Source organism: Acidovorax sp. SUPP1855 (genome assembly GCF_030158955.1).
In the GTDB taxonomy this organism is placed as follows: Bacteria; Pseudomonadota; Gammaproteobacteria; order Burkholderiales; family Burkholderiaceae_C; genus Paracidovorax.
In genome coordinates this window covers 1-53,025 of record NZ_BQXI01000013.1, presented here as the reverse complement: position 1 = coordinate 53,025, position 53,025 = coordinate 1, and the positions used below count along the sequence as shown (strand labels likewise).

General features: G+C 69.2%; 57 protein-coding genes and 1 pseudogene (1 of these 58 only partly in view). 33 read left to right on the top strand and 25 right to left on the bottom strand.

Annotation, left to right across the window (positions count from 1 at the left end; genetic code table 11):
- Window positions 1–363, top strand: the 3' portion of a protein-coding gene (locus AVMA1855_RS13265; protein WP_272564504.1) for a nuclear transport factor 2 family protein. 126 nt of this gene lie to the left of the window's left edge; only the last 363 of its 489 coding nucleotides appear in the window; its start codon lies off the left edge, out of view; its stop codon occupies window positions 361–363.
- A 44-nt stretch (window positions 364–407) separates the two neighbouring features.
- Here AVMA1855_RS13265 and AVMA1855_RS13260 read toward each other — a convergent pair whose 3' ends face one another.
- The gene (locus AVMA1855_RS13260) at window positions 408–902 is read right to left on the bottom strand and encodes a T6SS effector amidase Tae4 family protein (protein ID WP_284426051.1); all 495 of its coding nucleotides are present in this window, start codon (window positions 900–902) and stop codon (window positions 408–410) included.
- Window positions 899–1,270 carry a Rap1a/Tai family immunity protein gene (locus tag AVMA1855_RS13255; RefSeq protein WP_284394974.1) on the bottom strand — a complete coding sequence of 124 codons (372 nt, stop codon included), beginning with the start codon at window positions 1,268–1,270 and terminating at the stop codon, window positions 899–901. Before AVMA1855_RS13255 ends, AVMA1855_RS13260 begins: the two co-directional genes overlap by 4 nt.
- A gap of 627 nt (window positions 1,271–1,897) precedes the next feature.
- On the opposite strand from AVMA1855_RS13255, the gene pbpC reads away from it, so the two are divergent.
- From pbpC to AVMA1855_RS13210, 9 genes are all read left to right on the top strand, one after another.
- A complete protein-coding gene (gene pbpC, locus AVMA1855_RS13250) occupies window positions 1,898–4,213 on the top strand; it encodes a penicillin-binding protein 1C (RefSeq protein ID WP_284426118.1) in 2,316 nt (771 codons plus the stop codon).
- A gap of 94 nt (window positions 4,214–4,307) precedes the next feature.
- Window positions 4,308–5,168 carry a DMT family transporter gene (locus AVMA1855_RS13245; RefSeq protein WP_284426117.1) on the top strand — a complete coding sequence of 287 codons (861 nt, stop codon included), beginning with the start codon at window positions 4,308–4,310 and terminating at the stop codon, window positions 5,166–5,168.
- A gap of 190 nt (window positions 5,169–5,358) precedes the next feature.
- Window positions 5,359–6,519, top strand: coding sequence for an alpha-hydroxy acid oxidase (locus AVMA1855_RS13240; protein WP_284426050.1), 1,161 nt, complete (start codon window positions 5,359–5,361; stop codon window positions 6,517–6,519).
- A gap of 254 nt (window positions 6,520–6,773) precedes the next feature.
- Complete coding sequence (locus AVMA1855_RS13235) at window positions 6,774–7,607, top strand: MipA/OmpV family protein (RefSeq protein WP_284426049.1); 834 nt, start codon at window positions 6,774–6,776, stop codon at window positions 7,605–7,607.
- A 1-nt stretch (window position 7,608) separates the two neighbouring features.
- Complete coding sequence (locus AVMA1855_RS13230; RefSeq protein ID WP_284426048.1) at window positions 7,609–8,118, top strand: hypothetical protein; 510 nt, start codon at window positions 7,609–7,611, stop codon at window positions 8,116–8,118.
- Between the two features lie 55 nt (window positions 8,119–8,173).
- A complete protein-coding gene (locus tag AVMA1855_RS13225; RefSeq protein ID WP_284426047.1) occupies window positions 8,174–8,860 on the top strand; it encodes a response regulator transcription factor in 687 nt (228 codons plus the stop codon).
- The gene (locus AVMA1855_RS13220; RefSeq protein ID WP_284426046.1) at window positions 8,829–10,235 is read left to right on the top strand and encodes a sensor histidine kinase; all 1,407 of its coding nucleotides are present in this window, start codon (window positions 8,829–8,831) and stop codon (window positions 10,233–10,235) included. Before AVMA1855_RS13225 ends, AVMA1855_RS13220 begins: the two co-directional genes overlap by 32 nt.
- Window positions 10,236–10,434: 199 nt before the next feature.
- Window positions 10,435–10,989 carry an MlaA family lipoprotein gene (locus AVMA1855_RS13215; protein WP_284426045.1) on the top strand — a complete coding sequence of 185 codons (555 nt, stop codon included), beginning with the start codon at window positions 10,435–10,437 and terminating at the stop codon, window positions 10,987–10,989.
- Window positions 10,965–11,108, top strand: coding sequence for a hypothetical protein (locus tag AVMA1855_RS13210; RefSeq protein WP_284426044.1), 144 nt, complete (start codon window positions 10,965–10,967; stop codon window positions 11,106–11,108). The genes AVMA1855_RS13215 and AVMA1855_RS13210 overlap by 25 nt, the downstream gene beginning before the upstream one ends.
- 28 nt (window positions 11,109–11,136) lie before the next feature.
- On the opposite strand, the gene AVMA1855_RS13205 is transcribed toward AVMA1855_RS13210, so the two are convergent.
- Complete coding sequence (locus AVMA1855_RS13205; RefSeq protein WP_284426043.1) at window positions 11,137–11,313, bottom strand: hypothetical protein; 177 nt, start codon at window positions 11,311–11,313, stop codon at window positions 11,137–11,139.
- A 176-nt stretch (window positions 11,314–11,489) separates the two neighbouring features.
- Here AVMA1855_RS13205 and AVMA1855_RS13200 point away from each other — a divergent pair, with 176 nt between their 5' ends.
- The 6 genes from AVMA1855_RS13200 to AVMA1855_RS13175 all read left to right on the top strand — a co-directional run bounded on the left by AVMA1855_RS13200 (window position 11,490) and on the right by AVMA1855_RS13175 (window position 18,053).
- Window positions 11,490–12,065 carry an RNA polymerase sigma factor gene (locus AVMA1855_RS13200; RefSeq protein WP_272564487.1) on the top strand — a complete coding sequence of 192 codons (576 nt, stop codon included), beginning with the start codon at window positions 11,490–11,492 and terminating at the stop codon, window positions 12,063–12,065.
- Between the two features lie 9 nt (window positions 12,066–12,074).
- Window positions 12,075–12,893, top strand: a complete 819-nt coding sequence (locus AVMA1855_RS13195; RefSeq protein WP_284426042.1) for an anti-sigma factor — start codon at window positions 12,075–12,077, stop codon at window positions 12,891–12,893.
- Between the two features lie 106 nt (window positions 12,894–12,999).
- Entirely contained in the window at window positions 13,000–13,950 is a 951-nt protein-coding gene (locus AVMA1855_RS13190; protein ID WP_284426041.1) for a DUF3034 family protein, read from the top strand.
- 30 nt (window positions 13,951–13,980) lie between these two features.
- The gene (locus tag AVMA1855_RS13185; protein WP_284426040.1) at window positions 13,981–14,535 is read left to right on the top strand and encodes a group I truncated hemoglobin; all 555 of its coding nucleotides are present in this window, start codon (window positions 13,981–13,983) and stop codon (window positions 14,533–14,535) included.
- 262 nt (window positions 14,536–14,797) lie between these two features.
- Complete coding sequence (locus AVMA1855_RS13180; RefSeq protein ID WP_284426039.1) at window positions 14,798–16,750, top strand: methyl-accepting chemotaxis protein; 1,953 nt, start codon at window positions 14,798–14,800, stop codon at window positions 16,748–16,750.
- A gap of 70 nt (window positions 16,751–16,820) precedes the next feature.
- Window positions 16,821–18,053 carry a Y-family DNA polymerase gene (locus AVMA1855_RS13175; RefSeq protein WP_284426038.1) on the top strand — a complete coding sequence of 411 codons (1,233 nt, stop codon included), beginning with the start codon at window positions 16,821–16,823 and terminating at the stop codon, window positions 18,051–18,053.
- A 61-nt stretch (window positions 18,054–18,114) separates the two neighbouring features.
- Here the strand turns inward: AVMA1855_RS13175 and AVMA1855_RS13170 are convergent, their stop codons facing one another.
- Both AVMA1855_RS13170 and AVMA1855_RS13165 read right to left on the bottom strand, forming a co-directional pair.
- Window positions 18,115–18,726, bottom strand: coding sequence for a ribosomal maturation YjgA family protein (locus AVMA1855_RS13170; RefSeq protein ID WP_284426037.1), 612 nt, complete (start codon window positions 18,724–18,726; stop codon window positions 18,115–18,117).
- Entirely contained in the window at window positions 18,723–19,613 is an 891-nt protein-coding gene (locus AVMA1855_RS13165; protein ID WP_284426036.1) for a LysR family transcriptional regulator, read from the bottom strand. Before AVMA1855_RS13165 ends, AVMA1855_RS13170 begins: the two co-directional genes overlap by 4 nt.
- An 82-nt stretch (window positions 19,614–19,695) precedes the next feature.
- Between AVMA1855_RS13165 and argC the strand changes: the two genes are divergently transcribed.
- Window positions 19,696–20,616, top strand: a complete 921-nt coding sequence (argC, locus tag AVMA1855_RS13160) for an N-acetyl-gamma-glutamyl-phosphate reductase (protein ID WP_284426035.1) — start codon at window positions 19,696–19,698, stop codon at window positions 20,614–20,616.
- A gap of 231 nt (window positions 20,617–20,847) precedes the next feature.
- On the opposite strand, the gene AVMA1855_RS13155 is transcribed toward argC, so the two are convergent.
- From AVMA1855_RS13155 to AVMA1855_RS13135, 5 genes are all read right to left on the bottom strand, one after another.
- Window positions 20,848–21,234, bottom strand: coding sequence for a hypothetical protein (locus AVMA1855_RS13155; protein WP_284426121.1), 387 nt, complete (start codon window positions 21,232–21,234; stop codon window positions 20,848–20,850).
- Window positions 21,231–22,184: an ADP-ribosylglycohydrolase family protein gene (locus AVMA1855_RS13150; RefSeq protein WP_284426034.1), complete on the bottom strand. Its 954-nt coding sequence runs from the start codon at window positions 22,182–22,184 to the stop codon at window positions 21,231–21,233. Before AVMA1855_RS13150 ends, AVMA1855_RS13155 begins: the two co-directional genes overlap by 4 nt.
- Window positions 22,185–22,376: 192 nt before the next feature.
- Window positions 22,377–23,393, bottom strand: coding sequence for a GlxA family transcriptional regulator (locus tag AVMA1855_RS13145; RefSeq protein ID WP_284426033.1), 1,017 nt, complete (start codon window positions 23,391–23,393; stop codon window positions 22,377–22,379).
- Window positions 23,390–23,698, bottom strand: coding sequence for a DUF1272 domain-containing protein (locus AVMA1855_RS13140; protein ID WP_284426032.1), 309 nt, complete (start codon window positions 23,696–23,698; stop codon window positions 23,390–23,392). Before AVMA1855_RS13140 ends, AVMA1855_RS13145 begins: the two co-directional genes overlap by 4 nt.
- A gap of 76 nt (window positions 23,699–23,774) precedes the next feature.
- Window positions 23,775–24,341, bottom strand: coding sequence for a cysteine hydrolase family protein (locus AVMA1855_RS13135; protein WP_284408469.1), 567 nt, complete (start codon window positions 24,339–24,341; stop codon window positions 23,775–23,777).
- A 232-nt stretch (window positions 24,342–24,573) separates the two neighbouring features.
- Here AVMA1855_RS13135 and AVMA1855_RS13130 point away from each other — a divergent pair, with 232 nt between their 5' ends.
- A complete protein-coding gene (locus AVMA1855_RS13130; protein ID WP_284426031.1) occupies window positions 24,574–25,653 on the top strand; it encodes an extracellular catalytic domain type 1 short-chain-length polyhydroxyalkanoate depolymerase in 1,080 nt (359 codons plus the stop codon).
- Window positions 25,654–25,780: 127 nt separating this feature from the next.
- Here AVMA1855_RS13130 and AVMA1855_RS13125 read toward each other — a convergent pair whose 3' ends face one another.
- The 4 genes and pseudogenes from AVMA1855_RS13125 to purM form a co-directional block, all read right to left on the bottom strand.
- Entirely contained in the window at window positions 25,781–27,406 is a 1,626-nt protein-coding gene (locus AVMA1855_RS13125; RefSeq protein ID WP_284426030.1) for a methyl-accepting chemotaxis protein, read from the bottom strand.
- A gap of 270 nt (window positions 27,407–27,676) precedes the next feature.
- A pseudogene (locus AVMA1855_RS26725) lies at window positions 27,677–28,029 on the bottom strand (transposase); the annotation flags it as partial.
- 53 nt (window positions 28,030–28,082) lie between these two features.
- Complete coding sequence (locus tag AVMA1855_RS13115) at window positions 28,083–29,261, bottom strand: AI-2E family transporter (protein ID WP_284426029.1); 1,179 nt, start codon at window positions 29,259–29,261, stop codon at window positions 28,083–28,085.
- Between the two features lie 25 nt (window positions 29,262–29,286).
- Window positions 29,287–30,360: a phosphoribosylformylglycinamidine cyclo-ligase gene (gene purM / locus AVMA1855_RS13110; protein ID WP_284426028.1), complete on the bottom strand. Its 1,074-nt coding sequence runs from the start codon at window positions 30,358–30,360 to the stop codon at window positions 29,287–29,289.
- A gap of 321 nt (window positions 30,361–30,681) precedes the next feature.
- On the opposite strand from purM, the gene hda reads away from it, so the two are divergent.
- Genes hda through folK form a run of 4 tightly spaced genes read left to right on the top strand, consistent with a single transcriptional unit; the run spans window position 30,682 to window position 34,330 of the window.
- On the top strand, window positions 30,682–31,380 hold the full coding sequence (hda, locus tag AVMA1855_RS13105) for a DnaA regulatory inactivator Hda (RefSeq protein ID WP_272548576.1): 699 nt from the start codon (window positions 30,682–30,684) through the stop codon (window positions 31,378–31,380).
- 60 nt (window positions 31,381–31,440) lie between these two features.
- On the top strand, window positions 31,441–32,142 hold the full coding sequence (locus tag AVMA1855_RS13100) for a histidinol-phosphatase (protein WP_272564467.1): 702 nt from the start codon (window positions 31,441–31,443) through the stop codon (window positions 32,140–32,142).
- On the top strand, window positions 32,139–33,803 hold the full coding sequence (gene pcnB, locus AVMA1855_RS13095; protein WP_284426027.1) for a polynucleotide adenylyltransferase PcnB: 1,665 nt from the start codon (window positions 32,139–32,141) through the stop codon (window positions 33,801–33,803). The genes AVMA1855_RS13100 and pcnB overlap by 4 nt, the downstream gene beginning before the upstream one ends.
- A gap of 17 nt (window positions 33,804–33,820) precedes the next feature.
- Complete coding sequence (folK, locus tag AVMA1855_RS13090; RefSeq protein WP_284426026.1) at window positions 33,821–34,330, top strand: 2-amino-4-hydroxy-6-hydroxymethyldihydropteridine diphosphokinase; 510 nt, start codon at window positions 33,821–33,823, stop codon at window positions 34,328–34,330.
- A gap of 63 nt (window positions 34,331–34,393) precedes the next feature.
- On the opposite strand, the gene AVMA1855_RS13085 is transcribed toward folK, so the two are convergent.
- The gene (locus AVMA1855_RS13085) at window positions 34,394–35,032 is read right to left on the bottom strand and encodes a cysteine hydrolase family protein (RefSeq protein ID WP_284426025.1); all 639 of its coding nucleotides are present in this window, start codon (window positions 35,030–35,032) and stop codon (window positions 34,394–34,396) included.
- Window positions 35,033–35,153: 121 nt separating this feature from the next.
- Between AVMA1855_RS13085 and AVMA1855_RS13080 the strand changes: the two genes are divergently transcribed.
- On the top strand, window positions 35,154–36,131 hold the full coding sequence (locus AVMA1855_RS13080; protein WP_284426024.1) for a GlxA family transcriptional regulator: 978 nt from the start codon (window positions 35,154–35,156) through the stop codon (window positions 36,129–36,131).
- A gap of 93 nt (window positions 36,132–36,224) precedes the next feature.
- Here the strand turns inward: AVMA1855_RS13080 and AVMA1855_RS13075 are convergent, their stop codons facing one another.
- Window positions 36,225–37,196, bottom strand: a complete 972-nt coding sequence (locus AVMA1855_RS13075; RefSeq protein WP_272564462.1) for a tripartite tricarboxylate transporter substrate binding protein — start codon at window positions 37,194–37,196, stop codon at window positions 36,225–36,227.
- Window positions 37,197–37,351: 155 nt separating this feature from the next.
- On the opposite strand from AVMA1855_RS13075, the gene AVMA1855_RS13070 reads away from it, so the two are divergent.
- Entirely contained in the window at window positions 37,352–37,708 is a 357-nt protein-coding gene (locus AVMA1855_RS13070) for a four-helix bundle copper-binding protein (RefSeq protein WP_284426023.1), read from the top strand.
- A 124-nt stretch (window positions 37,709–37,832) separates the two neighbouring features.
- Window positions 37,833–38,087 (top strand): hypothetical protein, encoded by a 255-nt coding sequence (locus AVMA1855_RS13065; RefSeq protein WP_284394909.1) that lies wholly within the window; start codon window positions 37,833–37,835, stop codon window positions 38,085–38,087.
- A gap of 52 nt (window positions 38,088–38,139) precedes the next feature.
- Here the strand turns inward: AVMA1855_RS13065 and AVMA1855_RS13060 are convergent, their stop codons facing one another.
- Entirely contained in the window at window positions 38,140–39,240 is a 1,101-nt protein-coding gene (locus AVMA1855_RS13060) for a CDP-6-deoxy-delta-3,4-glucoseen reductase (RefSeq protein WP_284426022.1), read from the bottom strand.
- A gap of 45 nt (window positions 39,241–39,285) precedes the next feature.
- On the opposite strand from AVMA1855_RS13060, the gene AVMA1855_RS13055 reads away from it, so the two are divergent.
- The gene (locus AVMA1855_RS13055; RefSeq protein WP_284426021.1) at window positions 39,286–40,233 is read left to right on the top strand and encodes an NAD-dependent epimerase/dehydratase family protein; all 948 of its coding nucleotides are present in this window, start codon (window positions 39,286–39,288) and stop codon (window positions 40,231–40,233) included.
- A gap of 18 nt (window positions 40,234–40,251) precedes the next feature.
- On the opposite strand, the gene AVMA1855_RS13050 is transcribed toward AVMA1855_RS13055, so the two are convergent.
- The 3 genes from AVMA1855_RS13050 to AVMA1855_RS13040 all read right to left on the bottom strand — a co-directional run bounded on the left by AVMA1855_RS13050 (window position 40,252) and on the right by AVMA1855_RS13040 (window position 42,042).
- On the bottom strand, window positions 40,252–40,932 hold the full coding sequence (locus tag AVMA1855_RS13050) for a DUF4124 domain-containing protein (protein ID WP_502870333.1): 681 nt from the start codon (window positions 40,930–40,932) through the stop codon (window positions 40,252–40,254).
- 53 nt (window positions 40,933–40,985) lie between these two features.
- A complete protein-coding gene (locus tag AVMA1855_RS13045) occupies window positions 40,986–41,552 on the bottom strand; it encodes a hypothetical protein (protein WP_284426020.1) in 567 nt (188 codons plus the stop codon).
- A gap of 157 nt (window positions 41,553–41,709) precedes the next feature.
- Window positions 41,710–42,042: an antibiotic biosynthesis monooxygenase family protein gene (locus tag AVMA1855_RS13040; RefSeq protein ID WP_284394897.1), complete on the bottom strand. Its 333-nt coding sequence runs from the start codon at window positions 42,040–42,042 to the stop codon at window positions 41,710–41,712.
- A gap of 140 nt (window positions 42,043–42,182) precedes the next feature.
- Here AVMA1855_RS13040 and AVMA1855_RS13035 point away from each other — a divergent pair, with 140 nt between their 5' ends.
- Window positions 42,183–42,665, top strand: coding sequence for a hypothetical protein (locus AVMA1855_RS13035; protein WP_284426019.1), 483 nt, complete (start codon window positions 42,183–42,185; stop codon window positions 42,663–42,665).
- A 55-nt stretch (window positions 42,666–42,720) separates the two neighbouring features.
- Here AVMA1855_RS13035 and AVMA1855_RS13030 read toward each other — a convergent pair whose 3' ends face one another.
- From AVMA1855_RS13030 to AVMA1855_RS13015, 4 genes are all read right to left on the bottom strand, one after another.
- The gene (locus tag AVMA1855_RS13030) at window positions 42,721–43,680 is read right to left on the bottom strand and encodes a chemotaxis protein (protein WP_284426018.1); all 960 of its coding nucleotides are present in this window, start codon (window positions 43,678–43,680) and stop codon (window positions 42,721–42,723) included.
- A 194-nt stretch (window positions 43,681–43,874) separates the two neighbouring features.
- Window positions 43,875–45,449 (bottom strand): methyl-accepting chemotaxis protein, encoded by a 1,575-nt coding sequence (locus AVMA1855_RS13025; RefSeq protein WP_284426017.1) that lies wholly within the window; start codon window positions 45,447–45,449, stop codon window positions 43,875–43,877.
- A gap of 201 nt (window positions 45,450–45,650) precedes the next feature.
- On the bottom strand, window positions 45,651–46,913 hold the full coding sequence (locus AVMA1855_RS13020; RefSeq protein ID WP_284426016.1) for a CaiB/BaiF CoA transferase family protein: 1,263 nt from the start codon (window positions 46,911–46,913) through the stop codon (window positions 45,651–45,653).
- A 136-nt stretch (window positions 46,914–47,049) separates the two neighbouring features.
- A complete protein-coding gene (locus tag AVMA1855_RS13015; RefSeq protein WP_272564451.1) occupies window positions 47,050–48,246 on the bottom strand; it encodes an acyl-CoA dehydrogenase in 1,197 nt (398 codons plus the stop codon).
- Between the two features lie 182 nt (window positions 48,247–48,428).
- Between AVMA1855_RS13015 and AVMA1855_RS13010 the strand changes: the two genes are divergently transcribed.
- From AVMA1855_RS13010 to AVMA1855_RS12985, 6 genes are all read left to right on the top strand, one after another.
- Window positions 48,429–49,325 (top strand): LysR substrate-binding domain-containing protein, encoded by an 897-nt coding sequence (locus tag AVMA1855_RS13010; protein WP_284426015.1) that lies wholly within the window; start codon window positions 48,429–48,431, stop codon window positions 49,323–49,325.
- A 138-nt stretch (window positions 49,326–49,463) separates the two neighbouring features.
- Window positions 49,464–49,682, top strand: a complete 219-nt coding sequence (locus AVMA1855_RS13005; protein WP_284408486.1) for a hypothetical protein — start codon at window positions 49,464–49,466, stop codon at window positions 49,680–49,682.
- Between the two features lie 235 nt (window positions 49,683–49,917).
- Window positions 49,918–50,103, top strand: coding sequence for a hypothetical protein (locus tag AVMA1855_RS13000; protein ID WP_284408487.1), 186 nt, complete (start codon window positions 49,918–49,920; stop codon window positions 50,101–50,103).
- A 418-nt stretch (window positions 50,104–50,521) separates the two neighbouring features.
- Window positions 50,522–50,734 carry a hypothetical protein gene (locus AVMA1855_RS12995; protein ID WP_272564447.1) on the top strand — a complete coding sequence of 71 codons (213 nt, stop codon included), beginning with the start codon at window positions 50,522–50,524 and terminating at the stop codon, window positions 50,732–50,734.
- A gap of 244 nt (window positions 50,735–50,978) precedes the next feature.
- On the top strand, window positions 50,979–51,158 hold the full coding sequence (locus AVMA1855_RS12990; protein ID WP_284405902.1) for a CsbD family protein: 180 nt from the start codon (window positions 50,979–50,981) through the stop codon (window positions 51,156–51,158).
- A 333-nt stretch (window positions 51,159–51,491) separates the two neighbouring features.
- Window positions 51,492–52,673: a tyrosine-type recombinase/integrase gene (locus tag AVMA1855_RS12985; protein WP_284426014.1), complete on the top strand. Its 1,182-nt coding sequence runs from the start codon at window positions 51,492–51,494 to the stop codon at window positions 52,671–52,673.
- 256 nt (window positions 52,674–52,929) lie between these two features.
- On the opposite strand, the gene AVMA1855_RS26630 is transcribed toward AVMA1855_RS12985, so the two are convergent.
- Window positions 52,930–53,025: IS3 family transposase (locus AVMA1855_RS26630; RefSeq protein WP_349817088.1), on the bottom strand; the 96-nt coding region annotated here is incomplete at its 5' end.

Genomic DNA, 53,025 nt, shown 5'->3' with positions numbered 1-53,025 from the left:
CTGGCGTGGAACAAGCGGCTGGTCTACAACTTCTGGCGCGAGGTGTTCGAGGCGGGCCACATGGACCTGGCGCCCAAATACATGGCCGAAGACTACATCCAGCACAACCCCACGGTGGCCACGGGCCGCGCGGCCTTCATCGCCTTCTTCTCGCAGTTCGTGCCGCCCACGCCCATCGAGCCGCGCGTGAAGGCGCCTTTGGTGGCGATCACGGCCGAGGGCGACAAGGTCATCCTGAGCTTCGTGCGCGAAATGACGGACCCGCAGGACCCGACCAAGAAATACACGACGACCTGGTTCGACATGTTCCGCATCGAGAACGGCAAGATCGCCGAGCACTGGGACGCGGCCACCAAGAACTGACGCGGCGGCGCGCGGCCACGCAAAGTGGCCTGCGCTGCCGCCCGTCAGTCCAGCGGCCAGAACCAGATTTCCTTGGAGTCGAAATAGCAGGCCGAGCTGCAGACGGCCGCCGCGTTGGTGGACTCCACCAGATCGATGTGGCCGCCGTTGTAGCTGGCCATCTTCCAGAAGAAGATCACGCCGCGCTTTCCCTGGATCTTTGCCTGCACGTTGTCGGGCGTGAGGATCTGCGGGTAGCCCAGTACGCCGCGCTGCATGAGCTGGTCGGCCAGCAATTTCGCGCCCGGCTCCACGAACCGGCCTTTGAGCGGGCCTTCCTTGATTTTCAGGCGCCCGGTGATGCCGGTGCCCGACTTCAGCAGCGCCAGGCTCATGCGGACCGCGCAAGTGTTTTCGTAGCCGGCGTTCTGCCGCTTCAGCTGACCCATGTCGTATCCGATCTCGCGGTACACGCTGTCGCCGTCCAGGAATCGGGTCGGCTGCATGCGGTCGGAGGAATAGTGGTGGGACTTGAGGTTCTCGAAGATGGGCTTGGTCAACGCGGGCTCCGGCAAGGGAATTGCTTGGACAGGATGGCGACCAGGGTTTTGGAGGCGCGCTGCTGCAGGGCTGGGCCTTCGACCTTCTTCAACTCGGTGAACAGGCGCTCGTCGATGGTGATGGTCTTGAGCGTGGGGTAGCCGCACCACGCACGCCCCTCGGTGGCGTCGAGCACGCCCGTCAGGTAGAGCTCGGCCTGTTGCCGCACCTGCGGAGTCTGGCTGACGTAGGCCTGCCGGAAATCGTCCGTCGTGATCTGCGTGTTGTTGATCATCGCGTTCTGCGTGGTGGGCAGCGGGGCCGACAGGCGCGGCGGCATGGCTTGGGCGAACGCGGCGCTGCCGGCCAGCCCGGCGGCGGTTGCCATGGCAGCGGCCAGGAAGCGGGGTGCGGAAAAGCAAGGCAAAGCAGTGGCCTTTCAAAGGGGGTGGTGCGAAGTTGCGCGGTGTGCGCCGCAACGGTTCTGCAAGAGCGCATGAATGGCCCGCCAGCGCAGCGCGGGCTGCGGCCCGGGGCACGGCGAACATGAAAGCGGGAGGTCCCCTGGGGCATGGCACCAAGGCCCGCCGGAGAGGACCCGCCAGCTGGCTCCGTGACCAATGCCGGAGCGAAGTGGCGTTGCGCCAAAGATTACACGAGGGTGCGGCGCGATGCGCGAAAGTCCCCAGGGTCCGTTCGGGTCCTGCGCGGCGCGCGGCGGCTTCTGCGCGAGAATCGGAAGGGCCCGCCCTGCGTCTGCGATCCGGGGTGCGGCCATCGCCCGGTGCAACGCCGGGTGGAACGGCGTCACGGGAGGAGGCGACAATCCCCGGTCGCCGCCGGCCTGCGGGCCGGCCTCCGCTCTCCTTTTCTCCGACCCATCCTCCTTCTTCCCATGTCCATGGACTTTCTCGCGGTCATGCGCAGCATCGCTACCTGGCGTCGCAATGGGTGGGGCCGCCGCGAGGTCTGCGCCGGTATCGGCACCGCCACCGCCCGCCATGGCGCGGTGGCCGTGGGGCGGGCGCTGCTCGCGCTGGGTCTGGCCGGCATCGCCGCCCCGGCCGCCTGGGCCTTGCCCACCTTCAACGAGGTGCGTGCGGACTATCGCCCCTCCGACACGCTGGTGCTCTCGCGCGAGGGCGAGGTGCTGCAGCGCCTGCGCACCGATGCCACCGTGCGGCGCGGCCAGTGGGTGCCGCTGGCCGAGGTCTCGCCCGCGCTGCGCACGGCGCTGGTGCTCAGCGAGGACAAGCGCTTTTACGAGCACAGCGGCGTGGACTGGCGCGCGGTGTCGGCCGCCGCCTGGGGCAACCTGTGGAACCAGCGCACGCGCGGCGCCAGCACGCTCACCATGCAATTGGCCGGCCTGCTCGACGGCGACTGGCGCCAGGGCGCGGGCGGGCGCAGCGTGGTGCAAAAGCTGGGGCAGACCGTGGCCGCCCAGGTGCTGGAGCGGCGCTGGCGCAAGGACCAGGTGCTGGAGGCTTACCTCAACCTGGTGCCGTTTCGCGGCGAGATCGTGGGCATCGACGCGCTCTCGCGCACGCTGTTCGGCAAGGCCGCGCACGGGTTGGACGAGCGCGAGGCCGCGGTGGCCGCCGCGCTGGTGCGCGCCCCCAATGCCCGGCCCGCCCTGGTCGCGCAGCGCGCCTGCGGGGTGCTGCGCGAGATGCAAAAGCCCGTGGTGCCGTCCTGCGATGCGCTGGATCTGTTCACCACCGCCGCGCTGCAGCGCCGGGCCTTCGACGGCGCCGATGGCGTGGCCCCGCACTTCGCGCGCTACCTGCTGCGCCAGCCCGTGGCGGCGCAATCGGTGCCTTCGGACGCCCCGGCCGCGGATGCCGCCCCGCCGCGCCGCGAGCGCGTCACCTCCACCCTGAGCGCACCGCTGCAGCGCTTTGCGGTGCAGACGCTGCACCAGCACCTGCGCGAGCTGCGGGGCCGCAACGTGGAGGACGGCGCCGTGGTGGTGCTGGACAACGCCACGGGCGAGGTGCTGGCGTGGGTGGGGTCGTCCGGCGCTTTGAGCCAGGCGGGCGAGGTGGACGGCGTGCTGGCCCCGCGCCAGCCGGGCTCCACGCTCAAACCGTTCCTGTACGCGCAGGCGTTCGCCGAGCAGCGCCTGACGGCGGCGTCCCTCATCGAGGATTCGAGCGCGCACATCCCGACGGCCAGCGGGCTCTACATTCCGCAGAACTACGACCGCCAGTTCAAGGGCTGGGTGTCCGCGCGCACGGCGCTGGCGGCGTCGCTCAACGTGCCGGCGGTGCGCACGCTGGTCATGGTGTCGCCCGATGCGTTCTTTCGCCAGTTGCGCGCGCTGGGGCTGCCGCTGCGCGAGAGCGGCGACTATTTCGGCTACAGCCTGGCCCTGGGCAGCGCCGAGGTGCCGCTGCTGCACCTGGCCAACGCCTACCGGGCGCTGGCCAACGGCGGGCGCTACGGGCCGGTGGCCGTGACGCCCGTGCAAGGCGGTGGCGCACCGCGAGCGGCCACTGCCACACCCGTGGCGGCGCCGGCGGTGGACCCGCGCGCCGCCTTTCTGGTGGGCGACATCCTGTCGGACGGCAATGCCCGCGCACGCACCTTCGGCACCGACAGCGTGCTGGCCACCCGCTTCTGGACCGCCGTGAAGACCGGCACCAGCAAGGACATGCGCGACAACTGGGCGCTGGGCTGGTCGCGCCGCTACACGGTGGGCGTGTGGGTGGGCAACGCGAGCGGCGCGCCCATGCACGACGTGAGCGGCACCAGCGGCGCCGCGCCCGTGTGGGCGGAGATCCTGGGCTGGCTGCACCGCGCCGGCGCGGGCGTGCGCAGCCGCCCGCCCGCACCGCCCGAGGGGCTGGTGCAGGCGGCCGTGCGCTTCGGCCCCGAGCCCGGCGGCGCGCGCCTGATCGAAAGCGCGCGGCAGGAGTGGTTCATCGCCGGCACGCAGCAGTCCCTTTTTGCTATCGATAACGTAGCAGAACAGCCAATGAAAGCCCTGGCGTCCGGCCCAAATCGCCCCAACCCGGCCGCCAGCGCATCCGAGGACGGCCTGCAGGCCCCGTCGCCGCGCATCCTCTCGCCCGCGCCCGGCACCATCGTGGCGCTGGACCCGGACATTCCGCCCAACCGCCAGCGGCTGCAGTTCGCGGCGACCCCGGTGCAGTCCCAGGCGCACGCCGGCCTGCGCTGGCGCATCGACGGCCGGGTGCAGGGCCGGGGCGCGCAGTGGGCGTGGCTCCCGTGGCCCGGGCGGCACCGCGTGGAGCTGCTGGACGGCGGCGGGCAGGTGCTGGACACGATCAGCCTCGAAGTGCGGGGCGCAGGACTCAAGAAATGAAACCATGCTTTGCGTTCGGCGCCTGTGCGGCGCTCCCCGCCGGCCGGTGCGCGCGGCGCCGCCGGGCGCCGGCCGCGGCGTGCGGGAGGGCGGCATGACCGCCATCGCGCCGCTGCTCTTCGTCGTCATCTGGTCCACGGGCTTCCTGGTGGGGCGGGGCGTGTCGGCGCATGCCGATCCGTTCTGGTTCCTGGCCGTGCGCTTCATCGGCGTGGCCGTGCTCTTCGGCGCGGCGGCCCTGTGGGCGCGCGTGCCGTGGCCGCGCGGGCCGCGCCGCATCGCGCTGCACCTGGTGGCCGGGGCGCTCATGAGCGGCCTGTACGTGGGGCCGAGCTGGTGGGCCATGGCGCAGGGCCTGCCCTCGGGCGTGATGGCGCTGATCGGTGCGCTGCAGCCGCTGTTCACCGCGCTCATCGCCGTCACCTTGCTGGGTGGGCGCCTGCGGGCCGCCACCTGGGCGGGCCTCGCGCTGGGCTTCAGCGGCGTGGCGATGGTGCTGTGGCCGCGGCTGGCGGTCAGTGCCGGGGCGGCCGGGCTGACGCTGCCGGTGCTGCTCGCGGCGGCCGGGAGCATCCTGGCGCTCACGGTGGGATCGATGGTGCAGAAGTCGCCGCTGGCCGCTGGCGACCTGCGCAGTGCCAGCGCGGTGCAGAACGTGGGGGCCGTCACGGTGCTGGTGTTCATGGCGCTGGTCTTCGGCGAGCCGCGCTGGGACGGCTCGCCGCTGCTGTGGGGCTACCTGGCCTATGCCGTGCTGGTGCTGTCCATCGGCGGCGCGACGCTGCTGATCTGGCTCATGCGCCACGGCGAGGCCACGCGCACCGCGGCGCTGGTGCTGGCCGTGCCGCCGCTGTCGGCGTTGCAGGCGTGGTGGATCTTCGGCGAGACGCTCACCGGCCTGCAGGTCGTGGGCTTCGTCGTCGCCATCCTGGGCGTGGCGCTGGCGCGCCGGTAGGCCACCCGGCGGGGCAGGGGCCGGGCAGGGCCCGCGCGTGCGGCCCGTCAAAAAATCTCAGGGGCCGGGGAAAAGTCTTCAGCACCCATGCGGCGGGGCCGCCGCTACGATGCCCGTGCGCCGCGCTGTCCCTTCGCCGTGGAGGGGCGTGGCCTTCCCCGTCCCATAAAAACACCCAGGAGCGTTTCCCTTGGCCGACCTGTCCAAAATCACCTGCATCGAAGACCTGCGCGTCGTCGCCAAGCGCCGCGTGCCGCGCATGTTCTACGACTACGCCGATTCGGGCTCCTACACCGAGAGCACCTACCGCGCCAACAGCGAAGACTTCCAGCGCATCAAGCTGCGCCAGCGCGTGGCGGTCAACATGGAAGGCCGCACCACGCGCACGCGGATGGTGGGGCAGGAGACGGCCATGCCCGTGGCGATCGCGCCCACGGGGCTCACGGGCATGCAGCATGCCGACGGCGAGATCCTGGGCGCGCGCGCGGCCAAGGCGTTCGGCGTGCCGTTCACGCTGTCCACCATGAGCATCTGCTCGCTGGAGGACGTGTCCCAGCACGCCGGGCCGGGATTCTGGTTCCAGGTGTACGTGATGCGCGACCGCGATTTCATCGAGCGCCTGATCGACCGCGCCAAGGCGGTGGGCGTGTCGGCGCTGCAGCTCACGCTGGACCTGCAGATCCTCGGCCAGCGGCACAAGGACATCAAGAACGGCCTGTCCACGCCGCCCAAGCCCACGGTGGCGAACCTGCTCAACCTGGCGACCAAGCCGCGCTGGTGCCTGGGCATGCTGGGCACGCAGCGGCGCAGCTTCGGCAACATCGTGGGCCATGCCAAGGGCGTGGGCGATCTGTCGTCGCTGTCGTCGTGGACGGCCGAGCAGTTCGATCCGCAGCTCAACTGGCGCGACGTGGAGTGGATCAAGAAGCGCTGGGGCGGCAAGCTGATCCTCAAAGGAATCATGGACGCCGAGGACGCCCGCCTGGCCGTGGCCAGCGGCGCCGATGCGCTGATCGTCAGCAACCACGGCGGCCGCCAGCTCGACGGCGCGCCCTCGTCGATCCACGCGCTGCCGGCCATCGTCGAGGCGGTGGGCCAGGAGATCGAGGTGTGGATGGACGGCGGCATCCGCGGCGGGCAGGACGTGCTGAAAGCCTGGGCGCTGGGCGCGCGCGGCACGCTCATCGGGCGCAGCTTTCTCTACGGGCTGGGCGCGTTCGGCGAGGCCGGGGTGACCCGCGCGCTGCAGATCATCCAGAAGGAACTGGACGTGACCATGGCCTTTTGCGGCCACACGGACATCCACCGCGTGGACCGCTCGATCCTGCTGCCGGGCACCTATCCGGTGTGAGGTGCGGCGGGCCGCTGCCCGCCGGTAGGGCTCGCCAGGGGCGTTTGGAGCGAAAAAGGGCTCCAGCGCATGTTTTACTAGGGCGTATTGCTATAAAAAATATAGCTGTATGCCCCCTGCGCCGGCGGGCGCTCGCCAGCCTCTCTGGATTTGTGCCGGCACACCGGCGTTTTCGCGGCGGGAAGGGCGCCCAGTAAGTCGCCGGTAATGCGGGGGCGCCGAACATCGGTTTTCCAGCAACCCTGTTCCTGCCCATGACCCTCGCCCTCACGCCCCTCAAGAAATGCCCGCGCGCCTGCCTGGGCGCCGCCACCGCCACCCTGTGCCTCCTGGCCGCGACGCAAGCCGCCGCGCAGGAGCGGCGCACCGAGGCCGCATCCGCCGCCGGTGCGCCGGACGCTGCGTCCAGCTGGGGCATCGGCATCGGTGCCTCGGCCGTGCGGCGCCCCTACGCGGGGGCGGAGAGCAAGAACATCGCCGTGCCGCTGCTGTTCTACGAGAGCCGCTGGCTTCGCGTCAGCGGCGCCACGGCCGACGTCAAGCTGCTGCAAAAGGAGTTCGGCCCGCAGAGCAGCATCGGCCTGACGGGGCGCCTCAAGTACGAGGATGGCGGGTATGAGGCCGGCGATTCGCCCCGGCTCGCCGGAATGGCCGACCGCGATGGCAGTGTGTGGGGCGGCGCGGCCGTCACCTGGAACACCGGCTTCGCCCGCGTTTCGGGCGAATGGCTGTCCGACCTGTCCAGCAAAAGCAAGGGCCAGAAACTGCAGCTGCAGGTGGACCGGCGGTTCGGATTCGGCAGCTTCGGGCTGACGCCCCGGGTGCAGGCGCAGTGGCTCGACGAAAAATACGTGGACTACTACTTAGGCGTGCGGCCCAACGAGGCGCAGCCCGGCCGCGCGCAGTACACCGGCAAGGCAGCCACCACGATGGAACTGGGACTGCGGCTGGACTACGCGATCCGGCCCCGGCAGACGGTGTTCCTCGACGTCAGCGCGACGAGCCTGCCCGACGAGATCAAGAACAGCCCCATCGCGGGGCGCTCGAGCATGTCGCGCGCCACCGTCGGCTACATCCACCGGTTCTGAGATGCGTGGCGCTGCGCGCATTCCCGGCGGGCCTGTGCCGGGCGGGCCGGCCTTCGGGCCGGGCAGCGGCCTGCCCTGGGGGCGATCCCCGGGCCGGGCGTGCGCGCGTCGGGGCCGGCGCGGCGGACCGAAGGGCTTTTCCGAGGAGGTCTTCGACGACTACGTGGCAGACTTTCGCCGCTTCCTGGACGACGCCCTGGCCGCCGAGCCCTGTGGCCCGGCGCGGCATCTGCGGGCCTACCTGCGCGCCATGGGGGCGAGCCTGGCGGCCCTGCGAAGCCACCAGCGCCGGGCGGTGGCCGCCGTGCTCGGCGATCCGCGGTATGCGGCGATCTGGTCGGATTTCGTCGAGGAGATGTGCGCCACGGATTCGGTGGACCTCGCCACGCACAGGGTGTGCCGGTATGCCATCGAAGGCCTGCGGCTCGATCTCGTGCAGGGGCGGGTGTCCGGCGATGGCAGCAGCATCGGGACCCTGGTGGACCGGCTGCTGTCGCTGACGGTCCGCTGATTTTCGGGGCCTGCGCCGCGCGCAGGCCGCCAGGCTTTTTTGGATGGACCCGAGGATGAACCGCATCGCACTGGTAGAAGACCACGAACGGCTGGCCGATCTCATCCGCCAGGCCATGGCGGGGGCCGGCATCGCCGTGGATGCCTTCACCGACATCGAATCGGCCTGGCTCGCACTGCGCGACATTCCCTACGTCGCCTTGGTGATCGACCGGGGGCTGCCGGACGGCGACGGCCTGCAGCTGGTGCGGCGGCTGCGCGCACGCGACCAGGCCGTGCCCTGCCTGATGCTGACGGCCAGGGACGCGCTGCACGACCGGGTCGACGGCCTCGAATCCGGCGCGGACGACTACCTGACCAAGCCGTTTCCCATGGAGGAGCTGATCGCCCGGGTGCGGGCGCTGCTGCGGCGGCCCACCCACCTGAAGGCGCTGGACCCGGTGTACGGCGACCTGCGCCTGGACGCGGGCCGGGGATGCCTGGTGTGCGGCGGGGAAACCGTGGCGCTGCCGCTCACCGAAGTGCAGATCATGCTGTGCCTGCTGCGCAAGGCCGGCCAGGTGGTGCGCCGGTCGGAGCTGGAGGCCGCCGCCTGGGGCATCGCCGAGGCCGTCACGCCGAACGCGCTGGACGTGGCGCTGCACCGGCTGCGACGCAAGCTCGTGGCCGTGGGGTCGAGCGTTCAGATCGCCAACATCAGGACCCATGGATATGCCGTCCGCGAAAAGCCACTGGCCTCGTAGCTTTCGCGGGCGCCTGCTGCTGGTGTACGTGGCCGGCATGCTGCTGAGCTGCGGGCTGGTCATGGCCGTCGTCATGGTGCTGCTCGAACCGCTGGAGCGGTACATGCTGCAGCACAGCGTGATCGAGCGGGCCGAGTCGATCGCCAGGATCATCCGCTTCGACGGCGCCGGCCTGCCCCTGGGGCCCGACCGGTCCCACATCGACGAATGGCCCTTTGCCAGCCTGAGCGAAGAGGTGGTGCTGCGCATCGTCGATCCGCACGGCGTGGTGTTCTACACCACCGACGGGAAAAGATTCCCGTTGGCGCCCCAGGGCCTGGGGTTCGATCCGCAGCGAAAGGGCTTCGTGCTGCAGCGCGATGGCGTGGCGATGCATGCCGCCACGGTGCCCCTGCAGCGGACAGACCGGCTGTGGTACGTGCAGTTCGCCATCAGCGACCGCATCGTTTTGCTGCTGCAGCACAGCATCGGGTTGCCGGCGCTGCGCAAGGGCATCGTGGCCACCTGCCTCACGTTCCTCGTGATTTTCGTGATCGCCATGCACCTGACGCTGCGCCGGGTGCTCAAGCCGCTGCGCATCGCATCGCTGCAGGCGCAGCGCATCACGCCGCAGTCCCTGGGCGACCGGCTGGCGCTGGGCGATCTGCCCAGCGAACTGGTGCCGCTGATCGATGCCTTCAACCGGGCGCTGGACCGCGTGCAGCTGGGGTTTCAGACGCAGCAGGAGTTCCTGGCGAATGCCGCGCATGAATTGAAGACCCCGCTGTCGCTGATCCGCGCGCAGGTGGAACTGGGCGGCCACAGCGGTGGCAAGGACGGCGGCAGCGGGCACAGCCGCTACCTGCTCCAGGACATCGACCGCATGGCGCGCCAGGTGCAGCAGCTGCTCCACCTGGCCGAGGCCAGCGAGCAGCGCAACTACCGGATCGAGCGGTGCGACCCGCGCTCCGCGATCCTGGAGGCCAGCGATTTCATGGACCGCGTGGCCGAGCGCAGCCAGGTGCAGATCGCGCTGCTCTTTGACGAGGGCGTGGGGCCCTGGGATGCCGACCGGGGCGCGCTGTTCACCCTGCTCAAGAACCTGCTGGAAAACGCCATCCAGCACAGCCCGCCGCACCGCGTGGTGCGGCTGCAGGTGCATGGCCGCGGATTTGTGGTGTCCGACGAAGGACCGGGGGTGGCGCCGGAGCACCTGGGCAAACTCTTCGAGCGCTTTTGGCGGGGTGCGTCCCGGCGCGACGAAGGGGCCGGGCTGGGCCTGTCGATCTGCCAGGAGATCGTCGCCGCTCATGGCTGGACCATCGGAGCGCGCAACGGCGCGGTGGGGCTGGAAGTGCGCGTGACACACGCATCGGCGCCCGGCCCCGGCCAGTAAGGATTCAGCAATGCAGGCGCGGTGACGATGGCGGCCCGTGGGATGCGATGCATTCCATCCCTCAGGTCCCCATCACCCACTCTCACCGGAGGTACGAATGCCCTCTCGCCTGCACCCCTCAGAACCCTTGAACCGCCACATGTCGAATGTCCGGTATGCCGTCTGCGCCTTGGCGGTCCTCAGCACCGGATGCGCCTCCTTGGCGCAGCCGGACCCGCTGGAGCCCGTCAACCGCAAGATCTTTTCCTTCAACGAAGGCGTGGACCAGGTCGTTCTACAGCCAGCCGCCAAGGCCTACAAAACCGTGGTTCCTGACGTGGCCCAGACCGGCGTGAACAATTTCTTTTCCAATTGGCAGAACCCGTGGTCGTCGGTCAACCTCATGCTCCAAGGGCGGGTGGGCGAAGGCATGACGACCCTGGCGCGCTTTGGCACCAACACCACGGTGGGCGCGCTCGGCTTCGTGGACGTGGCCAGCGGCTGGGGCATGCCCCAGCGCAAGGAGGATTTCGGGCTGACCCTGGACACCTGGGGCGTGGGCACGGGGCCTTATCTGGTGATGCCGCTGTTCGGCCCGTCCAATGCGAGGGACGTGTTCGCGTCGCAGGTCGATGGCCTGGGCAACCCGAAGAACCAGATCTCCAGCGTCTCTGTGAAGAACAGCCTGACGCCGTCCAGGTGGTCAGCCAGCGCGCCCACCATCTGGGGGCCAGCGAACTGGTGGACCAGGTGGCCCTGGACAAGTATCTGCTGATGCGCGACGCCCATCTGACAAAGCGCAACCGCGCCGGCCAGGCGAAAGAAGCCTTTACCCAGATGGCGATGGAAGAGTCCAGCGACTCCTGGCAGGGCGGGCCTGCGGCTCGCCGCTAGCGAGGCAACCCCTGCGGGCGCCGTGCGATCAGCCGGTCACCGCCTGCACGGCCGCGCCCGCGGCCGGCAGTTCCTGCGCCACCGCGCTCTTGCCGGCATAGAACGCGCCAGCCGCCAGCAGCAGCACGCCGGCAGCGAAGGTGGCGCGGCGCTTCATGGAACGCAGGTCGCCGAGGGGAAGGGCCTTGGATCGGTTGTCTCGCATGCTGTCTCCTGGTGGGTCGGGAAAGAGGGCTGCGCGCCGCAGGTTTCCTTCATACGCCGGCCGCGGCCGATCGGATTCAGAGTCCTTGTCCGAAGGAGGGCTTTGTATCCGCCAACCCACACCCACCGTATTCCGCTGCATGGCTGAGACCGCACTTTTTCTCACACAATGCGTGCATGAGCACCTCCCTCACGGACACCCAACTGATGGCCCTCATTGACCAGGTCGCGGGACGCGACGATGCCGCCCTCAAGCGCTTGTACGACCACACGTCGTCGCGCCTGTTCGGCGTGGCCCTGCGCGTGCTGCGCAACCGCGAGTGGGCGGAGGACGTGCTGCAGGAGGCCTACCTCACCATCTGGCGCGTGGCGGGCAGCTACCGCGAAACCCTGAGCCCGCCGATGGCGTGGATGGGCCTGATCGTGCGCAGCCGGGCGCTGGACTTTCTGCGCCGGCGCACGGCCGACCGGGCGCAGCTCACGCAGGAGTTCGATGACGAGCTGGCGCAGACATTGCAGGCGGATCAGCCCTCGCCGGCGGACATCGCGCAGGCCAGCGAGCAGGCGACCGCGCTGCACCAATGCCTGGGCCGCCTGGAGCACCGCCACCGCGAAGTGGTCAGCCTGGCGTACCTGCGCGACCTGAGCCACGGCGAGCTGGCCGAGCAGCTGAAGCTGCCGCTGGGCACGGTCAAGACGTGGATCCGCCGGGGCCTGGGCCAGCTGCGCGACTGCCTGTCGCGCTACGCGTGAGGTGCTGCCATGAATCTTTCGCAATCCCCTGAACTGCTGGACCGCCTGGCGGCCGCCTATGCGCTGGGCACGCTGCGCGGCGGTGCGCGGCGCCGCTTCGAGACCCTGGCGCGCGAGCATGCCGGCGTGCGGGCGGCGGCGCTGGTGTGGCAATCACGCTGGTCCGGCCTGACCGAGCTGCAGGCCGAGCAGGCCCCGCCGCCCGAAGTGTGGCTGCGCATCCACAACCTGGTCCAGGCCGAAAAGGAACGCGAGGCCATGCGGGCGGCGCGGCAGGGCGCCGTCCCGGCGCGGGCCGAGGGCGACGGCCCCCGTGCGGGCCCTGGCGGGTGGCTGCGCAGCGTGCGGCTGTGGCGCGGGGCTGCGGCGCTGGGCGCGCTGGCCACGGTGGCCGCCGTGGTCGTCGGGCTGCAGACGCACCAGCGGCTCCAGCAGGACAGCGGGGCGCAGATCGCCCAGCTGCGCCAGCAACTGGCCGCCACGCCGCAGGTGCGCTACGTGGCAGTGCTGGCCGATGCGAAGGCCGCGCCGTCCATGCTCGTCACATTCGATGCGCAAAAGAACGCGCTGGTGCTGCAGCGCGTGGGCGGTTTCCAGGAAGGCAGCGACCATTCGCTGCAGCTGTGGGCGCTGCCACCCGGCAGTGGCCCGCGCTCACTTGGCGTGCTGGGGCCGCAGGCGCTGCTCACGCTGGCCACGCCGGAGAGCGCGGTGAAGAACGTGCCCACGCTGGCCATCAGCCTGGAGCCGCAGGGCGGCGTGCCGGGCGACAAGGGGCCGACGGGACCGGTGCTGTTCACGGGCGCGCTGATCGAACGCATGCTGTAGGAGACGGTTTCACATTCTGCTTTGTGGAATGGGGGTTCCGTCGGTCGTCGATTTGGGTAACACTCTGCTACAGCGCAGGTTGGCGCTCCTTTGCGGACGAACCCCCATGCACCCCATTCACTGGATCTCCACGGTGGCCTGCACCACCGGACTTTGCGCACTGCTGGCCGCCGCCGGCACCGCGCGGGCTGAAACCGGCAAGCTGCTGCTGACGGGCGGCGTGAGCAGCATCTCCGGCTCGGCCGGCGGCGGGCTCACCCCCTGGGCGGTGGTGGGCTCGAATGCCACCGAGGGCGAGATCGGCATGAGCGCCTTCACCACCCGCACCCGCACGCGCGATTACGGCCTCACGAGCTACGGCGCGGCGATGGGCTGGAACGAGCGGGTGGAGGTGTCGGTGGCGAAGCAGGATTTCGATGCCGCCCCCGCCGTCGCGCTGAACGGCATCGCGGCATTCGGCGTCGAGCCCGATCTGCACCTCAAAATGGACATCGTCGGGGTCAAGGTCCGCCTGCTCGGCGATGCGGTGCTCGAGGCCGACAGCGCCATGCCGCAGGTGGCGGTGGGCGTGGAGCACAAGCGGCTGCACCCTGCTTCGGCCAGCAGGGTCATCGAGTTCCTGGGGGCCGATACGAGCGGCACCGATGTCTACGTGACCGCCACCAAACTGCTGCTGGACCGCAATCTGGTGCTGAGCACCACGCTGCGCTCCACCAACGCCAATCAGAACGGCCTGCTGGGCTTCGGCGGCTTGGCCCCGGGGCGCAGCCGCCGCAGCCTGCAGCCCGAATTTTCCGTGGCCTACCTGCTGCGCCGCGACCTGGCGATCGGCGCCGAATACCGCTTCAAGCCCAACAACCTGCAGGCGATCGGCGCCTCGGCGGGCCTGGGCGCCGCGCTGCGCGAGGACGACTGGCGCGACCTTTTCATCGCCTGGGCGCCCAACAAGCACATGTCGATCACCCTGGCCTACGTCAACCTGGGCCTCATCGTGCCGGGCGTGACGGCCTACCGCCGGCAAAACGGCTTGTACCTGTCGGTGCAGGCCGCGTACTGAACCGCGGGCAACAAGACGAGAGGAGGCCCCATGCCCATCCCTGCCACCCCCCGCTTCGCGCTGCCGCCATGCCGCGCGCCGCGCACCGCCGCCCTGGCGCTCGCGCTGGCCGCGGCCCTCGCCACGGCCCTCGCCACGGCCCTGCCCGCTGCGGCGCAGCAGCCTGCCGCTGTTGCCACGCCACCCGGGGCCGCTGCGTTCGGTGCGGCGCCGGCCACCGCTGCGCCGGAAGGCCTCTACGACGCGCTGGGCGGCAAGCCCGGCATCGCCCGCATCATGAATGGCTTGGTGGACCGGGCATTCAAGGACGAGCGCATCGGCCCTCTGTTCAAGGAGACCAAGCCCCAGGCGCTCAAGGACAGCCTGACGGACCAGATCTGCGTGCTCTCCGGCGGCCCGTGCCGCTACGAAGGGGCCGACATGAAGTCGGCGCATGCCGATTTGCCCATCCGAAAGCGCGACTTCAACGTCCTGGTGGAGCTGCTTCAGGACGCCATGGACGAACAGGGCGTTGCGTTCACCCAGCAAAGCCGTTTGCTGGCGCTCCTCGCTCCCATGCACCGGGACATCATCACCGTGCGCTGACTGGCACCAAGGCGGTGCGATCATTGCGCATGCACCGATCTGGTGAAAAGTCAAATTTTTTGGTATCTTTGTGTATCTGTACGCCTAATGCGTCAGCTGTCGGCGTGCGTCCGGCCGAATCAATAAAATGATGGAATCGCTAAATTTATCTGGCAATCGGCGAAATAAGGCGTTCTCCTACGGCCCGGTATTGGATGTTTCTATCAAATCCGTGTTTTTTAATTTTTACAACTGGTGACGCTGTTGCCAGTGAGATGGACCTATGACCCACTGGATCAACAACCTCCGGATTTCGCGCAAGTTCTTGCTTATCGGCGCACTGGCGTTCTTCATGTTCGCCATTCCGACCACCCTTTTGGTGCATCTCAACTGGGACACCCTGCGCACGGTGGAGCGTGAAAACCTGGGCATCGCCCCCGTCAAGGAGCTGCTCAAGCTGGTGCAGCTCACGCAGCAGCACCGCGGTTTGTCGGCGGCCTTCCTGGGCGGCGATGCCTCCTTGAACACGCCGCGCCAGGCCAAGCAGTCCGAGGTCGAAGCCGCGATCGTGCGGGCCCAGGCGGCCGCTACCGGACTGCAGGACCGGGAGCTTTCCGCCAAGCTGGACGCGTTGTCCGGCGAGTGGCGCACCCTGGTCGCGGGCGTGGGAGCGAAATCCATCACGGGTGCCCAAAGCAATGCCCGCCATGCCGCGCTGGTGGCGAGCGAACTGGGGCTGATCGACGATGTGGCCAACAGCTCGGGCATCTCCCTGGATTCGGAGCCGGCCAGCTACTTTCTTCAGCGGGCCGCGCTGGCCCATCTGCCGCACCTGACCGAATCCCTGGGCCAGATGCGGGCGCGCGGGGCCTTGGTGCTCGCACGGGGCGACGCATCGCCTGAAGAGCGCGCGCGCATCGAAACCCTGGCCGACCGGGCCCGCCAGCATTACGGCGATGCCCGCAAGACGCTCGAGCTGGCCTCGGGCGGCAAACTGCCGCCGCAAGTGGAAGCCGCACGCAAGGCCGCGCTGGCGGCGGCGGAAGAGGGCTTCAAGCTCGCGGACGACAACATCGTGCAGGCGGCCACCTTGTCGATGCCTTCCACGCAGTGGGTGGCGCAGATGACCCGCATCATCGACACCCAGTTCGCGCTCGTGGCCGTGTCGTTCGATGTGCTGAGCGACACGCTGGGCACCCGGATCCAGGCGCTGCGCCGCGACATGCTGCTGATGGTGACCGCCGTGGCCCTGCTGGCCGCGCTGGCGGCCTGGGTGATGTGGATCGTCACCCGCGCCACCACGCGTTCGGTGGCCGTGGCCGTGCAACTGGCCGAAGCCGTGGCGCAGGGTGACCTGAGCACCAACGTGCGTACCGAGGGCCGCGACGAGATCGCGCGCCTGCTGCAGGCCCTGGCCACCATGAACGACCGGTTGAGTGCGGTGGTGGATTCGGTGCGTGGCAATGCGGAAAGCGTGGCCAACGCCAGCGTGCAGATCGCCCAGGGCAATGCCGACCTGAGCCAGCGCACCGAAGAGCAGGCCAGTTCGCTGGAAGAAACCGCCGCGTCGATGGAAGAGCTGGGCTCGACCGTGCAGCACAACGCTGACAGTGCGCAGCAGGCCAACCAGCTGGCACGCAGCGCCTCCGGCGTGGCGGTGCGCGGCGGCGAGGTGGTGGGGCAGGTCGTGCAGACCATGAAGGGCATCAACGACAGCTCGCGCCGCATCGCCGACATCATCAGCGTGATCGACTCCATCGCATTCCAGACCAACATCCTGGCGCTGAACGCCGCGGTGGAAGCTGCCCGCGCCGGCGAGCAGGGGCGCGGCTTCGCCGTGGTGGCCAGCGAAGTGCGCAGCCTGGCCGGACGCTCGGCCGACGCCGCCAAAGAAATCAAGGCCCTCATCACCGACAGCGTGGAGCGCGTCGAGCGCGGCACCGCCCTCGTGGACGAGGCTGGCACCACGATGAGCGAGATCGTGTCGTCGATCCAGCGCGTGAGCGACATCGTGAGTGAGATCAGCGCCGCCACCGCCGAGCAGAGTTCGGGCGTGTCCCAGGTCGGCGAGGCCGTGAGCCAGATGGACCAGGTCACGCAGCAGAATGCAGCGCTGGTGGAAGAAAGCGCCGCCGCGGCCGAAAGCCTCAAGGCACAGGCGCAGCAACTGGTGGACACGGTGGCCGTGTTCCGCCTGGCCGGCCACGGCCAGCCGGGCGCGCTGCGCGTGCGCTGATCGCCCATCGCGCAGGTGCTTGCGGGGGCATCCCGCCGGGCCTGCGCAGCTGGCGGGGATCGAGTGGACAATGGCGGACGTGACCGCCCCCGAAGAGCCCGCCGCACCCCTGCCACGCCGCATCGCCCACCTGGATATGGACGCGTTCTATGCCTCGGTGGAGTTGCTGCGCTACCCGCAGCTCAAGGGGTTGCCCGCCGTCATCGGCGGTGGCCGGCGGGCGCAGGACGAGGCCCTGGTGGCTGAGTACGCCGGCCGCGAGTCGAAGATTCCCGTCGCGGCCTTCCCGCGGCTCAAGGACTATGTGGGGCGGGGCGTCATCACCACCGCCACCTACCCTGCGCGGCAGTTCGGCGTGGGCTCGGCCATGGGGCTCATGAAGGCCGCGCGCCTGTGCCCCCAGGCCATCCTGCTGCCGGTGGACTTTCCCTCGTACCGGCGCTTTTCGCGGATGTTCAAGGAAGTGATCGTGTCCATCGCACCCGTCATGGAAGACCGCGGCGTGGACGAGGTGTACATCGACTTCACGCACGTGCCGGGCGGCCAGCGCGACGGCGGCCGGTCGCTCGCGCGGCTCATCCAGAAAAGCATCCTCGACGCCACCGGCCTGACCTGCTCGATCGGCGTGGCGCCCAACAAGCTCCTGGCCAAGATGGCCAGCGAGTTCAACAAGCCCAACGGCATTTCCATCGTGCAAGAGGGTGACCTGGAAACCCGGGTCTGGCCGCTGGCCTGCCGCAAGATCAACGGCATCGGCCCCAAGGCCGACGCCAAGCTGCAGTCCCATGGCATCCACACGGTGGGCGAGCTGGCCGCGCGCCCGCGCGACTGGCTGGTGCGCCACTTCGGCAAGGCCAGCGGCGCCTGGCTGCACGAGGCCGCCTGGGGCCGCGACGACCGCCCCGTGGTCACCGAAAGCGAGCCCGTTTCCATGAGCCGCGAAACCACCTTCGACCGCGACCTGCACGCCGTGCGCGACCGCGCCGAGCTGGGCCGCATCTTCACCGACCTGTGCGAACGCGTGGCCGGCGACCTGCAGCGCAAGGGCTACGTGGGCAAGACCATCGGCATCAAGCTGCGCTACGACGACTTCAAGATCGCCACGCGCGACCTCACCATCGACCACCCCACGCAGGACGCGGCCACCATCCGCCGGGCGGCCGGGCAGTGCCTCAAGCGCGTGCCGCTGGACAAGCGGCTGCGGCTGCTGGGCGTGCGCGTTGGAAACCTACTGACCGAGCAGGCCGCGCGCGAGGCGCCGGTGGCTCGCCAGGGGCCGATGACGCCGGGGCTGTTCGACTGAATGAGCCAGGCTTGCGGGCATCCGGACGGACAGGGACCTTCGCGCAGGGCCTCCCGGCCGCTCAATCGGGGCGTGCCGCCTGGCTTCCAGTCCTTCGGCGCAGCCAGGCCTGGTAAAGCCCGTCGAGCCCCAGGCCGACCGCCACGCCCACCGCATAGGCCACCAGATCCATCGCGTTGAACCGCGACCCCAGTACCAGGTGGCCCGGCGTGGTGCTGCGGATCGCGTTGATCCACGGCGCCTGGTACCGCTGCGAGAACTCCACCGCGAACGAAGTCGCCAGCGCCAGCAGGGCCAGCCGGCCCGGGGCCATGCGCGGCCAGAGGCAGGCCCAGCCGAACATCACCATCAGCGCCCACAGCGCATCGCCGGGGTACTTGCCCAGCGCTTCGGGAAACAGCACGCCGGGCCACCGGCGCGAGGCCAGTCCCAGGGCGATGCAGAGGGCGATGCCTGCCACCAGCACGGCGCGATGGCGTGGGGTGGGCGATGTGAGCGAATGGTCCATGAAAAGGCTGGAAAAGCAGGGGGCAGGAAAGCGGGTCGAGGAGGGCTTTTCGAGAGGCGGCGGTGCGCAGTATCCACCGGCCACGCCGTACTGGCGCCCGGCAGCTGTCCGGTGTTTCGCCCCGTTGCCATCGCCGCCCGGCGAACGGCAGTCGGTGCGGCTCACGCCGCCGGGTCCTTCTCCGGCAGCAACGCCTCCAGCACGAAACGCGTCGGCCCGCTGGCGCCCCGGTCGCTCACCGCGAGGCCGAGCTGTCGCCACAGCGCCGGGCGGAGCGGGCGGATGGCGATGCGCGGGTCGCGCGTGGCCTCGTACGACTCCTGCGGCAGCAGCGCCGCTCCGTAGCCGGCGGCGACCAGCGTGCGAATCGCGTCGTTGTAGTTGAGCTCGATCCGGGGCCGGCAATGGACGCCTGCTGCCGAGAACCATTCCGCGGTCTGCCGGTACAGGCGGGTGGAGGCGTCGTTCATGATGAGTGGCCGCTCCGCCAGCCATTGCGCAGTCAGCCGCTGCGGCGCCTTCCAGGCCGATGGCAGGAAGGCGACCACCGCCTCGCGCCGCAGGGGCGTGACCTGCACGCCGCGCACGGCCGGCTGCGGCAGCGCCACCACCGCCAGGTCCAGGCTGCCGGCCGCGAGCCGGGCCATGCTTTCGTTGGAGGTCAGCACCTGCACGTTCACATCGACCCCGGGGTGTTGCCGCGCCAGGCGCTCGAGCGCGGGCGGCAGCAGGTGCGCGATGGCACCGGTCGAGGCCCCCACGCGCACCCGGCCCGTCTGGCCGGCGAGCTGGCGTCGAACGTCCTCGACGGCATCGTCCGCGTCCGCCAGCAGCCGGCGTGCCCGCGCGATGAACCGCTCGCCCAGGGCGGTCGGTTGCGCGGGCCCCCGCCCGCGAACGAGCAACTGGCCGCCCAGGCGCGACTCCAGCTCCGCGATATGCACGGTCACGGTGGGGGCCGCCAGGTGAAGGGCGCGCGCCGCATTGGCCAGGGAGCCGAGATCAGCGATGGCAACCAGGGTGCGCAAATGGTCCAGGCTCAGTTCTCGCATGTCGGCAGTTTAATTTTTCTTAACTTGGGGTTGCCGATATTTCGCTGGAGCCATCGAGGCGGTCTCCCTACGATCGCGTTCCATGAACCACCAAATCTTCATCGACGGCGACCAGGGCACCACCGGCCTGGACCTGCAGAACCGGCTCCGGGGCTCGGAATTTCGCCTCCACACCTTGCCTGCGGGCTTGCGCAAGGACCCGGCCGCGCGAAAGGCGGCGATCAACGATTGCGACATCGCCATCCTGTGCCTGCCCGATGCCGCGGCGCGCGAGGCGGTCGCGATGATCGACAACCCCGGCGTGCGCGTCATCGACGCCAGCTCCGCCCACCGCACCAGCCCCGGCTGGGTCTATGGCCTGCCGGAACTGGATGCGCAGCAAGGCGAACGCATCGCCAAGGCGTCGCGGGTCACCAACCCGGGCTGCTACCCCACCGCCGCAGTCGCCCTGCTGCGGCCCTTGACGGATGCGGGCCTGCTGCCCACCGACTATCCGCTCACCATCCATGCCGTCTCCGGCTATTCCGGCATGGGCCGGGCGGGGGCCGAAGCGCACGAGGCGGGACTGGGCGCGCATTCGCTCACGGTCTACGGCCTGGCCCTGGAGCACAAGCACGTGCCGGAAATCCAGGCCTATGCGGGCCTGACCGAGTCGCCCCTCTTCGTGCCGGCCTACGGCAGCTACCGTCAGGGCATCGTGCTCACCATCGGGTTGCATGGGCGAATGCTGCCCGCGGAGGCTACAGGCGCACGCATCCACGAATGCTTGGCGCAGCGGTACCGCGATGCGGCGCATGTGCACGTGCTGCCGATGCCGTCGGCCGAGCCGATGACCGAACGGGACCCGCAGGTCCACAACGGTTCGAACGACATGGGCCTGGCCGTCTCATGGAACGAGCGCACGGGGCAGGTCGTCTTGAGTGCAGTGCTGGACAACCTGGGAAAGGGGGCTGCCGGGGCGGCAGTGCAGAACCTGAGGCTGATGGTGGACGGTCCGAACTAAGTGGGAGTTCGAAGCGCCCACGGTCGGTGGGGAAGGGCTGGCACCCCATTCGTTTTCGAACCTCGCGTTGCAGCGCCATTCAGCCGGCGATGGCTGCGGGTCAAAAAACCTTTGGGCGCGGATCGTTCTTATCGGACCGAATTTGCAACAACGCCCCTTGCGGGCGATGCCGTTGGACCCGCCGGGGGCGTCAAGGGTGCGTTTGGTGGGCGCTCTCCAACCCGGCCGGCATTATTTTTTCTTCTTCTTGCCTTGATCGTGGTGCCACTTGATGGCTAAAAACATGCCCGTTCCGAGCACGATGACCTTGAACGCAATGAAGACGATAGGGAACCAATCCATTTTCTGAGCGCTTCCTGGCGATTGCGTGAAAAGATCAATCGTGAGGTGCATGGCCTCCAAATGCTTTTCCGGTGGTTTCGTCGGCGCCGAGACGGGTGCCGAACCCGGCCCCGATTGTTGCATTCGGCACGGCATTTCACGGCCGGACGGGGTGGGGCATTTTGCCTCACCGATCAGGCGCCCGGCGTGGTGAAGGGGGGGGCTGAAGCGCCGGATCTTTCTGCGAGCCGCCGCCTTGGCGCCTTCCCTTTCCTTGCCGGTTCTGGCAGGAATCACTCCCAGGCGGCGATCAGGCGGTCGAGCAAGGGCTCGACGAGGGGCTTTCCTTGCAACTGCTCGCGCCATCGCAGCGGAATGCCTTGCTCGCCATAGAGCAGTCCCGCCCATCCCCCCGCGACGCAGGCAGTGGTATCGGTGTCGTTGCCAAAACCGATCGCGCACCGCACGCAGTCTTCGAAGTTGCGCGTGCGAAGGACGGCAGCAACGGACGACCAAAGGCAGTCCACCACATACCCGCTTCCGCCCGGTGGATCAAACCGCCCGTTCAACAGGATGCGAAGTTCAAATCGCTCGGATTCGGATGTGGTCTCTTCGAGGTGCGCCTGGGCCCCGTCGAGCGCCTCCACGAACGAGAGGCCCCTGAGAAGGCGGGCGGATACCAAGGTCGCCAGCGCGCACGCGAGCAGCGACCTCGTGTGCCCATGGGTGGGCAGGCTTTGCCTTCTCGCGCGGTCGATCAGGACCCGGTCGTCGGCAGCGGGAAGCAAGGCCGTGGGAAGCACCCGCATGAGCGACCCATTCCCATTGTTCCTCTCTTCGCAAGGGCCGCTCTGGCTGGGCGGCACACCTCGCCGGAGGTTCGCCAAGGCTTCCTGCGTCTGGATGCCGATATCGAACACGCGGCCATCGGGTGTCAGTTCACCGGAGGAATGCCAGGACTGCAAGCCATCGGCGAACCTGCTTTCCAGTGCGTGGTCCCCATCGAGAAGAACCCTCAGCAGATGCAGTGCTTGCGCGCCGTCATCGCTCCAGGTGCCTGCCGGCACTCCCGGATGGGCGCGGCGAAATCCATCGGGCGGTGCCATCTCGATCAAGCGGAGTTCCGGCAGTTCTGCGGCATCGGAGAACTCGTAGGGCACCCCCAGCGCATCACCAACGAGCAGGCCGTAGACCGCGCCCCGCAGGCGCGATCGGGTGGAGAGGGGTGTGGGTTGGATCGGTGGCATGGTGGATGACAGCAGTGAGCGGCCGGGCCGTTGGCAAAGTATGCCCTTCACAAGACCCGAGCCAGCGGCAGCCCCCGCTTGGCGCTCCCACGCGCTTTGCGAACAGCCTTTCGCCGACGACCGGGTGGCGTTGCCCTGCACCCCTGGCCAGCAACCCGCCGAAAGCGGCCGCCCTGGACGCAGGCGCGCGCTCTAGAGGCTCGGCAGCCCTGTGCCGCCACCCGTTCCCCCGAGTTGCGAAGGCGTCCCACCCCGCCCGAACTGCTTCCACGCCCGGCGCAGCTGCGTATCCGAACTGAACCCCGCCATCGCCGCCGCCTCGGTCACGTTGCGCCCCGCCCGCAGCGCGGCCTCGGCGGTGGCCAGGCGGATGCGGCGCAGGTACTGCAGCGGCGCGATGCCGGCGTGGTCCAGGAACAGGCGGGTCAGGTGGCGCGGCGAGGCGTGCGCCACCTCGGCCATGGCGGGCACGCTCCAGTCGGCCTGGGGCTGCTGGGCCACGGCGTCCTGCACGCGGTGCAGCGCGCCGTGCAGGTGGTTGCGGTGGTGCAGGAAGGGCGACATTTCCGGGTCGTGCGGGCCGCGCCGCAGCGCCACCACCATGGTCTGCGCCACCTCGGCGGCGATGGCCGGGCCGCAGGCATCGGCGATGCGGTGCAGTACCAGGTCGATGCCGGTGGTCACGCCCGCGCTGGTGTGCAGGGCGCCATCGGCCACGAAGACGCGGTTGGCCACCACGTCGCAGCGGGGCTCCACCTCGGCCAGTTCGGCCAAGTGGTGGTGGTGCGTGGTGGCGCGCCGGCCGGCCAGCAGTCCCGCGTGTGCGGCCAGCACGGCGCCGGCGCACACCGTCACCAGTTCCAGTCGGCCCGTGGCCAGCCGCAGGCCGCGCAGCCAGTGCAGCAGTTCGCGCGCCTCGCTGCGCTGCACATCGATGCGCTGCCCGGGCAGGCCCACCAGCACCACCCAGGCGGGCTGCGGCAGCGTGGCCGGCAGCGGCGCCAGCCCGGTCAGTGACACGCCGACCGAGGTGACCGATTCGGGCGCCGGGTTGACGAAGTGCAGCACGAAGCCCGGTGGCCCGCCCCGCGCCTGCAGCACCTGGTTGGCAATGCGCAGCGCCTCGGCGGGCCCGGCCCAGTCCAGCACCAGGCTGCCGGGCAGCAGCGCGAAGAAGACGTGGATGGGTGCGCCGGGGCCGCTGCTCATCGCTTTGCGGGCGGAATCTGCCGCAGGGCGGCGGAAAAGGCCGCGTGGGCGGCCGGGTCCACGGGCCGGTGGCGCACCACGGTGCTGGCGGTGTCGTTGCCCAGGAAGTTGTTGCCCTTGTGGTTGTGCGCGGGCCGGATCGGGCGCGGGGCGAAGCCGCCGCCGCAGTTGGGGCACACGTTGCCGAGCACGTGGTCCACGCAGTCGGCGCAGAAGGTGCACTCGAAGCTGCAGATACGCGCGTCGGGCGAGGCGGGTGGCAGGGCGGTGTTGCAGTGTTCGCAGGTGGGGCGCAGTTCCAGCATGGCGGGTGTTCTTTCGTCGTGATGGCGGAGGGGCGGGGTGGACGGGGCGGAGGAGGGGGAGGGGGAGGGGGAGGGATCAGGCCGCGGCGGCCGCGCGCTCCAGCGCCTGGGCGGCGGTGCACACGGTGGCGAAGCGGTCCTGCAGCACGGTGGCCGTGCGGTCCCGGATGTCGGCGGCGGTGAGCGTGCGGCCGTCGGGCTGCACCATGTCCCAGGTGAGCGTGGCATCGAGGGCGTAGTCCACCTGCCAGCCCAGGTCGGAGGCATGGCGGGTGGTGGTCTCGCAGCACTGCTCGGTGCGGATGCCGCTCACGATCAGGCGCTGGATGCCGTGCTGCGTCAGCCAGACGGCCAGGCCCGTGTCCACCAGCGCGCTGTGGCGCGATTTGGTGAAGGTGGCGGCGGCGTCGAACGGCGCCAGCCCCTCCAGCGGGCGCACATGGCCGGACTCGATGGCGAACGGGTTGCCGGTATCGGCGGGGCCGTCGCTGTGGAAGATGCGCACCACCGGCACGCCCCGGGCCACGCAGCCCTCGATGAGTGCGTTCTGCGCGGCGAGGTACGGCGGCAGGCTCTGCGCGGTGAAATAGGGCCGCTGGCGGAACGATTCCTGCGCGTCGATCACTATGAGACAGGTTTTCATGGGGGCGCTTCGATGGGTGGTGGAGTATGGCGCTGATTTTGAGAGCGGCGGCGGCCGGCGTCCGGCCCGGGGCGGCCAGGGATCGATCATTTCAGGACATGTTTCGATGGCACGCGGCCTGCGGGTTTGTAGGCCGTGGCGCCCAATTCCAGTTCTGGCAGGCCCAAAAAATGCTGCACTGCAACAAAACTGGTATGGTGAACCCGCTACCCCGCCGATTGGACGACCGCCCATGCCCCGCAGCTCCCGCCTGTTTTCCCTGTCCGTTTTCACCCGGGCCTACCAGCGCAACCTGAAGGCGCTGGCCCGCGCCACGCGCCCCGCGCGGGTGAAGGCGGCCGCCAAGCCCCTGCTGTCGCTGGTGAATGCCGCCACCCCCAAGGCCCGGGCGCCGCGCAAGGTGCCGCCCGGGGCCGGCGAATGGATCGGCGGCATCGCCCCCGGCCCGGCCGGCGCGCGGCGTTTTCACCTGCACATTCCCCCGGGCCTGGCCCTGGGCGCGGGCGAAAAGCTCCCCATGATGGTGATGCTGCACGGCTGCGGGCAGACGGGGGCCGATCTGGCCGCCAGTTCGCGCATGAACCGGCTCGCTGCCCGCGAGCGCTTTCTGGTGCTGTACCCCGAGCAGGAGCGCATCGCCAACGCGCAGGGCTGCTGGAACTGGTTCTCGCACCGCAACGGCAAGGCCCACGCGGAAGCGGCCACGCTCATGGCGGCGGTGGACCAGGTGGCGCGGCGCCATCCGGTCGATCTCACGCGCGTGGCGGTGGCCGGCCTGTCAGCCGGCGCATGCATGGCGGTGCTGCTGGCGGCGCGCTATCCGGAACGGTTCTGCGCGGTGGCCATGCATTCGGGCGTGGCGCCGGGCACGGCGGAGTCGTCCGCCCAGGCGCTGGCCGCCATGAGCGGGCGCCGCGAGGCCCTGCTGCCCGAGCCCGCGCCCCCGGTGCTGGGCATGGGCCCGCCCCCGCCCGAAGGCCCGCTGCCCTTGCCTCCGCTGCTGGTGCTGCACGGCGAGGCCGACGGCGTGGTATCGCCCCGCAATGCCTGCGCGACCGCCGAGCTGTGGGCGCAGGCGCTGGGCGCCAAGGCCGGCGCCGCGCGCATGCAGCAGCGCGGCAAGCGGCACGCCACGCGCCTGACCGAGTTCAAGCGGCAGGGCCGCACCGTGGTGGCGTTGCGCGAAATCCTGGGCTTGGGGCATGCCTGGAGCGGCGGCCTGGCCAGCGTGCCCTACAGCGATCCGGACGGCCCGGACGCCTCGGCGCTCATCTGGGCGTTCGTGGCGCGGCAGTTCCCACCGGCGCCATGAGGGATTGATGGTGAAAAGAGGCTGATGCCCTAGATTTATATGTGCTGAGTGCTATTAAAAAAATAGCAAATAACGTTTCTTGCAAACCTGGTGTGGGCCGGTGCCACCACGGCAGGGAGCGCTGGCGTCAGTTCAACTGCCGACGGGCCGGCCCCGGCCGACGCAGCGCAGCCTGCGCCGTGCCTTGCCCTGAACCTTCCGAGCCTTCCGCGGCCCGGTGCAGGTGAAAGGCCGCTACCACCTGCTTGAGTTCGTTGGCCTGCTGCTGCAGCGAGGCGGCAGCGGCGGTGGCCTGCTCGACGAGCGCGGCGTTTTGCTGCGTGCCCTGGTCCATCTGCGAGATGGCTTCGTTGATCTGCTCGATGCCATCGGTCTGCTCGCGGCTGGCCTGGCTGATGTCTTCGATCACGGCGGACACGCGCAGCACGCTGTCCACGAGGTTCTGCATGGTCGTGCCGGCCTCCTGCGCCAGCTGGGTGCCGGCCTTCACCTGCTCGGCGGAGTGGCTGATCAGCGCCTTGATCTCCTTGGCCGCCTCGGACGAGCGCTGCGCCAGGCTGCGAACTTCGGTGGCCACCACCGCGAAGCCACGCCCTTGTTCGCCGGCCCGCGCCGCCTCGACCGCTGCGTTCAGGGCGAGGATGTTGGTCTGGAACGCGATGCCTTCGATGACCCCGGTGATTTCGGACACCTTGCGCGACGACGCGTCGATGGAGCCCATGGTCTGCACCACCTTGTCCACCACCGTGCCGCCCTGGCGCGCCACGTCGGACGCCGATTGCGCCAGCACGCTGGCCTGCCGGGCGTTGTCCGCGTTTTGCTTCACGTTGGAGGTCATCTCCTCCATGGAGGCGGCGGTCTGCTCCAGCGCGCTGGCCTGCGATTCGGTGCGGGCCGACAGGTCGTGGTTGCCGGCGGCGATCTGCTGCGAGGCGCCCGCGATGTGCTCGGTGCCGTCGCGCACGCGCTGCACGATGCGGTGCAGGCTATCGCGCATGGCCTGCATGTCCAGCAGCAGGCTGGAGTGGTCGCCCTGGCGCGTGTCCACCGCCACCGACAGATCGCCCTCCGAAATGCTGCGGGCAATGGTGCGTGCGTACCCGGGCTCGCCGCCCAATTGGCGCAGCAGGTTGCGCGATATCAAGGTGCCTATCACCAGCAGCGCAGCCCCCAGCAGCGCCGCCACCAAGCCGAACCCCAGGGCGCGTTGCCAGATGGCGGCGTTCACCGTGTCGATGTACACGCCCGATCCGATCACCCAGCCCCAGGGCGCGAAACCCTTGACGTACGACGTCTTCTCGACCGGCGCTTCGCTGCCGGGCTTGGGCCACAGGTAAGGCACGAAGCCTGCGCCGCTGGCTTGTACGGTGCGCACGAATTCCATGAACAGCGGCTTGCCGTTGGGGTCCTTGTTGTCGGTCAGGTCCTTGCCGTTCAACTCGGGGCGCACCGGGTGCATCACCATGCGCGGGTGCATGTCATTGATCCAGACGTATTCGTTGCCGCTGTAGCGCAGTGCCTGGATGGCAGCGGCCGCGCGCTTGCGGGCCTCGTCGTCGGAGAGTCCGCCCTGGGTGCTCAGGTCATGGAAGTGCGTAGCGATGCCGTGCGCCGCCTCGACCACCTGGCGCACGCCGGTCTGGCGCTCTTGCAGGATGAGCTGTCGCTCGGAGATCAGGAACCACGCCGTCATCACCGCGATGCCGAGAATGGCGCTCAGCAGGAGGAGGGCCAGTTTTCTTGCGATGGTCATGGGAACCCTTGGAGGCAAGCAATTGGGGCCGTGGGACGCTGCACGCCGTCCCACGGGCTGCGTGGCGCGCCAGACAAGCGTAATGCTGGAGTGGAAGGCGCTGGCTCGGCACAAACCCGTGGGGCGGTTTTGTGACATGGGCTTTGCGCGTGGGGGGGCGGGCCGCGATGAAAGCGCGGGTGGCAGGGCGGGGCTCCGCTGCCAGGCGCAGGTCCGCGCTGCCTGGAAGATCTGCCTGAACGCGCGGCCTGGCGCGTGTCCGAGGCCATGTGGACCTTGCTGCCGCGCTGATCTGCACGTGCGCCCATCCATCACCACGGCGCTGGGCTGGCCTTGGCGACCCTGCGCTACGCGAATGATGGGGCGCAGGTCGAGACCATCGCCACGAAGCAACCCGCGTCCAACCAGCGCCGGCGTGCTGAGAGACCACTTCCCAGGGCGGCGGGACCATGGGGCTGCATCCGCCAGGGCGGTCCCGCGCGTCACAGCCAGCGCAGGGCATTGAAGACTTCCCGCAGATCGTGCTCTCGCTGGGAAGCGTGCCGGTCCATCAGGGGCAGATAGGGCGCCGCGAAGCTCCATTCTTCATCGCTGGCGTCCGTTGGGTACGGCTCGCGGGGCATCCGCAAACGCTACTCACGGCTTTGCTCTCACTGAGAAAAGTGCATGACACGCACTAGACGAGCTGCGCTGCCTGCAGTTCCTTCTTGAGGTACGCGTAGAACAGCGGCGCTGCCACCAGCCCGGCGGGGCCGAACACCGCCTCGGCCACGAACATCACCGCCAGCAGTTCCCACACACCCATGTGGGTGCGCTGGCCGACCACCTTGGCGTTGATGACGTATTCGGCCTTGTGGATCAGGATCAGGAACGCCAGGCAGGCGATGGCCGCGGCCGGCGACACCGACAGGCCCACGATGGTGATGACCGCGTTGCACAGCAGGTTGCCGACGATCGGCACCAGCCCCGCCAGGAAGGTGAGCGTGATCAGCGCGGGCGTGTAGGGCAGCTGCATGCCCCACAGCGGCAGCACCCCCAGCAGGAAGACCGCCGTCAGCAGCGTGTTGAACGCCGCGATCCAGAACTGCGCTGCCACGATCTGGCGGAAGGCCTCGCCGAACCAGGTGATGCGCGCGGAGAGCGCCTCGGCCAGCGGCCCGCGGGCCCCGTCCAGCGTGCGCACGGCGGCCAGGGCCCCGATCAGCAGGCCCACGTAGGCATGCAGCAGGCCGCTGAGCCACGCGCGGCCGGCCATGGCCAGCGCGCCCGCCTTGGCGCCCAGGTAGCCGGCGATGGTGCGCTGGATCTCCACCGCGCCCTCGGGCAGGTGCGAGGCGATGTCGGGCGGCAGCTTGAGGCGCAGCTCCAGCACCGTGCGGGCGAGAAAGTCGAGCAGTTCGCGGTACTGCTGCGGCGCCTCGACGATGTAGCTGCGCGAATGCGAGGCCGCCAGCACGATGAGCGACAGCGGCGCCAGCATGACCACGGCCGCCGCGATCACCTGGCCCACCGTGGCGCCACTGCCGGACGGGCGGTGCACGCTGCGCCCCGGCGGCCAGGCCAGGCGCGGCGCCAGCCAGCGCGTGAGCAGGAACCCCAGGCAGGCGCACAGCAGGCCGGGCAGCAGGCCCTGCCACATCACCAGCAGCAGCGCCGCGGCCATGAGCACGTAGCTGGCCGTGACCACGCCGCGGGGCCGGGCGGGGGGCGTGGCGGCGAAGGTCGGCGGGGGCGGGGCCACTGCCGCGGTGCCCGCAGGCACGCCGGCACCGGCCGCGCCGGGCGCCGTGGGGGCCGCCCGCACGGGGCCGGCGGCGGAGGGCGGAACGTCGTGCGGTGCGAGCGGCTCCATCATGGGCGGCGGGGTGCGGCTGAGGGGGTCAGCCCACCACCACGGGCGCGCCGTCGCCGCGTTCGGCGATGGTGCCGATCGTGTAGACCGTCTCGCCCAGCGAGCGCAGCGTGGCGGCCGTGGCTTCGGCCTCGGACGCCGAGACCACCACCACCATGCCGATGCCGTTGTTGAAGGTGCGGTTCATCTCGATGTCGTCAATGCCGGCCGTCTTCTGCAGCCAGGCGAACAGCTCGGTCTGTGGCCAGCTGCCGGCTTTCAGGTGGGCGGCCAGGCCCTCGGGCAGCACGCGCGGAATGTTCTCCAGCAGGCCGCCGCCCGTGATGTGGGCCAGAGCCTTGATGCCGCCGGCCGATGCCGCATCCTGCGGCGCGGGGTGCTTGGCCAGCGCGGCCAGCACGTTCTTCACATACAGGCGCGTGGGTTCCATGACGGCTTGCTTGAACGGCTTGCCGTCCAGCGTGGCGGGGGCCGAATCGCCGGCCCGCTCGATGCACTTGCGCACCAGGCTGAAGCCGTTGGAGTGCACGCCGGCCGAGGCCAGGCCAAGCACCACGTCGCCGGCCGCCACGGTCTTGCCGGTGAGGATCCTGGATTTTTCGACCGCACCGACCGCAAAGCCGGCCAGGTCGTACTCGCCGGCGGGGTACATGCCGGGCATTTCTGCCGTCTCGCCACCGATCAGGGCGCAGCCCGACAGCTCGCAGCCCCGGGCGATGCCGCCCACCACGGCCGCGGCCGTGTCCACGTCCAGCTTGCCGCAGGCGAAGTAGTCGAGGAAGAACAGCGGCTCGGCACCCTGCACCAGCACGTCGTTCACGCTCATGGCCACCAGGTCGATGCCCACGGTGTCGTGCATGTTCCACTCGAAGGCCAGCTTGAGCTTGGTGCCCACGCCGTCCGTGCCGCTCACCAGCACCGGCTCCTGGTAGCGCTTGGGCACCTCGAACAGGGCGCCGAAACCGCCGATGCCGGCCAGCACGCCCTCGCGCATGGTCTTCTTGGCGAGCGGCTTGATGCGCTCGACCAGCGCGTCGCCGGCATCGATGTCGACGCCAGCGTCTTTGTAGGAGATGGGGGTGGAGGAGTCGGAGGAGCTCATGGAAGGGTTCGTGAGTGCTGGTGGGCCCGCGCGGCGGGCTGGAGCGGCGGATTTTAAAGGCCCCGCCCGCCTTGCCCGGCAATGCCCCCGCGGGCCGGCGGATGGCGTGGCCGCGGGTGGCCCGTGGCGCCATGGCCGGACGGGTCGCCGCGGCAGACTAAAATTCGCGCCGGCGTGTCCCGCGCGCCCTGCCATCCGGCCCTTTGCCATTCCCACTTCCATGCCGCCTCGCCCCCCACTGCCGCCCTTCGTCCCGCACCGCGCCTGCCGCTGCGGCCCGGGTGCGCGGCGCGTGCAGGCCGCCGTGCCGGGGCGCGGCGCATGAAGCAACTCGCGCTCGACATCGGCCTGGCCACCGGGCCCACGCTGTCCCGGTTCTTCGCCGGCACCAACGAGGCGGCCCTGCAGCACCTGCGGCTGGCCGTGGGCGACGGCGCCGTCGAGGTGCTGCGCTCGCCGGTGCCCACTTATCTCTGGGGCGAGTCGGGCAGCGGCAAGACCCACCTGCTGGAGGCCGTGCGCGAGGCGCTGCGCGAGCAGGGCGCCTCGGTCGGCTGGCTCGATGCCTCGGTGGCCGAGCCCACGGCGTTCGACGACCGCTGGTCCGCCGTGCTGCTGGACGAGGTGCACCTGTACAACACGGCCCAGCAGGCCGCCGCCTTCAACTGGTTCGTCAATGCCATCAGCCCCGCCGTGGGCGAGCCCCGCTGGGTGCTGGCCGCCGGCCAGACGCCGCCGGCCGACCTGCCGCTGCGCGACGACCTGCGCAGCCGCCTGGGCTGGGGCCACATCTTCCAGCTGCACCTGCTGGGCGAGGCCGAGCGCCGCGCCGTGCTGCGCCAGGAGGCCGACGCGCGCGGCATCTTCCTGGGCGACGATGTGATGGACTACATGCTCAAGCGCTTCTCGCGCGATCTGGGCAGCCTCATGCAGCTGCTGGACCAACTGGACAGCTTCGCCCTGCGCACCCAGCGCGCCATCACCATTCCCCTGCTGCGGGCCATGCTGGAGTCCGAATAGCCGCGCACGCTGCCGGCTTGGCCTCCCTCCTTCCGCCCCTTTTTCCACACTCCACACCGCATGAACCCTGAACCCCCGGCGCAACGCCCTCGGCTGGCCCTGTTCGACCTCGACCACACGCTGCTGCCGCTCGACTCCGACTACGAGTGGGGCGAGTTCACCATCCGCATCGGCTGGAACGACCCGGTCGAGTTCGGGCGCCGCAACGACGAGTTCTACGCCCACTACCAGGCCGGCACGCTGAACGTGCACGACTACGTGCGCTTTGCCATCGAGGCCGTGCGCCAGCGCGGGCCCGAGGCCGCCGCGGCGGCGCATGCGCAGTTCATGCGCGAGGTGATCGGGCCGGCCATCCATCCGCAGGCGCTGGAGTTGGTGCGCCAGCACCAGGCGGCGGGTGATCAGGTGGTCATCATCACGGCCACCAACGAGTTCGTGACCGGCCCCATCGCCCAGGCGCTGGGTGTGGACGAGCTGCTCTCCATGGGCCTTGCGCGCGACGCGCAGGGCTGGTACACCGGCGCCATCGAGGGCACGCCGACCATGCGCGAAGGCAAGGTGCGGCGCATGGAAGAATGGCTGGCGGCGCGCGGCCTGGCCTGGAGCGGCGTGGAGAGCACGTTCTACAGCGACTCCATGAACGACGTGCCGCTGCTCGAAACCGTCGATCACCCGGTGGCCACCAACCCCGACCCCCGCCTGCGGGCGCTCGCGCAGCAGCGTGGCTGGCGCATATTGGATCTCTTTCCCACCCAACCATGATCAAGAAGTTCATCGACAAACTGCTGGGCAAGGGCGCCCCCGGCGCCGGCCGCGGAAAGAACCGCTTCGGCAAGCGCGAGGAAGTGCCTGCCTCGGTGCACGGCATCAACCCCGAACTGGTGGACCGCCGCGCGGCCGACGTGGTGCGCACGCTCAAGGCGGCGGGCTATGAGGCCTACATCGTGGGCGGCGCCGTGCGCGACCTGCTGCTGGGCCTGCGGCCCAAGGACTTCGACGTGGCCACCAACGCCACGCCCGAGCAGGTCAAGGGCCTGTTCCGCCGCGCCTTCATCATCGGCAAGCGCTTTCGCATCGTGCACGTGGTGCATGGCCGCGGCCGCGAGCACGAGGTGATCGAGGTTTCCACCTTCCGTGCCTACCTGGACAACACCGCCATCGAGCAGCAGGTGAGCGGCAACGAAAAGACCAGCAAGCAGCAGCTGGTGGGCATGCAGCACGCCGTGGACGCGAGCGGCCGTGTGCTGCGCGACAACGTCTGGGGCCCGCAGGACGAAGACGCCACGCGGCGCGACTTCACCGTCAACGCGATGTACTACGACCCCGAAACGCAGGTCGTCGTGGACTACCACAAGGGCATCCAGGACGCGAAGAAAAAGCTGCTGCGCATGATCGGCGACCCGGCCACGCGCTACCGCGAAGACCCGGTGCGCATCATCCGCGCCGTGCGTTTCTCGGCCAAGCTCGCGGGCCTGGGTTTCACCATTGAGCCCAAGACGGCGGGCCCGCTGATCGAATCGCAGGCGCTGCTGGCCGACGTGCCGCAAAGCCGCATGTTCGACGAAATGCTCAAGCTGCTGCAGACGGGCCACGCGCTGGCCACGATCGCGCAGCTCAAGAAGCTGGGCATGGCGACCGGCATCTACCCGCTTCTGGACGTGGTGGTCGAGCGCGCCGACTCCTCCTTCGTGAGCGCCGCCCTGGCCGACACCGACCGCCGCGTGGGCGAGGGCAAGCCCGTGGCGCCGAGCTTCCTGCTGGCCTGCGTGCTGTGGCAGGACGTGAAGACCGGCTGGGACCGGCGCATCGCGCAGCGCGAGCAGCCGTTTCCCGCGCTGCAGGACGCCATCGACGACGTGTTCGAGCGGCGCATCGGCGACGTGTCGGGCCGCGGCAAGCTGGCCGCCGACATGCGCGAGATCTGGGTCATGCAGCCGCGCTTCGACAAGCGCGTGGGCTCCACGCCCTACAGCATGGTGGCCCAGGCGCGCTTTCGCGCCGGCTTCGACTTCATGCGCCTGCGCGCCGATGTGGGCGAGGTCGAGGAGGCGCTGGCCGAATGGTGGCAGGAATTCCAGCACGCCGACGACATGCGCCGCGACGACATGATCGACCAGGCGCGTGAAGAGCAGAAGTCCCGCCAGCGCAAGGCCCAGCCCGTCGTGCGCCGCGTGCCCCGGCCTGCGGCGGAGGCGGACGGTGCTGCAGCCTCCCCTGGCGAGGCTCGCCCGGCCGCAGCTCCCTCCCGGGGCGATCAGGAAGGGCAGGACGGCCAGGACCATGAACACGATGGCGGCGAAGACCCGGCCGGCGACGGCCAGGCCGCCCCCAAGAAGCGCCGCCGGCGCCGCCGCAAGCCTTCGGGCGGTGGTGGCGGCGAGGGCGCGGCCCCCGCGGCCTCGTCCGGCCCTTCGGGCGATTGAACGGGGCGGGGCACGGCATGGCAGCGGTGTCCTTTCCCGCGGGCGGCCCAGGCACCCCGGTCTCCGCCTGGATCGGCCTGGGTGCCAACCTGGGCGATGCGCGGGCAGCGCTGCTCGGCGCGCTCGATGCCATGGCGCACTGGCCCGGCAGCAGACTGTTGCGGGTGTCTTCGCTGTACCGCAGCGCGCCGGTGGATGCCGGTGGCCCGGACTACTGGAATGCCGTGGCCGAACTGGCCACCCCGCTGGCCGCCATCGACCTGCTGCATGCCCTGCAGGCCATCGAGCAGGCGGCCGGCCGTGAGCGCCCCTACCGCAACGCGCCGCGCACGCTGGACCTGGACGTGCTTTTGTACGGCGACGAGCGCATCGACACCCCGGAACTCACCGTGCCCCATCCGCGCATGGTCGAGCGGGCCTTCGTGCTGCAGCCACTGGCCGAAATCGCACCCGGGCGCGTCGAGCCCGCCCGCCTGGCCGCCGTGCAGTCGCAGCGCATCGAGCGGCTCGGCCCCTTCTGGCCCTGAACAACCCCCCGCGCTCCGCAGGGAGCGCCGACGGGTCGGTGTTCGCCGCTACTGCGCTACTGTTCAGGCGGCCTCGCGCCCGCGCTGGTTCGACGAATACACATCGCCCTTCGGCAGAGCCTGGCCGGCCTGCACGGCCGCCAGCCAGTCCCGGGTCGTCGCCACCGCCGCGAAGTTGCTGTGGAACACCACGCTGAACACGCGGTGGATTTCCTCGGCGCTCACGCGGCCGGCCGCATTGGCATAGGGCAGGGCGCCGCTGGCATCGCTCAGGAACTCCACGGCCAAACCCCGGTGCGCCGCCTCGAACACCGTGCTGGCGTCGCAGTTGTGCGTCATGTAGCCCACCACGGTCAGCGTGTCGATGCCGCGGGCAGCCAGCCAGTCGGCCAGGTCGGTGTTCGCAAAGACGCTGGCGAGCTGTTTTTCGATGCGGTGGTCGGCAGGCCGGCGCGCCACTTCCGGGTGCAGTTGCCAGCGGTCCGTGGCCTTGTCGAACACGGGCGCGCCCGTGGGCGCGGTGTGCTGCACCACCACCACCGGCACGCCGGCGGCCTGAGCGGCGTCCATGGCGCGGGCGATGTTGGGCAGTGTGTCGGCCACCGGCGGGTATTCGATGGGCAGGTTGCCGCCTGCGAAGTATTCGTTCTGCACGTCGATGACGACCAGGGCGCGGCGGGGAGTGGTGGGGGTGGAGGGCATTCTCGAAGTCCTTTTGAAGGGGGGTTGCCTGAAGCGGCGGAAGGGTCGGAGGTGATTGTTCGCCTTCCGCGCCATCGCTGAAAGTGGCTGGATCGACATCGATCGATAGAATCGGGCCATCATGCGCACCATCTCCCAGCCCGCCCCCGACACCGTGGCCGTCGTGGCCTTCGACGGCATCAGCCCCTTTCACCTTTCGGTGCCCTGCCTGGTGTTCGGCGAGGACCGCACGGCGCGAGGCGCACCGCGCTACCGGCTGCGGGTGTGCGGCGTGGCGCCCGGCCCGATGCGCACGTCCGCCGGGTTCGGCATCGACGTGGCGCACAGCCTTGCGGTGCTGCGGCGCGCGCAGATCGTCGTGGTGCCGTCCTGGCGCGAGAACCTGGCTCCCGCGCCTCCCGAACTGCTCTCGGCGCTGCGGGCCGCGCACCGCCGGGGCGCGCGCATCGTGGGCCTGTGCCTGGGGGCGTTCGTGCTGGCCGAGGCGGGGCTGCTCGACGGCCGCGCCGCCACGACCCATTGGGCGCTGGCGCAGGCGTTCGCGCAGCGTTACCCGCAGGTGGCGCTTCGGCCCGAGGTGCTGTATGTGGAAGATGGCACGGTGCTGACCTCGGCCGGCACCGCCGCGGGCATCGACTGCTGCCTGCACCTGCTGCGCCAGCAGCACGGTGCCGAGGCCGCCAACTGCGCCGCACGCCGCATGGTGGTGGCCCCGCACCGGCAGGGTGGTCAGGCGCAGTACATCCAGCAGCCGGTGGCGCCCTCGGTGCGGGGGGATCGGCTTGCGCCACTGCTGCAGTGGCTGGGCGAACACCTGCACGAGGCGCACACGCTGGAGGCGCTGGCCGAGCGTGCCGTGATGAGCCCGCGCACCTTCACGCGCCGCTTTCGCCTGTCCACTGGGACCACGGTGGGGCAATGGCTGCAGAACCAGCGTATCGCGCTGGCGCAGCGCTTGCTGGAAGGGGGCGACCAGCCGATCGAGGCGGTGGCCGTGGCGTCGGGTTTCGGCTCCGCCGTCTCGCTGCGGCAGCATTTCTCGACGGCGGTGGGCATTGCGCCCTCGGCCTACCGGCGGCAGTTCCGCGCCGCCGCTTGAAACGATTTGCGATTGAAAATATAGCTGCCGGCCCACGATGGGTATGCGCCGGCAGCCGTTTCGATCCAAGGGCGGCTGCGGGCCCTGGCCTGGTCAGTCGACCTTCGCGCCGGAAGCCTTCACCACCTGCTGGTACTTGGCACGCTCCGACGCCATGAAGGCATCGAACTGCTCGGGCGTGGTGCCCACGGGCTCGGCCATGAGGGCTGCGAAGCGCGTCTTGGTCTCCGGCGCATTGAGCGCGGCCACGAAGGCCTTGTTCAGCTTGGCGATGACGGGCTTGGGCGTGCCGGCCGGCGCCACGAGGCCCCACCACGTCTCGATCGCAAAGCCCTTGAACGTGGCCGACAGCGGGGGCACGCCCGGCAGCATGGCGCTGGCCTGCGGCGAGGTCACTGCGAGCGCCTTGAGCTTGCCCGAGCGGATGTTGGGCGCGGCGGCGGCCAGGTTGTCGATGTTGAAATCCACTTCGCCGGCCAGCAGCGCCAGTTGCGCGGGACTGGCACCGCGGTAGGGAATGTGCAGGGCGTAGATGCCGGCGCGTTGCTTGAACATTTCACCCGCTAGGTGGCCTGCGCTGCCATTGCCGCCGCTGCCGTAGTTCAGCTTGGCGGGGTTTGCCTTGGCGTAGGCGATCAAATCGGCCACGGTGTTGATCTTGAGTTCCGCCGCCTTGGCCGCATTGATGACGAGCACGTTGGGCACGCTCACCATCTGCGTGATGCCGGCGAAGTCCTTGGCCGCGTCGTAGGGCATGCGGCTGTAGAGCCAGGGGTTGACGGCATGTGTCGCCGTGGCGGCCAGGCCGATGGTGAGGCCATCGGGCGCCGCCTTGGCGACGGCATCGGCGCCGATGTTGCCGCCCGCGCCCGCCTTGTTGTCGATGATCACCGTGCCCAGCGTGTCGCGCACCCGCTCGGCCAGCGCGCGGGACGTGACGTCCAGCGGGCCCCCGGGTGCGTAGGGCACGATCAGCCGGATCGGCGCATCCTGCGCGTAGCCCAGCGGGGATGCAAACGCCGTGGCGAGGGCGGCGGCCGAGAGAAGGAGGTTTCTGCGATTCATGCTGCCATTGTGCAAAAAAATGAAAGGGGTCCGGCGGTGCGAGGTCGCAGCGCCGTCCTACAGGGCCCGCGAGGGGGCATTTCTATAAACGTCGAAGCCGTTTCCCAGTTTGCACCCCATCACGCGCCGCCGCACCGGCGGAAAAAGGACATTCCATGCCGCAGGCCGCCCCGCACGACACCGTGACCGCATCGCGCTATGCCGAGTGCATTCGCGCCTGCAGCGAATGTGCCGATGCCTGCGACTACTGCGCAGCCGCGTGCCTGCGCGAGCCCGAGCCCCGCTGCATGGTGCAGTGCATCGCCCTGGACATGGACTGCGCCGCGCTGTGCCGTGTGGCCGCCGCCGCCATGGCCCGCGAAAGCGCCCACGCGCCGGAGATCTGTGCCTTGTGCGCCCGACTGTGCGACAGCTGCGCCAACGAATGCGCCCGGCACGGCATGGCCCATTGCCAGGCCTGCGTCGAAGCTTGCCGCCGCTGCGCCGAAGCCTGCCGCGCACTGTCGCGCTGAAGCCCATCCATCAAAGCCGGCGGATGGCTATTACCGGTTGTTACTTCTGAGATACCGTGTGGAAGTGACCGCTTAAGGTCCGGGGCGTTGAATGGCATCTCGGACCCCGCACCAAGGAGCCACCATGTCCATCCGCCTCATCACCCTCGCCGCCGCTTCGGTGGCCACCAGCCTGCTCACCGGCTGCGTCGTGGCCCCGGTCGGCCCGGGCTACTACGCAGGGTCCGGCTATTACGGCGGGCCGGGCTACTACCAGACTGAATCCGTGTACGTGGCGCCGCCGCCTGTGGTGGTAGCGCCGACCATCGGGTTCTTCGGCGTCTATGGCCGGGGCGGCTATGGGCGCGGCTATTACGGCCGGCCGGGCTGGCGCCGCTGAAGGCCGCGCGCCGGGTGCGCGCTCCTTGCTGCAAGCTGGCGCCCGGACCGCGTCAGCCTGAGGTGGCTCCGGAGGGTTGGGCGGAAGGCTCGCTCGCCCCGTGCTTGTCGGCCTCTGACGTGAAGGCATCCGCGTAGAACTCATCGGGGGGGAGCTGGCGCTCCGCGCTGTACACCACCCGTGCCGTATCGACCACGATGGGGGCGCCGCAGGCATAGACCTGGTAGCCCGATAGGTCGGCATGGTCGTCCATCACCGCCTGGTGCACGAAGCCGGTGCGGCCCGCCCAGGCGTCTTCCGGCAAGGCATGGGACACCACGGGCACATAGGCCAGTTGGGGCATCGTGGCCATGCGTTCGCGCACCCAGCCATCCATGTACAGGTCGCCGGGACGGCGGCCGCCCCAGTACAGCGTGACCGGGCGCTCGATGCGCTTGGCCTGAATGTGTTCGAGCAGCGCCTTGATCGGGGCGAACCCCGTGCCCGAGGCCAGCAGGATGATGGGCTTGGGGCTGTCCTCGCGCAGGAAGAAGCTGCCGAAGGGGCCTTCCACGCGCAGGATTTCCTTTTCCTTCATGGCGCCGAACACGTGGTCGGTGAAGCGCCCGCCCGCCATGTGGCGGATGTGCAGTTCCAGCCCCGGCGCGTCGGCCTGGGTGTGGGGCGCGTTGGCCATGGAGTACGCGCGGCGCGCACCGTCGCGCAGGATGAATTCGATGTACTGGCCGGCGTGGTAGCGGAACGTGTCCGCTGCAGGCAACTGCAGGCGCACCTGCATGACGTCGTGCGACACCCGCGTGAGCGTGGACACGCGCACCGGCAGCTTCTTGATGGGGTAGGCGCTTTCGTCGGTCACCTGGCGCGATTCGAGCACCACGTCGGTCAGCGGCTGGGCGCAGCAGGTGAGCACGAAGCCCGCGTCGGCCTCGGCCGCGCTCAGGGCCTTGGACTGGTGCTCGCCATGGGCCACGGAGCCGCTGAGCTTCTTGCACTTGCACGAGCCGCAGGCCCCGTCCTTGCAGCCGTAGGGCAGGCCCACGCCGCTGCGGATGGCGGCGGCCAGAATGGATTCGCCCGGCTGGGCGGCAAAGGCCCGGCCGCTGGGCTGTACGGTGATCTGGTGGGCGGCTGCGGCCGTCTCTGCGGGGGTCATGGAGTGGGTATCCTTGGAGGTTCTTCTCGCCAAACGGATCCGATTTTGCCCTCAAACCAAAGCCCCCTCGGGGCCCTGCCGGCGCGCTTTCGCCGCCAGCGCGTGCTCATCATCGGCTGTGGCGACGTGGGGCTGCGGGCCGCCCGGGTGCTGGGCGCATCGGCCTACGGGCCCCGGCCCCGGGTGCTGGCGCTGACTTCCAGCCCCGAGCGCAGGGCGCCGCTGCGCGCCGCCGGCATCACGCCCCTGCTGGGCAACCTGGACGATGCGCCCAGCCTGCGTCGCCTGTCCGGCCTGGCCACCCGCGTCCTGCACCTGGCACCCCCGCCGGGCGATGCGGTGGCCGGCGCCGCCAAAGGGTATGACGGCCGCACGGTCGCCCTGGCGCGGGCGCTGCGCCTGCGCACCTTGCCGCGCGCGCTGGTGTACGGCTCGACCAGCGGGGTGTATGGCGATTGCGGCGGCGTGTGGGTGACCGAGGCGCGCCCGGTCGCGCCCGCCACGCCCCGCGCGCAACGCCGGGTGAATGCCGAGCGCGCCGTGCGCCACCTGGGCCGCAGCGCCGTGCGCGCCAGCATCCTGCGCATTCCCGGTATCTATGCGCCCGACCGGGAAGGCGGTACGCCTGAAGCCCGCCTGCGCCGTGGTACCCCGGTGCTGCTGCCCGAGGACGACGTCTACACCAACCACATCCATGCCGACGACCTGGCCCGCGCCTGCGTGACGGCCCTGTGGCGCGGCCAGCCGCAGCGCGTGTACCACGTGAGCGATGCGAGCGACATGAAGATGGGCGACTACTTCGATCTGGCCGCGGACCTGTACGGGTTGCCGCGCCCGCCGCGCATCGCGCGCAGCGATGCGAAGACGCAGTTGCCCGCACCGCTGCTGAGCTTCATGGGCGAGTCCCGCCGGCTGGATGCCACGCGGCTGCGCAAGGAATTGCGCGTGGTGCTGCGCTACCCGACCGTGGCCCAGGGCCTGCGCGCGACCTGACGCGCCCACCCGCACGCATCAGCGCGGGTGGACGTTCCCTTGCTGGTCGTAGCAGCGGAACACGTTGCAGTGCGAAATCGGGGCGGAGGGCACCGGGAGCGCGGGTTGGACCACCACCGGGCGCCGGGGCGGCAGCACCACGACGGCGGGGGGCGCGTAGTAGTCGCCACTGCCGCCGCTGTAACTGCGAGACCGTTCGACCTCCGCATAGCCCTGCGGGCCGAGGCAGTCGAGGTCCATCTGGCGCTGGGCCGCGGTCAGGCGGGCCTGGCCGTCGTAGTTGCCCCCGCCCGATTCGTTGGCCACCCGGTCGAGGTTGCGGCGCGAGCGGGCGCATTCTGGCGATCGGGACGGATCGGCCGGGGCCCGCGCGGCGGCGCGCTCGCGGTCCTGGCGTGCCTCCTGCTGGGCTTCCTGGCGCTCGATCTGCTGGCGCTGCTGCTTGAGCTGCAACGCCTGCAGGGCCTGGGCCCGCTCCTCCTCGATTTCCTCGCGGCTCTTGCGGGCCTCGACCTCGCGCGCGGCCGTGCCTTTGTCGCAGGCACCGTCGGTGTAGGTGACCTTGCCGGAGGCGGGGTCGGTGCAGCGCATCACCTGGGCATGGGTGGCCAAGGGGGCTGCAGCACACGCCGCCACCGCCAGCGCGGCGCCGAAGCGCCATGCGGCGAAGCGAGGGGCTAGGAAGGCAGGGCGCTGGATCGTGGCCGTTTCCCGTGGGCGATCGGTCGGTTCAGGTCGGTGGTGCCGGGCGGTCAGGGCCGGTTCTGGGGATTTTGCTCCAGGCGCCAGCCCGGTGCCGGCCGCTGGTCTTGCGCGCCCGGCGGGCGGCGGTCTTCACCGCGCTGGCGGTCGGCCTGTTCGCGGCGCTGCCGGTCCAGCTCGGCGCGCTGGCGGTCCATCTCGGCACGGCGCCGGTCGGCATCCGCACGCTGGCCGTCCCGGTCCCTGTCCCGGCGGCGGTCGGCGTCGCGCGCTTCCCGGGTCTCGCGGTCCCGGCGGTCTCGCCAGGCGCGCTCGCGGTCTTCGCGCATCTGCCGTTCACGCCAGTCGTCCCGGCGATCGTCACGGCGGTCCCAGCCATACGCCGGCACCGGCGTGGGCACATAGACGGGGTAGGCGGGCCGGCTGTAGCCGTAAGCGGGCTGTTCGTACACCGTGATCGACGTCGAGCCGTTGGCCGGGTAGGGATAGGACGGCGCTGCCGGATAGTTGGCGGACGGATAGGCGGGCTCGTAGTACGGGTCGCCGGGCACCGCGCAGCCCGTGGCCAGCACGGCCAGGGTGCCGGCGGCAAGGATTCGGAGGGCGGGGTGGAACATGGAAAGGCCTCGCTGGCTGGTGGCCGCGCTGCAGGGAGCGTCTGGCGGCCGATGGGTGACGGCGGCGGTCAGGCGACACGCCGCGCCCGTGTGTGACGCGCTGGCGACCATTTTGGTTGACCTTGCGCGGGCGCCATTGTCAGGCTTTGCCCCGTCTTCACACGGCGGCGGGGCGGGGCGCGGCAGAGGCATTTTGCAGGCCGGCCACGGGGGCGTAATGCAGCACGGTCGGGAACGGATCGTAGAAGCCGTGCAGCAGCGACTTCCACGCCTGGTATTGCGGCGACTGCCGAAAGCCTTGTTCGTGCGCCTCGACCGTGGTCCAGCGCACCAGCAGCAGGTATTCCTGCGGGCGCTCCACGCAGTGGTGCAGTTCGTGCGAAAGGTATCCGGGCATGCGGGCGATGAGGCCCTGCGCCTCGGCGAAGGCCTGCTCGAAGGCGGCGTTCTGCCCGGGGCGGATGGTGAGCGGGGCGGTTTCCAGGATCATCCGGGCAGTCTATGCGACGGCCTCCCGGATGGATGGAGATGGATCGGGCCTCTGGCGGTGCGCCATGCGCGTCCCGCTCTACACTCTGCGGCTTTGCCTTCGGACGGCCTCGGTGCGGCCGAAGGCCCCAGCTGGACGACATGACCGAAGACTCAGAATCCACCCCCGTGCAGGAACCCCGCCTGTGGAGCGACGAGCGCTGGACCGCGCGCGTCGTCAAGAACGAAGACGACGACGGCTGGGCCGTCGAGATGACGCTGCGGGGAGAGTCCGAGCCCGCGCTGGTCGGCCCCTGGACCATGGGGCGCGACAAGAAGAATCCCAAGCCGCTGGATGTCTCGGCCTTCCACACGCTGGTCAAGACCGCGTCGGAGGTGCTGCGCCGCCATGAGCAGCAACTGCATGCCCAGTTGAACAAGAGCGTCACGGTCACCGTGCGGGACCAGCGCGTGCGCGTGTCGCTGGCCATCGAGCCGGACGATGAACATCCCACCGCGACGCTGAGCGCGCATTCGGCGCTGGACGACGAACTGCTGGCCCGCGTGGGCGTGTCGCCCGGCTTCGTGCTGACCAGCGCCAGCGCGGCGGCCTGGGTGGAGAACGGCTACCCGCGGCCGCGCTGAGCGGCGGCGAGGCCGCCGTGGCCCCTGCGGCGCCGTGTTCGCTGGATTGATTGACTTACTTGGGCAGCACGCGGCGCATGGTCTCGGCCAGGTCTTCCGCGACGAACTTCGCCACGTAGCCGTCGGCCCCCACGCTGCGCACGTGGTCCTCGTTGGCCGAGCCCGACAGCGAGGAGTGGATGACCACCGGAATCTTGTTCAGGCGCGCGTCTTGCTTGATGTTGCGGGTGAGCGTGAAGCCGTCCATCTCGGGCATTTCCAGGTCGGTCAGCACCAGCGCGACGCGGTCGGCGGCGGTCTTGCCATCGGCCTCGGCGGCGCGGGCGATGGCGTTCAGCCGGTCCCAGGCCTCCTTGCCCGACTTGGTCATTTCGTAAGGCGCGTGCAGGGCCTGCAGTTCCTTCTCGATGAGCGAGCGGGCCACGAACGAATCGTCGGCGGCCAGGATCATGGTGCCGGGCTTGAGCTTCAGGCGCGGGCCGACCTTCTCGGGATCGACCTTGTGCTCGTCGGAAGGCGAGACCATCTGCAGGATGGCCTCCACGTCCAACACCTGCGCGAGGCGGGAGCCATCGGTGTTGCCATCCAACCGGGCGATGCTGGTCACCAGCTGGCCGCCGGTGCCGCTGGCTTCGGCGGAAAGCACCTGCTTCCAATCCAGGCGCACGATGTCTTCCACCGATTCCACGGCGAAGGCTTGCGTGGTGCGCGCGTATTCGGTCACCAGCATGATGTTCAGGCCGGTCTGCGGCTTGCAGCCGACGATGGAGGGCAGGTCGAGCACCGGGATGATCTGGCCGCGCAGATTGACCACGCCCAGCGAATGCGGCGTGGCGCCGGCGATGGGCGTGATGCTGGGCATCGCCACGATCTCGCGGATCTTGAAGACATTGATGCCGAACAGCTCGGATTTGCCCAGGTTGTCGTCAATGCCCAACCGAAAGAGCAGCAACTCGAATTTATTGGTTCCGGTGAGGTTGGTCCGCTCGTCAATTTCCTGCTGCACTGCCTTCATCGCTGCCCCCTTCGCATTGGATACGCGTGTTTACAAATTTTAGAGCGGGATGGGAAAGGCCCGGTCCTAATATTTTCCCTTGTTGCGCCCGCGCTCCGATTGGCAGGAGCGCAGTGCAATCTTCTTGCCAGCGAGAGCGGCAATGGGTATCAGGTGGGGAATTCCAATCCCAGGAGTCATCCCGGGCCTGCCGCTCACGCGGCCTTCAAGGTTGCCCCCGGCCAGGATTCGGGATCGCCGTGGGGGCGCAAGCGGAAGACCGCCACGGCCTGCACCAGTTGCTGCGCCTGCAGCTTCAGGCTGTCCGCCGCCGCGGCGCTTTGCTCCACCAGCGCGGCGTTCTGCTGGGTGGCCTGATCCATCTGCATGACGGCCTCGCCCACCTGGGACACGCCGGCGCTTTGTTCGCTGCTGGCGGCGCTGATCTCGGCCACGATGTCGGTGACGCGCCGGATCGAGGCGACCACCTCGCCCATCGTGGTGCCCGCCTGGTCGGCCAGCACCGATCCCTGCTGCATGCGCGTGACGCTGGCATGGATCAGGGTCTTGATTTCCTTGGCGGCCTCGGCGCTGCGCTGGGCCAATTGGCGCACCTCGCTGGCCACGACCGCGAAGCCGCGCCCTTGCTCGCCGGCCCGCGCCGCTTCCACGGCGGCGTTCAATGCCAGGATGTTCGTCTGGAAGGCGATGCCGTCGATGACACCCACGATGTCGGCGATCTTGCGGCTGCTGTCGTTGATGCCGCGCATGGTGCTCACCACCTCCGACACCACATCGCCGCCCTTGGAGGCCACGGTCGATGCGTTCAGGGCCAACTGGTTGGCCTGCCGGGCGTTTTCCGCGTTGGCCTGCACGGTGGAGCTGAGTTCCTCCATGGAGGCCGAGGTTTCTTCCAGCGCACTGGCCTGCCGTTCGGTGCGGGCCGAAAGGTCGTTGTTGCCTTGCGCGATCTCGCCGCTGGCGCTCGCCACGCTGTCGGCGTTGTCGCGCACTTTGCCCACCACCTGAGATAGGCTGGTCTGCATCGCATGGAGTGCGTTCAGCAACTGGGCGATTTCATCCTGCCCGCGGGCGTGGGTGGCCTGGGTCAGGTCGCCGGAGGCCACGGCTTCCGAAATGCGCACCGCATTGCCCAGCGGTTGCGTGACGGTGCGGCTGAACAGCACCGCGCCGAAAACGCTGGCCCCGCACACGACCAGCATCACGGTCAGGCTGATCCAGTTGGCCTGGCGCGCTGCCGTCGCAGCCTCCAGGGACACGGCCGCGCTGGCTTTGCTGATCAGGTCGCCCGTCTGCTCCAGCAGTTGCGCCGGCTCCCGGTCCATGCCCTGCACGGCTTGATCGCCTGCGGCCGGGTCTCGGCCCGATGCCTTGAATGTTTCGAACCCTTTGCGGTAGGCCACTCCCATGCGTTCGTGTGCGATCAGGAACTGGCCCACCCGCTCACGCGCATCGCCTGCGGCCAAATCGTCCATCAGCTTGCGCGCCTGGGCTTGCACGGCCCCTTCGCTTTTCGCGAAGGCGGCCCAATAGCGCGACAGCTGCGCATCGTCCTTGCCCCGCAGCAGCGTGTTCTTCCATTCCTGTACCTGCACCCGGAAGTCGCCCAGCACGTCGGCGGCCATCCGCTCTTGCTGGGTATGGGTGGCGACCGTGGTCTGGTACGTGGTCAGGGCCGAGTTCAGTCGGCCAAGGCCGAACAGCGCAGCGGCGAAAAGCAGCAAGAGGGCGAATGTAAAGACGAGCGGGAGTTTTCGGCTGAGCTTCATCGGAAGATCCCTGAGGGAGTGGGAGGGCGCCCCTTCGTGAGGAGCGTCCCGGACTGTCGGATGGATGAAGTGTATTGAAATATCATTTCTATCATAAAAATCATTTTCAACTTTCCATGCAGCGGAGCGCGCCATGAAAAAAGCCTTGCGCGAAGGCAAGGCTTTTCTCGGGCGGGGCCGATGCCATCGGCCTGGGGCGGGTTAAACCACGTTCGCCGCGCGAAGCAGCGCAATCCGTTCGGCGTCCAGCCCCAGCCCCGCCAGCACCTCGTCGGTGTGTTGCCCCAGGGCCGGCGGCGCCCGGTGCAGCACCGGCGGCGTGGCCGACAGGCGCAGGGGGCTGGCCACCCCGGCGATTCGGTCGATGCCGTCGCCGGGCTCGCCCTGTGGCCACCGGGCTTGCTCCACGCGCAGGCCCCGGGCCTGCACCTGCGGGTCGTCGAACGCCTCGGCCAGCGTGTTGACCGGGCCGCAGGGGACGGCCTTGTCCTGCAGCAAGGTGATCCAGTCGGCCGTGGTGCGGGTGCGGGTGACCTCCTGCAGGGCGGGGACCAGCTCGGCCCGGTGCCTGACCCGCAGCGGGTTGGTGGCGAACCGGGCGTCCTGCGCCCATTCCGGCCGGCCGGCGGCGGCGCAGAACCGCGCGAACTGCCCGTCGTTGCCGATGGCCAGCAGCATGGCGCCGTCGGCGGTGGGAAAGTCCTGGTAGGGCACGAGGCTGGGGTGCGTATTGCCCTGGCGCGTCGGCGCCTGCCCGGTGGCCAGGAAGCCCGAGGCCTGGTTGGCGAGCACGGCCATGCCCACGTCCAGCAGCGCCATGTCGATGTGCTGGCCTTCGCCGGTGCGCTCGCGCACGTGCAGCGCGGCCAGGATGGCGTTGCTCGCGTACAGCCCGGTGAACAGGTCGATCACGGCCACCCCCACGCGCAGCGGGCCGGCGCCGGGCTCGCCGTCGGCCCGGCCGGTGATGCTCATCAGGCCCGTCATGGCCTGGATCATGAGGTCGTAGCCGGCGCGCTCGGCGTAGGGCCCGTCTTGCCCGAAGCCGGTCACCGAACAGTAGATGAGCCGCGGGTTGGCCGCGCGCAGGCTGGCGTGGTCCAGCCCGTACTGCCGCAAGCCGCCGACCTTGAAGTTCTCCACCACCACGTCGGCCTGCTGCGCCATCTGGCGGATCAGCGCCTGCCCCTCGGGCGTGGCCATGTCGATGGTGACCGAGCGCTTGTTGCGGTTGCAGGCCGTGAAGTAGGCGGCCTGCGCCGTGTCGTTGCCCGCATCGTCCTTCAGGAATGGCGGGCCCCAGTGGCGCGTGTCGTCACCCACGCCGGGGCGCTCCACCTTGACCACGTCCGCCCCCAGATCGGCCAGCACCTGGGTGCACCAGGGGCCGGCGAGCACGCGGGACAGGTCGAGCACGCGGATGCCGGCGAGGGCACCCGCCGGGGCTTGGGGGGTCGTGGTCATGCAGAAATCACTTTGCTATTAAAAAAGTAGCAATATGCCCTAGTACTGATTGCGCTGGAGGCCTGAAAGGCCATGAACCGCCCGGCAGCGCCCGCCCTGGCGGTCCAGGCGGGGGCGCGTGGGTCGGTCCGCCGGTTCAGTTGGCAAAGGCCGCGATGCCGGTCTGGGCCCGGCCCAGGATCAGCGCGTGCACATCGTGCGTGCCTTCGTAGGTGTTGACCACCTCCAGGTTCACCAGGTGGCGCGCCACGCCGAACTCGTCGCTGATGCCGTTGCCGCCCATCATGTCGCGCGCCATGCGGGCGATGTCCAGCGCCTTGCCGCAGCTGTTGCGCTTGATGATGGACGTGGCCTCGACCGAGGCGGTGCCGTCGTCCTTCATGCGGCCCAGGCGCAGGCAGGCCTGCAGGCCGATGGCGATCTCGGTCTGCATGTCGGCCAGCTTCTTTTGGATGAGCTGGTTGGCCGCCAGGGGCCGGCCGAACTGCTTGCGGTCCAGCGTGTACTGGCGCGCGGTGTGCCAGCAGAATTCCGCCGCGCCCAGCGCGCCCCAGGCGATGCCGTAGCGGGCGCTGTTCAGGCAGGTGAAGGGGCCTTTGAGGCCCTGCACTTCAGGGAAGGCGTTTTCCTCGGGCACGAACACTTCGTCCATCACGATCTCGCCGGTGATGCTGGCGCGCAGGCCCACCTTGCCGTGGATGGCCGGGGCGCTCAGGCCCTTCATGCCCTTTTCGAGCACGAACCCGCGGATCGGGCCGACCGCGCCGGCCTCGGACACTTCCTTGGCCCAGACCACGAACACATCGGCGATGGGGCTGTTGGTGATCCACATCTTGGCGCCCGACAGCGAATAGCCGCCCGGCACCTTCTTGGCGCGCGATGCCATGCTGCCCGGGTCGGAGCCGTGGTCGGGCTCGGTCAGGCCAAAGCAGCCGATCCACTCGCCGCTGGCCAGCTTGGGCAGGTACTTCTGTTTTTGCGCCTCGGTGCCGAACTCGTGGATCGGCACCATCACGAGGGAGCTTTGCACGCTGGCCATCGAGCGGTAGCCCGAGTCCACGCGCTCGACCTCGCGGGCGATGAGGCCGTAGGCCACGTAGTTCAGGCCGGGGCCGCCGTACTGCTCGGGAATGGTGGGGCCCAGCAGGCCCACTTCGCCCATCTCGCGGAAGATGGCGATGTCGGTCTTTTCATGGCGGAACTGCTCCAGCACGCGCGGGGCGAGCTTGTCCTGGCAGAAGGCGGCGGCGGCGTCGCGAACCATGCGCTCGTCGTCGGTCAGTTGCTGGTCGAGCAGGAACGGGTCGCTCCATTGGAAGGCGGCGTGGGCCATGGGGGGTCTCCGGGGAAGGTGGGTTCGGATCGGCTCCGGTGTGCGAAAAGCGCATGGGTGGCCGGGTTGGTGCGATGGTAGGCGCATGGATCGTGCGGTGCAAGCGAGGATGCTGCATCCAGACATGCAATCAATTCATATCTGAATGGCCGGTCGGGTGCGGGTTTGGGCACAATCGCGCCATGCGCCGAACCTTGCCCTCCACCCAGTCCCTGGCCTGCTTCGAGGCTGCGGCCCGCCATGAAAGCTACACCCGCGCGGCCCAGGAACTGGCGCTCACCCAGGGCGCCGTGTCGCGGCAGATCATGGCGCTGGAGGATTTCCTGGGCGTGGCGCTGTTTCGGCGCACGCGGCACGGCGTGGCACTCACCCCGGCGGGCACCCATTACGCGCGGCAGGTGGGCCGCTGGCTGCAGGGGCTGGAGCGCGACACGCTGGACGTGATGGCGCACCAGGGGCAGGGCGGGTCGATCGCGCTGGCCGCCGTGCCCACCTTCGCCACGCGCTGGCTGATCCCGCGCCTGCCCCTGCTGGCCCAGGCGCATCCGGACATCGTCGTGCACATCGAGACGCGCACGCGGCCCTTCCTGTTCGCCGACACCGGATTCGACGCCGCGCTGTATGCCGGCACGCCCGAGCAGGTCAGCAACTGGCCGGGTACGCAGGCCCTGCGGCTCTTGCAGGAAGACGTGGTGCCCGTGTGCAGCCCGCACCTGTTGCCCGGCGGGCAGCCGCTCCAACCCCAGGCGCTGGCGGGCCTGCCGCTGCTGCAGCAGACCACGCGCCCCTATGGATGGCGGCAATGGTTCGAGGCCATGGACGTGCAGGCGCCGCGCGCGCTCGACGGGCCGCGCTACGAGCTGTTTTCCATGCTGGCCGTGGCCGCTTCGCACGGGCTGGGCGTAGCGCTCATGCCCCCGCTGCTGATCGAGGCCGAGCGGGCCCGGGGCGAACTGGTGCTGGCCTGCGAGCGGCCCCTGCGCGGCGAACGCGCCTACTACCTCATCACCCCGGCGCAGCCCCAGCCCCCCGTGCTCGCCGCCTTCGCCCACTGGTTGCAGGACATGGCCGCGAGTTGAGCCCCCGGGCGCCTTCCGCGCCGCCGGCCGATTGCGCGCGGGTGGCGGCGCGGCTACCCTTTGGTCAGCTGCAGCTCAAGCGCGAGGCCGTGGGCCAACGAACTGCAGCGTCTGTGCAACCAACAAGGAGAAAGCTTCATGGGAACCGTTTATCACGCACCGCATTTCGACCCCACGGTGGATGAGCTCGAAGCGCTCAAGCAACTGGAGCTGGGCCGTGCCATCAGCGTGCCCGAGGCGCTCACGCACCACCTGTCGGGACGGCTCTACGAACGCGGCTACGTGGCCAAGAATCCGGCCGGCGATCTGGCCATCACCGATACCGGCCGCCAACTGATCCGCCGACAGGAGAGCTGAAGGCCCGTCGTTCCCCCTGCCTGACCCGGCCCACGCCGGTGTCCACGCCCGGCGCAGCCCCTCCAGCCATGGAGGGGCCGCCGGGTTTTTTGATGGCCAGGCCGAGGCAAGGCACGCCTTTCAACCGCCTTCGTCCTACAGACGACCCGCAGGAGGCGGTTTTAAGGTATCGCCTGTGCTGCTTCATGGCGTGTTGAACCCCAAGCGGCACGACAAACCCATCCGAGGAGCAGCCATGCCAAGAGGTGACAAGTCGGCGTACACAGACAAGCAAAAACGCCAAGCCGAACACATCGAAGACAGTTATGAACACCGCGGTCTCAGCAAGCCAGAGGCCGAACGCCGGGCCTGGGCCACGGTGAACAAGGATTCCGGTGGTGGCAGGAAGTCCGGCGGCGGACGCACCAAAGCCACCCGCTGAAGCGAGGAGATCCTTATCGCCCTCTTTTGTGCCCCCAGCGTCGTGGATGCCAGTCATAGCTTGCTTCCGATGGTCTGTTCCTATTGAAGGATTGAACATATGAAAGAAACTCTGACTGTCCTCGCCGGATTCATGCTGTTTTCCAGCCTCGGAATCGCCTACCTGGCCGCATCGGTCATGAGCGGTCTCTGAGCTGCAGGAAACAGAGCATCTCGGTTCGCATCCCGACGCCGGCACCCGGCACTGCCCCCACCCACCCCTCCACCATCACCTCCTGACCTTCCATGGCCTCCCACCCTCCCGCCCCTGGCAAGGCCGACCTGCCCGTCGAGCCTGACGAGCCCGCGCCCCCGCCTGAACAGGCGGATGAACCACCGCATGTGCAGTGCGCGAGCGGCAGCGCCGCAGGGAGCCTCCGATGAATCGCGGCGGCACCGAGCGGGAGGTTTCGGACGCGGAAAAGCGCGTGGGTGCCGTGCTGGAGAAGCTGGAGGAACAGACGGACTCCGAGGTGGAGAAGATCGCCCTAGAAGACGTGGTGGACACCAATGCGGAAACCGGACGCCCCGAAGTGCGCAAGGCTGTGGACATCCGGGTCAAACCCAAGGTGCAGCGCAAGTGGACCAAATGACCCTCTCAGCCGCTTGAGCGTGGTACTGCATCGAACAATCAGTGCCGAGATCCAGTTTTAATTAAAAAACTGCTTTCGAAATCTACCAACCCGCACGCCACCGCGCTGCGGGTTTTTTCTTGTGTAGGCAGTTGCTGACGCCAACGGATGGCTTCGGCCCGCGCGGGCCCTGCGGATCGGGTCTTAGCCTTCAGGTCATGCAAAGCCATTTTGTTTTGCACTTACCTCACCGAAAGGAATCACCATGAATACCGATCAAGTCAAGGGCGCATTGAAGGACGTGGCAGGCAAGGTTCAACAAAAGACCGGCGAGCTGATCAACAGCCCCGAGCAGCAAGCCAAGGGCGTTGCCAAGCAGGTCGAGGGCACCACCCAGAAGAACTACGGCGACGCCAAAGAGAACATCAAGGACGCCGTGAAGTAATGCCTGCGGAGGCGATGCCTCTGCGGATGAGAAAGACCCGATGCGGCAACGCATCGGGGCTTTTTGTTTTGAGTCGGGGATAGAAGCACCGTGCATGGCTTTGCACTGTCGAGAGCACCGGACTGCGGAAAGCAAAAAGCCCGCGAAAGCGGGCCATTCATTCAGAGTGTGCAGGATGCAGCGGGGAACAAGCTGCTGTGCATTCATGGCAAGAAAGCCATGGTGCCGGGGCCACTCTCGCAGTCTCCTCGCAAACCCGCATGAATGCTGGCTTTCCGACGGCCGCTGGCAGAATGTGCCCCCATTTGTGCCCCCAGCCATTTTTGGTGCCCCTTGAAACTCACCGACACGAAGCTCCGCACCCTCTCCGAACCCGGCAAACACTCCGACGGGCTGGGCCTCTATTTAGAAGTCACCAAAGCCGGCGGCCGCTACTGGCGCATGAAGTACCGCTTCGCCGGTAAAGAAAAGCGCCTGGCCTTCGGCGTCTACCCTGACGTGAGCCTCAAGGCCGCGCGCGAGGCAGCGGGCAAAGCCCGCAAGCTGCTGCAAGACCATCAAGACCCTGGCGAAGCCCGCAAGGAGCAGAAGGCGAGAGCGGTGCACGAGAACCGCAACACCTTCGAGGCCGTGGCGCTTGATTGGCTGACCCACCAGTCCGCGCGGTGGGAGCCCATCACCATGGGCCGTATCCGAGCATCCCTTGAAAACGACATCTTTCCCACGCTGGGCTCCAGACCCATGGCCGTGCTCAAAGCCCGCGATGTGATGGAAGCCGTCAAGGCGGTGGAAACACGGGGCGCAGCCGACCAGGCCGGCCGCGTCCTGCAGCGGGTCAAAGCCATCTACCGCTGGGCGGTGACTCATGAGCGCATCGAGTCCAACCCCATGCTCGACCTGGTGCCCTCTGAAATACTCAAGCCGCGCACCGTCCAGCACCGCGCAGCCCTGGCCGAAAAAGAGCTGCCCGAATTCATGCGCCGGCTGGCCAGCTATGACGGCTCGCCAAGCATCGTGCTAGGTCTGCGCATGCTGATGCTCACCGCCTGCCGGCCGGGTGAAGTTCGCGGCGCACGATGGGCAGAGATTGACCACGCCGCCGCTTTGTGGACCATCCCCGCCGAGCGCATGAAGATGCGCGAGGAACACCGAGTGCCCCTCTCGCGCCAGGCGCTTGACGTGCTGGACAAGATGGAAGCCATCAGTGGCGGCCGCGAGCTGGTGTTCCCAAGCCTTTACTACCCGAGCAAGCCGCTCAGCGAGAACACGTTCAACTCAGCCCTAGCGCGCATGGGCTACAAGAGCATTGCCACCGCTCATGGCTTCCGTGCCTTGTTCTCGACGGTGGCCAACGAACACGGCTGGAACCCCGATGTCATCGAGCGGCAGCTCGCGCACCGCGAGCAGAACGAGATACGGGCTGCTTATCACCGCACCACCTACATCGCAGACCGCACGAAGCTCATGCAGTGGTGGGCTGACAGCCTCGACGCCGCGGCCCCTGGCCACGCCTGAGCCACACACCGCAGAACTCCCCGGGGCGCCGCGGGGGCATGACAGGCCAGGGCACAGCCGCCTGCCACGGCAGAAACCCGCGTTGACCCTTGGCGCGCTGTCGAGACCCCGCCGCGCCTGCTCGCTTTGTGCTTTGATTTTGTCGATGGCGCCGACCAGGGCCAGCGCTAAGCCTGGCGCGGGCTCGCGGGCTGAATGAATGCGTGTTTCTGAGTCGGATAACGTTGGGCTTCCCCCGGTTTCCCGGACGGTTTGCCTAGCCCATTAAGCGCTGCCGCTCTTCGAATTGAACCGGGCTGAGGTAGTCCAATTTGGAGTGTTTTCTGAACGGGTTGTAGAACCGCTCGATATA

What these genes read in the sequence shown, in the direction of transcription:
- AVMA1855_RS13205 (WP_284426043.1), bottom strand. Translation starts at nt 11,313, where the DNA reads ATGCGAGACAACCGATCCAAGGCCCTTCCCCTCGGCGACCTGCGTTCC.
- AVMA1855_RS13005 (WP_284408486.1), top strand. Translation starts at nt 49,464, where the DNA reads ATGGGAACCGTTTATCACGCACCGCATTTCGACCCCACGGTGGATGAG.
- AVMA1855_RS13150 (WP_284426034.1), bottom strand. Translation starts at nt 22,184, where the DNA reads ATGCCACCGATCCAACCCACACCCCTCTCCACCCGATCGCGCCTGCGG.
- AVMA1855_RS13175 (WP_284426038.1), top strand. Translation starts at nt 16,821, where the DNA reads ATGGCGGACGTGACCGCCCCCGAAGAGCCCGCCGCACCCCTGCCACGC.
- AVMA1855_RS13165 (WP_284426036.1), bottom strand. Translation starts at nt 19,613, where the DNA reads ATGCGAGAACTGAGCCTGGACCATTTGCGCACCCTGGTTGCCATCGCT.
- AVMA1855_RS13045 (WP_284426020.1), bottom strand. Translation starts at nt 41,552, where the DNA reads ATGTTCCACCCCGCCCTCCGAATCCTTGCCGCCGGCACCCTGGCCGTG.
- AVMA1855_RS13035 (WP_284426019.1), top strand. Translation starts at nt 42,183, where the DNA reads ATGACCGAAGACTCAGAATCCACCCCCGTGCAGGAACCCCGCCTGTGG.
- argC (WP_284426035.1), top strand. Translation starts at nt 19,696, where the DNA reads ATGAACCACCAAATCTTCATCGACGGCGACCAGGGCACCACCGGCCTG.
- AVMA1855_RS13185 (WP_284426040.1), top strand. Translation starts at nt 13,981, where the DNA reads ATGCCCATCCCTGCCACCCCCCGCTTCGCGCTGCCGCCATGCCGCGCG.
- AVMA1855_RS13195 (WP_284426042.1), top strand. Translation starts at nt 12,075, where the DNA reads ATGAATCTTTCGCAATCCCCTGAACTGCTGGACCGCCTGGCGGCCGCC.
- AVMA1855_RS13080 (WP_284426024.1), top strand. Translation starts at nt 35,154, where the DNA reads ATGCGCACCATCTCCCAGCCCGCCCCCGACACCGTGGCCGTCGTGGCC.
- AVMA1855_RS13000 (WP_284408487.1), top strand. Translation starts at nt 49,918, where the DNA reads ATGCCAAGAGGTGACAAGTCGGCGTACACAGACAAGCAAAAACGCCAA.
- AVMA1855_RS13180 (WP_284426039.1), top strand. Translation starts at nt 14,798, where the DNA reads ATGACCCACTGGATCAACAACCTCCGGATTTCGCGCAAGTTCTTGCTT.
- AVMA1855_RS13075 (WP_272564462.1), bottom strand. Translation starts at nt 37,196, where the DNA reads ATGAATCGCAGAAACCTCCTTCTCTCGGCCGCCGCCCTCGCCACGGCG.
- AVMA1855_RS13085 (WP_284426025.1), bottom strand. Translation starts at nt 35,032, where the DNA reads ATGCCCTCCACCCCCACCACTCCCCGCCGCGCCCTGGTCGTCATCGAC.
- folK (WP_284426026.1), top strand. Translation starts at nt 33,821, where the DNA reads ATGGCAGCGGTGTCCTTTCCCGCGGGCGGCCCAGGCACCCCGGTCTCC.
- AVMA1855_RS13060 (WP_284426022.1), bottom strand. Translation starts at nt 39,240, where the DNA reads ATGACCCCCGCAGAGACGGCCGCAGCCGCCCACCAGATCACCGTACAG.
- AVMA1855_RS13070 (WP_284426023.1), top strand. Translation starts at nt 37,352, where the DNA reads ATGCCGCAGGCCGCCCCGCACGACACCGTGACCGCATCGCGCTATGCC.
- AVMA1855_RS13115 (WP_284426029.1), bottom strand. Translation starts at nt 29,261, where the DNA reads ATGATGGAGCCGCTCGCACCGCACGACGTTCCGCCCTCCGCCGCCGGC.
- AVMA1855_RS13220 (WP_284426046.1), top strand. Translation starts at nt 8,829, where the DNA reads ATGCCGTCCGCGAAAAGCCACTGGCCTCGTAGCTTTCGCGGGCGCCTG.
- AVMA1855_RS13015 (WP_272564451.1), bottom strand. Translation starts at nt 48,246, where the DNA reads ATGGCCCACGCCGCCTTCCAATGGAGCGACCCGTTCCTGCTCGACCAG.
- AVMA1855_RS13040 (WP_284394897.1), bottom strand. Translation starts at nt 42,042, where the DNA reads ATGATCCTGGAAACCGCCCCGCTCACCATCCGCCCCGGGCAGAACGCC.
- AVMA1855_RS13200 (WP_272564487.1), top strand. Translation starts at nt 11,490, where the DNA reads ATGAGCACCTCCCTCACGGACACCCAACTGATGGCCCTCATTGACCAG.
- pcnB (WP_284426027.1), top strand. Translation starts at nt 32,139, where the DNA reads ATGATCAAGAAGTTCATCGACAAACTGCTGGGCAAGGGCGCCCCCGGC.
- AVMA1855_RS13130 (WP_284426031.1), top strand. Translation starts at nt 24,574, where the DNA reads ATGCCCCGCAGCTCCCGCCTGTTTTCCCTGTCCGTTTTCACCCGGGCC.
- AVMA1855_RS13255 (WP_284394974.1), bottom strand. Translation starts at nt 1,270, where the DNA reads ATGGCAACCGCCGCCGGGCTGGCCGGCAGCGCCGCGTTCGCCCAAGCC.
- AVMA1855_RS13065 (WP_284394909.1), top strand. Translation starts at nt 37,833, where the DNA reads ATGTCCATCCGCCTCATCACCCTCGCCGCCGCTTCGGTGGCCACCAGC.
- AVMA1855_RS13030 (WP_284426018.1), bottom strand. Translation starts at nt 43,680, where the DNA reads ATGAAGGCAGTGCAGCAGGAAATTGACGAGCGGACCAACCTCACCGGA.
- AVMA1855_RS12990 (WP_284405902.1), top strand. Translation starts at nt 50,979, where the DNA reads ATGAATACCGATCAAGTCAAGGGCGCATTGAAGGACGTGGCAGGCAAG.
- AVMA1855_RS13190 (WP_284426041.1), top strand. Translation starts at nt 13,000, where the DNA reads ATGCACCCCATTCACTGGATCTCCACGGTGGCCTGCACCACCGGACTT.
- AVMA1855_RS13020 (WP_284426016.1), bottom strand. Translation starts at nt 46,913, where the DNA reads ATGACCACGACCCCCCAAGCCCCGGCGGGTGCCCTCGCCGGCATCCGC.
- AVMA1855_RS13225 (WP_284426047.1), top strand. Translation starts at nt 8,174, where the DNA reads ATGAACCGCATCGCACTGGTAGAAGACCACGAACGGCTGGCCGATCTC.
- AVMA1855_RS13135 (WP_284408469.1), bottom strand. Translation starts at nt 24,341, where the DNA reads ATGAAAACCTGTCTCATAGTGATCGACGCGCAGGAATCGTTCCGCCAG.
- AVMA1855_RS13010 (WP_284426015.1), top strand. Translation starts at nt 48,429, where the DNA reads ATGCGCCGAACCTTGCCCTCCACCCAGTCCCTGGCCTGCTTCGAGGCT.
- AVMA1855_RS13125 (WP_284426030.1), bottom strand. Translation starts at nt 27,406, where the DNA reads ATGACCATCGCAAGAAAACTGGCCCTCCTCCTGCTGAGCGCCATTCTC.
- AVMA1855_RS13100 (WP_272564467.1), top strand. Translation starts at nt 31,441, where the DNA reads ATGAACCCTGAACCCCCGGCGCAACGCCCTCGGCTGGCCCTGTTCGAC.
- AVMA1855_RS12995 (WP_272564447.1), top strand. Translation starts at nt 50,522, where the DNA reads ATGAATCGCGGCGGCACCGAGCGGGAGGTTTCGGACGCGGAAAAGCGC.
- AVMA1855_RS13230 (WP_284426048.1), top strand. Translation starts at nt 7,609, where the DNA reads ATGCGTGGCGCTGCGCGCATTCCCGGCGGGCCTGTGCCGGGCGGGCCG.
- hda (WP_272548576.1), top strand. Translation starts at nt 30,682, where the DNA reads ATGAAGCAACTCGCGCTCGACATCGGCCTGGCCACCGGGCCCACGCTG.
- AVMA1855_RS13140 (WP_284426032.1), bottom strand. Translation starts at nt 23,698, where the DNA reads ATGCTGGAACTGCGCCCCACCTGCGAACACTGCAACACCGCCCTGCCA.
- AVMA1855_RS13245 (WP_284426117.1), top strand. Translation starts at nt 4,308, where the DNA reads ATGACCGCCATCGCGCCGCTGCTCTTCGTCGTCATCTGGTCCACGGGC.
- AVMA1855_RS13025 (WP_284426017.1), bottom strand. Translation starts at nt 45,449, where the DNA reads ATGAAGCTCAGCCGAAAACTCCCGCTCGTCTTTACATTCGCCCTCTTG.
- purM (WP_284426028.1), bottom strand. Translation starts at nt 30,360, where the DNA reads ATGAGCTCCTCCGACTCCTCCACCCCCATCTCCTACAAAGACGCTGGC.
- AVMA1855_RS13235 (WP_284426049.1), top strand. Translation starts at nt 6,774, where the DNA reads ATGACCCTCGCCCTCACGCCCCTCAAGAAATGCCCGCGCGCCTGCCTG.
- AVMA1855_RS13145 (WP_284426033.1), bottom strand. Translation starts at nt 23,393, where the DNA reads ATGAGCAGCGGCCCCGGCGCACCCATCCACGTCTTCTTCGCGCTGCTG.